Annotated in this window: 53 protein-coding genes (2 of these 53 only partly in view); 30 read left to right on the top strand and 23 right to left on the bottom strand. The window is 74.6% G+C overall.

Annotated features, from left to right (window positions below; genetic code table 11):
- The 5 genes from LG324_RS06965 to LG324_RS06985 form a co-directional block, all read left to right on the top strand.
- Positions 1-103, top strand: the end of a protein-coding gene (locus tag LG324_RS06965; protein ID WP_404352678.1) for a succinic semialdehyde dehydrogenase. Its footprint begins 1,478 nt before the window's first position; the window shows 103 of its 1,581 coding nt (coding positions 1,479-1,581); its start codon lies beyond the left edge, outside the window; its stop codon occupies positions 101-103.
- Positions 100-1,851, top strand: a complete 1,752-nt coding sequence (locus tag LG324_RS06970) for a GMC oxidoreductase (RefSeq protein ID WP_404352679.1) — start codon at positions 100-102, stop codon at positions 1,849-1,851. The genes LG324_RS06965 and LG324_RS06970 overlap by 4 nt, the downstream gene beginning before the upstream one ends.
- A gap of 112 nt (positions 1,852-1,963) precedes the next feature.
- Positions 1,964-2,161, top strand: coding sequence for a hypothetical protein (locus LG324_RS06975; RefSeq protein ID WP_404352680.1), 198 nt, complete (start codon positions 1,964-1,966; stop codon positions 2,159-2,161).
- A gap of 53 nt (positions 2,162-2,214) precedes the next feature.
- A complete protein-coding gene (locus tag LG324_RS06980; RefSeq protein WP_306790189.1) occupies positions 2,215-2,517 on the top strand; it encodes a DUF1905 domain-containing protein in 303 nt (100 codons plus the stop codon).
- 78 nt (positions 2,518-2,595) lie between these two features.
- The gene (locus LG324_RS06985; RefSeq protein WP_211251015.1) at positions 2,596-3,300 is read left to right on the top strand and encodes a DedA family protein; all 705 of its coding nucleotides are present in this window, start codon (positions 2,596-2,598) and stop codon (positions 3,298-3,300) included.
- A 10-nt stretch (positions 3,301-3,310) separates the two neighbouring features.
- Here LG324_RS06985 and LG324_RS06990 read toward each other — a convergent pair whose 3' ends face one another.
- The 3 genes from LG324_RS06990 to LG324_RS07000 are packed head-to-tail and all read right to left on the bottom strand — an operon-like array spanning position 3,311 to position 7,401.
- Entirely contained in the window at positions 3,311-5,086 is a 1,776-nt protein-coding gene (locus LG324_RS06990; RefSeq protein ID WP_207024677.1) for an ABC transporter ATP-binding protein, read from the bottom strand.
- The gene (locus tag LG324_RS06995; RefSeq protein WP_404352682.1) at positions 5,086-6,819 is read right to left on the bottom strand and encodes an ABC transporter transmembrane domain-containing protein; all 1,734 of its coding nucleotides are present in this window, start codon (positions 6,817-6,819) and stop codon (positions 5,086-5,088) included. The genes LG324_RS06990 and LG324_RS06995 overlap by 1 nt, the downstream gene beginning before the upstream one ends.
- A gap of 51 nt (positions 6,820-6,870) precedes the next feature.
- Positions 6,871-7,401 (bottom strand): MOSC domain-containing protein, encoded by a 531-nt coding sequence (locus LG324_RS07000; protein ID WP_404352683.1) that lies wholly within the window; start codon positions 7,399-7,401, stop codon positions 6,871-6,873.
- 226 nt (positions 7,402-7,627) lie between these two features.
- Here LG324_RS07000 and LG324_RS07005 point away from each other — a divergent pair, with 226 nt between their 5' ends.
- From LG324_RS07005 to LG324_RS07035, 7 genes are all read left to right on the top strand, one after another.
- Positions 7,628-8,389, top strand: a complete 762-nt coding sequence (locus LG324_RS07005; protein ID WP_404352684.1) for an SURF1 family protein — start codon at positions 7,628-7,630, stop codon at positions 8,387-8,389.
- A 76-nt stretch (positions 8,390-8,465) separates the two neighbouring features.
- The gene (locus tag LG324_RS07010; protein WP_226905171.1) at positions 8,466-8,756 is read left to right on the top strand and encodes a DUF3817 domain-containing protein; all 291 of its coding nucleotides are present in this window, start codon (positions 8,466-8,468) and stop codon (positions 8,754-8,756) included.
- Positions 8,757-8,823: 67 nt separating this feature from the next.
- Entirely contained in the window at positions 8,824-10,413 is a 1,590-nt protein-coding gene (guaA, locus tag LG324_RS07015) for a glutamine-hydrolyzing GMP synthase (protein WP_084696836.1), read from the top strand.
- 88 nt (positions 10,414-10,501) lie between these two features.
- The gene (locus LG324_RS07020; protein ID WP_404352686.1) at positions 10,502-11,428 is read left to right on the top strand and encodes a lysophospholipase; all 927 of its coding nucleotides are present in this window, start codon (positions 10,502-10,504) and stop codon (positions 11,426-11,428) included.
- A 171-nt stretch (positions 11,429-11,599) separates the two neighbouring features.
- Complete coding sequence (locus tag LG324_RS07025; protein ID WP_030528795.1) at positions 11,600-12,898, top strand: Mur ligase family protein; 1,299 nt, start codon at positions 11,600-11,602, stop codon at positions 12,896-12,898.
- Positions 12,895-13,659: a type 1 glutamine amidotransferase gene (locus tag LG324_RS07030; protein WP_404352687.1), complete on the top strand. Its 765-nt coding sequence runs from the start codon at positions 12,895-12,897 to the stop codon at positions 13,657-13,659. The genes LG324_RS07025 and LG324_RS07030 overlap by 4 nt, the downstream gene beginning before the upstream one ends.
- A 129-nt stretch (positions 13,660-13,788) precedes the next feature.
- Positions 13,789-15,054, top strand: coding sequence for a M18 family aminopeptidase (locus LG324_RS07035; RefSeq protein WP_404352689.1), 1,266 nt, complete (start codon positions 13,789-13,791; stop codon positions 15,052-15,054).
- 21 nt (positions 15,055-15,075) lie between these two features.
- Here the strand turns inward: LG324_RS07035 and LG324_RS07040 are convergent, their stop codons facing one another.
- Complete coding sequence (locus tag LG324_RS07040; protein ID WP_404352690.1) at positions 15,076-16,149, bottom strand: YbhN family protein; 1,074 nt, start codon at positions 16,147-16,149, stop codon at positions 15,076-15,078.
- Complete coding sequence (locus tag LG324_RS07045; RefSeq protein WP_404352691.1) at positions 16,146-17,003, bottom strand: PIG-L deacetylase family protein; 858 nt, start codon at positions 17,001-17,003, stop codon at positions 16,146-16,148. The genes LG324_RS07040 and LG324_RS07045 overlap by 4 nt, the downstream gene beginning before the upstream one ends.
- 8 nt (positions 17,004-17,011) lie before the next feature.
- On the opposite strand from LG324_RS07045, the gene LG324_RS07050 reads away from it, so the two are divergent.
- On the top strand, positions 17,012-18,157 hold the full coding sequence (locus LG324_RS07050; protein ID WP_404352692.1) for a glycosyltransferase family 4 protein: 1,146 nt from the start codon (positions 17,012-17,014) through the stop codon (positions 18,155-18,157).
- A gap of 14 nt (positions 18,158-18,171) precedes the next feature.
- Complete coding sequence (locus LG324_RS07055; protein ID WP_404352693.1) at positions 18,172-18,822, top strand: NUDIX hydrolase; 651 nt, start codon at positions 18,172-18,174, stop codon at positions 18,820-18,822.
- On the opposite strand, the gene LG324_RS07060 is transcribed toward LG324_RS07055, so the two are convergent.
- Both LG324_RS07060 and LG324_RS07065 read right to left on the bottom strand, forming a co-directional pair.
- A complete protein-coding gene (locus tag LG324_RS07060) occupies positions 18,819-19,196 on the bottom strand; it encodes a hypothetical protein (RefSeq protein ID WP_404352694.1) in 378 nt (125 codons plus the stop codon). The two genes, LG324_RS07055 and LG324_RS07060, sit on opposite strands and share 4 nt — an antisense overlap.
- A 2-nt stretch (positions 19,197-19,198) precedes the next feature.
- The gene (locus LG324_RS07065) at positions 19,199-20,557 is read right to left on the bottom strand and encodes a PspC domain-containing protein (RefSeq protein ID WP_404352695.1); all 1,359 of its coding nucleotides are present in this window, start codon (positions 20,555-20,557) and stop codon (positions 19,199-19,201) included.
- A 115-nt stretch (positions 20,558-20,672) separates the two neighbouring features.
- Here LG324_RS07065 and LG324_RS07070 point away from each other — a divergent pair, with 115 nt between their 5' ends.
- From LG324_RS07070 to LG324_RS07080, 3 genes are read left to right on the top strand one after another with little or no spacing between them, the layout of a single operon-like run.
- Positions 20,673-21,938, top strand: a complete 1,266-nt coding sequence (locus LG324_RS07070; RefSeq protein ID WP_404352697.1) for a PspC domain-containing protein — start codon at positions 20,673-20,675, stop codon at positions 21,936-21,938.
- Positions 21,935-22,648, top strand: a complete 714-nt coding sequence (locus tag LG324_RS07075; protein ID WP_404352698.1) for a LuxR C-terminal-related transcriptional regulator — start codon at positions 21,935-21,937, stop codon at positions 22,646-22,648. The genes LG324_RS07070 and LG324_RS07075 overlap by 4 nt, the downstream gene beginning before the upstream one ends.
- 51 nt (positions 22,649-22,699) lie before the next feature.
- Positions 22,700-23,056, top strand: coding sequence for a hypothetical protein (locus LG324_RS07080; protein WP_030528784.1), 357 nt, complete (start codon positions 22,700-22,702; stop codon positions 23,054-23,056).
- A gap of 121 nt (positions 23,057-23,177) precedes the next feature.
- Here the strand turns inward: LG324_RS07080 and LG324_RS07085 are convergent, their stop codons facing one another.
- From LG324_RS07085 to LG324_RS07095, 3 genes are all read right to left on the bottom strand, one after another.
- On the bottom strand, positions 23,178-24,161 hold the full coding sequence (locus tag LG324_RS07085) for a quinone oxidoreductase family protein (RefSeq protein ID WP_404352699.1): 984 nt from the start codon (positions 24,159-24,161) through the stop codon (positions 23,178-23,180).
- Positions 24,162-24,286: 125 nt separating this feature from the next.
- Positions 24,287-24,859, bottom strand: coding sequence for a GNAT family N-acetyltransferase (locus tag LG324_RS07090; protein WP_404352700.1), 573 nt, complete (start codon positions 24,857-24,859; stop codon positions 24,287-24,289).
- A gap of 40 nt (positions 24,860-24,899) precedes the next feature.
- The gene (locus LG324_RS07095) at positions 24,900-25,733 is read right to left on the bottom strand and encodes a uracil-DNA glycosylase (protein WP_404352701.1); all 834 of its coding nucleotides are present in this window, start codon (positions 25,731-25,733) and stop codon (positions 24,900-24,902) included.
- 76 nt (positions 25,734-25,809) lie between these two features.
- Between LG324_RS07095 and LG324_RS07100 the strand changes: the two genes are divergently transcribed.
- Positions 25,810-26,751, top strand: coding sequence for an NAD(P)/FAD-dependent oxidoreductase (locus tag LG324_RS07100; protein ID WP_404352702.1), 942 nt, complete (start codon positions 25,810-25,812; stop codon positions 26,749-26,751).
- 22 nt (positions 26,752-26,773) lie between these two features.
- On the opposite strand, the gene LG324_RS07105 is transcribed toward LG324_RS07100, so the two are convergent.
- From LG324_RS07105 to ligD, 3 genes are all read right to left on the bottom strand, one after another.
- Positions 26,774-28,267, bottom strand: coding sequence for a peptide MFS transporter (locus tag LG324_RS07105; protein ID WP_404352704.1), 1,494 nt, complete (start codon positions 28,265-28,267; stop codon positions 26,774-26,776).
- 68 nt (positions 28,268-28,335) lie between these two features.
- Complete coding sequence (arfB, locus tag LG324_RS07110) at positions 28,336-28,779, bottom strand: alternative ribosome rescue aminoacyl-tRNA hydrolase ArfB (RefSeq protein ID WP_372447510.1); 444 nt, start codon at positions 28,777-28,779, stop codon at positions 28,336-28,338.
- On the bottom strand, positions 28,779-29,768 hold the full coding sequence (gene ligD / locus LG324_RS07115; protein ID WP_404352706.1) for a non-homologous end-joining DNA ligase: 990 nt from the start codon (positions 29,766-29,768) through the stop codon (positions 28,779-28,781). Before ligD ends, arfB begins: the two co-directional genes overlap by 1 nt.
- A gap of 114 nt (positions 29,769-29,882) precedes the next feature.
- Here ligD and LG324_RS07120 point away from each other — a divergent pair, with 114 nt between their 5' ends.
- The 3 genes from LG324_RS07120 to pcrA all read left to right on the top strand — a co-directional run bounded on the left by LG324_RS07120 (position 29,883) and on the right by pcrA (position 33,566).
- Entirely contained in the window at positions 29,883-30,224 is a 342-nt protein-coding gene (locus LG324_RS07120; protein ID WP_030528776.1) for a PadR family transcriptional regulator, read from the top strand.
- 10 nt (positions 30,225-30,234) lie between these two features.
- On the top strand, positions 30,235-30,948 hold the full coding sequence (locus tag LG324_RS07125; protein ID WP_404352707.1) for a hypothetical protein: 714 nt from the start codon (positions 30,235-30,237) through the stop codon (positions 30,946-30,948).
- 185 nt (positions 30,949-31,133) lie between these two features.
- Positions 31,134-33,566 (top strand): DNA helicase PcrA, encoded by a 2,433-nt coding sequence (gene pcrA / locus LG324_RS07130; RefSeq protein WP_404352708.1) that lies wholly within the window; start codon positions 31,134-31,136, stop codon positions 33,564-33,566.
- A gap of 75 nt (positions 33,567-33,641) precedes the next feature.
- Here pcrA and LG324_RS07135 read toward each other — a convergent pair whose 3' ends face one another.
- Both LG324_RS07135 and LG324_RS07140 read right to left on the bottom strand, forming a co-directional pair.
- Positions 33,642-34,421, bottom strand: a complete 780-nt coding sequence (locus tag LG324_RS07135; protein WP_207024633.1) for a M23 family metallopeptidase — start codon at positions 34,419-34,421, stop codon at positions 33,642-33,644.
- Between the two features lie 563 nt (positions 34,422-34,984).
- A complete protein-coding gene (locus LG324_RS07140) occupies positions 34,985-35,914 on the bottom strand; it encodes an esterase/lipase family protein (protein ID WP_404352710.1) in 930 nt (309 codons plus the stop codon).
- A 237-nt stretch (positions 35,915-36,151) separates the two neighbouring features.
- On the opposite strand from LG324_RS07140, the gene LG324_RS07145 reads away from it, so the two are divergent.
- From LG324_RS07145 to purH, 7 genes are all read left to right on the top strand, one after another.
- Positions 36,152-38,206 carry a M4 family metallopeptidase gene (locus LG324_RS07145; RefSeq protein WP_404352712.1) on the top strand — a complete coding sequence of 685 codons (2,055 nt, stop codon included), beginning with the start codon at positions 36,152-36,154 and terminating at the stop codon, positions 38,204-38,206.
- 212 nt (positions 38,207-38,418) lie between these two features.
- Positions 38,419-39,597 (top strand): ADP-forming succinate--CoA ligase subunit beta, encoded by a 1,179-nt coding sequence (gene sucC, locus LG324_RS07150; protein WP_404352713.1) that lies wholly within the window; start codon positions 38,419-38,421, stop codon positions 39,595-39,597.
- 32 nt (positions 39,598-39,629) lie between these two features.
- Complete coding sequence (sucD, locus tag LG324_RS07155; RefSeq protein WP_404352714.1) at positions 39,630-40,523, top strand: succinate--CoA ligase subunit alpha; 894 nt, start codon at positions 39,630-39,632, stop codon at positions 40,521-40,523.
- 194 nt (positions 40,524-40,717) lie between these two features.
- Positions 40,718-41,959: a DUF6350 family protein gene (locus LG324_RS07160; RefSeq protein ID WP_404352715.1), complete on the top strand. Its 1,242-nt coding sequence runs from the start codon at positions 40,718-40,720 to the stop codon at positions 41,957-41,959.
- A gap of 20 nt (positions 41,960-41,979) precedes the next feature.
- On the top strand, positions 41,980-42,540 hold the full coding sequence (gene purN, locus LG324_RS07165) for a phosphoribosylglycinamide formyltransferase (RefSeq protein WP_404353130.1): 561 nt from the start codon (positions 41,980-41,982) through the stop codon (positions 42,538-42,540).
- Complete coding sequence (locus tag LG324_RS07170) at positions 42,531-42,956, top strand: TIGR03618 family F420-dependent PPOX class oxidoreductase (RefSeq protein ID WP_404352716.1); 426 nt, start codon at positions 42,531-42,533, stop codon at positions 42,954-42,956. Before purN ends, LG324_RS07170 begins: the two co-directional genes overlap by 10 nt.
- A 146-nt stretch (positions 42,957-43,102) precedes the next feature.
- Positions 43,103-44,728: a bifunctional phosphoribosylaminoimidazolecarboxamide formyltransferase/IMP cyclohydrolase gene (gene purH / locus LG324_RS07175; RefSeq protein WP_404352717.1), complete on the top strand. Its 1,626-nt coding sequence runs from the start codon at positions 43,103-43,105 to the stop codon at positions 44,726-44,728.
- 40 nt (positions 44,729-44,768) lie between these two features.
- Here purH and LG324_RS07180 read toward each other — a convergent pair whose 3' ends face one another.
- The 5 genes from LG324_RS07180 to LG324_RS07200 form a co-directional block, all read right to left on the bottom strand.
- Positions 44,769-45,560 (bottom strand): formate/nitrite transporter family protein, encoded by a 792-nt coding sequence (locus tag LG324_RS07180; RefSeq protein ID WP_404352718.1) that lies wholly within the window; start codon positions 45,558-45,560, stop codon positions 44,769-44,771.
- Between the two features lie 312 nt (positions 45,561-45,872).
- Positions 45,873-46,547 carry a DUF1989 domain-containing protein gene (locus LG324_RS07185; protein WP_404352719.1) on the bottom strand — a complete coding sequence of 225 codons (675 nt, stop codon included), beginning with the start codon at positions 46,545-46,547 and terminating at the stop codon, positions 45,873-45,875.
- Entirely contained in the window at positions 46,544-47,323 is a 780-nt protein-coding gene (gene gntA / locus LG324_RS07190) for a guanitoxin biosynthesis heme-dependent pre-guanitoxin N-hydroxylase GntA (RefSeq protein ID WP_404352720.1), read from the bottom strand. The genes LG324_RS07185 and gntA overlap by 4 nt, the downstream gene beginning before the upstream one ends.
- 106 nt (positions 47,324-47,429) lie before the next feature.
- A complete protein-coding gene (locus LG324_RS07195; RefSeq protein WP_404352721.1) occupies positions 47,430-48,557 on the bottom strand; it encodes a ring-opening amidohydrolase in 1,128 nt (375 codons plus the stop codon).
- Positions 48,558-48,569: 12 nt separating this feature from the next.
- Complete coding sequence (locus LG324_RS07200; RefSeq protein WP_404352722.1) at positions 48,570-49,505, bottom strand: carbamate kinase; 936 nt, start codon at positions 49,503-49,505, stop codon at positions 48,570-48,572.
- A gap of 201 nt (positions 49,506-49,706) precedes the next feature.
- Here LG324_RS07200 and LG324_RS07205 point away from each other — a divergent pair, with 201 nt between their 5' ends.
- Positions 49,707-50,642, top strand: a complete 936-nt coding sequence (locus LG324_RS07205; RefSeq protein ID WP_404352723.1) for a DMT family transporter — start codon at positions 49,707-49,709, stop codon at positions 50,640-50,642.
- A gap of 99 nt (positions 50,643-50,741) precedes the next feature.
- Here LG324_RS07205 and LG324_RS07210 read toward each other — a convergent pair whose 3' ends face one another.
- Complete coding sequence (locus tag LG324_RS07210) at positions 50,742-52,241, bottom strand: carboxyl transferase domain-containing protein (protein ID WP_404352724.1); 1,500 nt, start codon at positions 52,239-52,241, stop codon at positions 50,742-50,744.
- On the bottom strand, positions 52,238-53,434 hold the full coding sequence (locus tag LG324_RS07215) for a CaiB/BaiF CoA-transferase family protein (RefSeq protein WP_242525890.1): 1,197 nt from the start codon (positions 53,432-53,434) through the stop codon (positions 52,238-52,240). The genes LG324_RS07210 and LG324_RS07215 overlap by 4 nt, the downstream gene beginning before the upstream one ends.
- 334 nt (positions 53,435-53,768) lie before the next feature.
- On the opposite strand from LG324_RS07215, the gene LG324_RS07220 reads away from it, so the two are divergent.
- Entirely contained in the window at positions 53,769-56,681 is a 2,913-nt protein-coding gene (locus LG324_RS07220) for a M36 family metallopeptidase (RefSeq protein WP_404352725.1), read from the top strand.
- Positions 56,682-56,769: 88 nt separating this feature from the next.
- Here LG324_RS07220 and LG324_RS07225 read toward each other — a convergent pair whose 3' ends face one another.
- Positions 56,770-57,478, bottom strand: partial view of an NAD(P)H-binding protein gene (locus tag LG324_RS07225; RefSeq protein WP_404352726.1) — the 3' portion only. The gene runs 155 nt beyond the window's last position; only the last 709 of its 864 coding nucleotides appear in the window; the start codon falls outside the window, past its right edge — the gene reads right to left on this strand; its stop codon occupies positions 56,770-56,772.

Here is a 57,478-nt window from a genome sequence, read left to right on the forward strand (position 1 = left end):
GGGGCTCGTCAACGTCGCGGACCTCCCGGGGCTGCGCGGCGCCCGCTACGCCTCCGCCCTGACCGGGGCGCTCCGGGCGATGCGCGCGGCGAGGCTGCCGTGAGCACGTCCGAGGGTGCGGAGCCGGGCGCGGAGCCGGACGTCGACGTCGTCGTCATCGGGTCGGGGTTCGGCGGCTCGGTCGCCGCGCTGCGGGCCGCCGAAAAGGGGTACCGGGTGCTCGTGCTCGAGGCCGGCCGGCGCTTCGAGGACGAGGACTTCGCCCGCACCTCCTGGGACCTGCGCCGCTTCCTCTGGGCGCCGCGCCTGGGCTGCTACGGCGTCCAGCGCATCCACCGGCTGCCCGACGTCGTCGTCCTCGCCGGGGCCGGGGTCGGCGGCGGGTCGCTCAACTACGCGAACACCCTCTACCGCCCGCCGTCGGCGTTCTACCGCGACCCGCAGTGGCGCGACCTCGCCGACTGGGAGGCCGAGCTCGCGCCGCACTACGACACCGCGAGCCGGATGCTCGGCGTCGTCACCAACCGCTGCGACGGCCCGGTCGAGCGGGCGATGCGCGGCGCCGCCGAGGACCTGGGCGTCGCGGACACGTTCCGGCACACCCCGGTCGGCGTCTACTTCGGGCGACCGGGCGAGACGGTCGACGACCCCTTCTTCGACGGCGCGGGCCCGCGGCGCACCGGCTGCACCGAGTGCGGCAACTGCATGGTCGGCTGCCGGGTCGGCGCGAAGAACACGTTGGTGAAGAACTACCTCGCGCTCGCCGAGCGGCTCGGGGTCGAGATCCGGCCGATGCGCACCGTCACGCGCCTCGGGCCGGTGCCGGGCTCCGACACCGGCGACGGCGAGCCGCTCTACCGCGTCCTCCACGAGCGCACCGGCCCGCGGGGCGGCCGCGACCGGCAGGTCGTCACGGCCCGGCGCGTCGTCGTCGCCGCGGGGACGTGGGGCACGCAGACGCTGCTGCACGCCATGCGCGACGAGGGCGAGCTGCCCTCCCTCTCACCGCGACTCGGCCACCTGACGCGCACCAACTCCGAGGCGCTCGTCGGCGCGATGACGCAGCACGCGCCCCGCGACGTCGACCTGACCCGCGGCGTCGCCATCACGACGAGCTTCCACGTCGACGCCGACACGCACGTCGAGAACTGCCGCTACGGCGTCGGCTCCAACGCGATGGGCCTCCTCGCGACCCTCGCCGTCCCCGGCGGCACGGGCCGCCCGCGCTGGCGTGAGTTCGTGCGGATGGTCGCGCGCGACCCGCGCCCGCTCCTTCGGATGCAGCCGGCGGCGCGGCGGTGGAGCGAGCGGATGGTCGTCGGCCTCGTCATGCAGAGCCGCGACAACTCGATCCGTGTCTCGCTGCGCCGGCGGCTCGGGCGCCGGGTCCTCACCTCGCAGCAGGGGCACGGCGAGCCGAACCCCACCTACATCCCGCAGGGGCACCGGGCGATGGAGGCGCTGGCCGGCCGGATCGCCTCCGCGACAGGGGAGTACACGGTGGCCGGCGGCTCGTGGCCCGAGGTCCTCGACGTCCCGATGACCGCGCACTTCCTCGGCGGCGTCCCCATCGGCGCGTCGCCGGAGACCGGGGTCCTCGACCGGCACCAGCGCGTCTGGGGCCACCCCGGCGTCTCGGTGCTCGACGGCTCGGCGGTCTCGGCGAACCTCGGGGTCAACCCGTCCCTGACCATCACCGCGCAGGCCGAGCTCGCGATGTCCGCGTGGCCGGCGGCGGGGGAGCCGGACCGTCGTCCGAGCCAGGCCGAGCTGCTCGCCGACGCCGCCGTCAAGGCGCCGCGCCGCGGCCGTTCCGCCACCGTCGGGGCACCCGTTCGGGTGGCGGGCTGACCGAACGGCCGGTCGTCCCGGCTGGTCGTCCGTCCTGCGGGCGCACGGCGCGCGCCCGCCCGCTGCCCGGCCTACCGTGGCGGGACCCAGTCGTCCGTCCTCGGAGGTCGTCGTGTTCCAGCCCCCGCACCACCGGGCCACCCCCGGTGGGTACGGCGAGCGCCGTTGCCTCGGCCCGCTCGGAGCGCGCCTCGTCGCCGCCATCGCCGCGACGAGCGCCGTCTCGGTCCTGCTCCTCGCCACGCCCGCGGGTGCGGGGGACCTGCCGACCGCCGGCCCGTCGGTGGTCCACGAGGCACCCTCGCGCTGAGGCCGGGCTCCGGCCACGCCCCGTCGTCGGTGGGCCGCGCCATGATGGCCGTCGTGGTGGACGAGCGGACCTGGTCCTTCGAGGCGACGCTGTGGCGGTGGCGCGACGGCTCGTGGCACTTCGTCACGGTGCCGGCGCAGGTCAGCGACGAGGTCGACGAGGCGGTCGGCGACGCGACCGGCGGCTTCGGGTCGGTCCGGGTGCGCGTGCGGGTCGGTGGCACCACCTGGCTGACGAGCCTCTTCCCCTCGGCCGAGCAGGCCGCCTACGTCCTGCCCGTCAAGAAGGCCGTCCGGGCCGCTGAGGGGCTGGCCGAGGGCGGTGCCGTCCGGGTCGTGCTCACCCTCGCCGGCTGACGGCCGCCACCGTCCGCCACCGACCGGAGGGCGTCGCGGCGTCCGACGGGGCCGTCGACCTCCCGTAGCGTTGTCCCCGTGGAGAGCATCACCGGTCCGGTCGTCGACATCATCGGGTCCGTCGGCGAGGTCGGGGTCGGCGGGCTCATCGCCCTCGAGACGATCCTGCCGCCCATCCCGTCGGAGGTGATCCTGCCGTTCGCCGGGTTCGCCGCGGCCGACGGCCGGCTCAACGCGCCGCTGGCCTGGGTGTGCGCGACGATCGGCTCGCTCCTCGGCGCCGCGGTCCTCTACTGGGTCGGCTACGCCCTCAGCTACGAGCGGCTCTACCAGCTGGCCGGCAAGCGCTGGTTCCTCCTCTTCGGGCAGAAGGACCTCGACCGCGGCTTCCGGTTCTTCGACAAGCACGGCTCGGTCGTCGTCCTCGTCGGCCGGTTCATCCCGTTCATCCGGTCCGTCGTGTCGGTCCCCGCCGGGATGGACCAGATGCCCCTGCCGCGCTTCCTCGCCCTCACCGCGCTGGGCAGCGGCATCTGGAACGCCGCCTTCATCGCCCTCGGCTTCCGCCTCCAGGAGAACTACGACGTCGTCGAGCAGTACGTCTCGCCGGTGAGCCGCGGCGTCGTCGCCGTCCTCCTGCTCGTGCTCGTCTGGCTCGTCGTGCGCCGGGTGCGCCAGCGGCGGGCCGTCGAGGCGGGCGAGGAGCCCGCGCACTTCCACCCGCGCTACCAGCCGCGGACCGACGACGACGAGGCGCCGGAGCCCGCGTCCGCCCGCGACTGAGCAGCCGCGCTCAGCCCTCGTCGCGCCAGGAGCGCCACAGGGCCGCGTAGTCGCCGTCGGCCGCCACGAGCTCGTCGTGGGTGCCGAGCTCGCGGACCCGTCCGTCGTCGACGACCGCCACCCGGTCGGCGTCGTGCGCCGTGTGCAGCCGGTGGGCGATGGCGACGACGGTCCGGCCGGTGAGCACCGCGCCGAGCGAGCGCTCGAGGTGGCGCGCGGCGCGCGGGTCGAGCAGCGAGGTCGCCTCGTCGAGGACGAGCGTGTGCGGGTCGGCGAGGACCAGCCGGGCGAGGGCCACCTGCTGCGCCTGCGCCTCGGTCAGCGGGTGCCCGCCGGAGCCGACACGGGTCGCGAGCCCCTCGGGGAGGGCCTGCGCCCAGTCGAGGGCGTCGACGGCGGCGAGCGCGGCGCGCAGCTCGGCGTCGTCCGCCGCCGGCCGGGGCAGGCGCAGGTTCTCGGCCAGCGTCCCGACGAACACGTGGTGCTCCTGCGTGACGAGGGCGACCTCGCCGCGCAGGGCGTCGAGCTCGAGGTCGACGAGGGGCACGCCGCCGACCGTGATGCGCCCGGTGCGCGGGCCGTCGACGCCCGCGAGAAGCCGCCCGAGCGTCGACTTGCCGGCGCCGGACGGGCCGACGACGGCCAGCCGCTCCCCGGGGCGCAGGTCGAGCGAGACGCCGTGGAGGACGTCCTGCCCCTCGCGGTAGGCGTACCGGACGTGCTCGACCGACAGGTCCTCACCGTCCGGGGTCGCGCCGGTGGCGACCCGGTCGGCCGGGACCTCGCCGACGCCGAGGATGCGCGACATCGACGTCGCGGCGAACTGGATCTCGTCGAGCAGCTCGATGAGCTCGCCGAGCGGGTCGAGCAGCCGCTGGACGTAGAGGACGACCGCGGTCGCGGTGGCGACCGGGACGACGCCCTCCCACGCGAGCCAGCCACCCCAGAGCAGCGCGCCGGCGACGGGCGCGAAGAAGCCGACCTCGAGCCACGGGAACCAGCGCAGGCGCAGCCCGATCGTGTAGCGCTCGGCATCGTGCGCCTCGGCGAGCGCCTCGTCGAAGCGCGCTCCGCGCTCGGCCTGGAGCCCGAGGGCGTCGACCGTCGCGGCGCCCTCGACGGTCTCGGCCGCGACGCCGTTGAGGCGCGCGTACGAGGCGTGCTCCCAGAGGTAGCCGGGCCCCGCGAGGCGCAGGTAGCGGCGGGTCGGGAGGAACCACACCAGGGGCGTCAGCAGCAGCGGCAGGGCCGCCAGCGGTGACGCCACGACGGTCGCCACGCCGGTCACGAGCACCGTCGTCACCGACACGACCATCGTCGGCACGCCGAAGCGGATGACGTAGCTGATGGCGTCGACGTCGTTCGTCGTGCGGGCGAGCAGGTCGCCGGTGCCGGCCCGCTCGACGGTCGAGAGGGGCAGGCGCACGGCCGAGGCGACGAAGTCCTCGCGCAGCCGGGCGAAGACCTGCTCGGAGAGGACGAACGAGCTGCGCCGCGCCACCCACGTCGTCGCGGTCTGGGCGACCAGGGCGGCGGCGAGCAGGCCGACGAGCACGTCGATGCTGTCGATGCTCGCGCGACCGGTCGTCACGAGCCCGACGACCTGGCCGACCACCCAGGGCGCCGCGAGCCCGACGACCGCGGCCAGCAGGTGCCAGAGCAGCACGAGGCCGAGGGCCCCCCGGTGCTCGCGCAGGAGGACGCGCACGTGGGCGCGCACGACCGGCCCGGCCGCGATGGGCAGGGTCCGGCGCGCGTGGTCGGTGTTCCCGCGCAGGGGCGACATCAGTCCTCCTCGCCGCGGACGACGACCGACCGGTAGGCCGGGCACTCCCGCGAGAGCTGCCGGTGGGTGCCGGTCGCGACGACCTCGCCGTCCTCGACGAGGTGGACGACGTCGGCCCGGTCGAGCAGGAGCGGGCTGGCGGTGACGACGACGGTCGTGCGGCCGGCGCGGTGCGCCGCGAGCCGCTCGGCGATGCGGGCCTCGGTGTGCGCGTCGACCGCGCTCGTCGGCTCGACGAGGACGAGCACCTCCGGGTCGCGCAGGAGGGCGCGGGCCAGGGCCAGGCGCTGGCGCTGCCCGCCGGAGAGCGAGCGTCCCCGCTCCTCGAGCTCGCCGTCGAGGCCGCCCTCGACGGCCGCGAGGGCATCCGCCGCGTCGGCGACGTCGAGCGCCACCCGGCGGGCGTCGTCGTCCGGGCCGCCGAGGGCCTCGCGCAGCGGACCGCTGAAGAGGCGGGGGTCGGGCTGCGAGACGAGTACGAGCCGGCGCACGTCGGCCACGGCGAGGTCGTCCAGGGCCGTGGCCCCCCACGTGACGCCGTGCCGGCCCGCGACGGTCCGCCCGAGCCGGGCCGCGACGGCGGCGGTGTCCTCTGGACGGGCGGCGACGAGGGCCGTCAGGCGACCGGGCTCGACGACGACGCCCGAGGCGGGGTCGACGAGCGGGCCGGCCGGAACCGTTGCGCCGGAGGCCGGCCCGGCCGGCCCGGCCGGTCCGACCGGGTGGTCGGGCTCGACGGCGAGGATGCGCGAGATGCGTCGTGCGGCCACGCGCGTCGTGATGAGCTTGTCGGCCATCTCGACGGCGGTCTGCAGCGGGATGGTGAGGAAGGCGGTGTAGCCGTAGTAGGCGACGAGCTGCCCGGCGCTGATCCGGCCGTCGACGGCGAGGTGCGCGCCGACCCCGGTGACGACGAGGACGAAGATCCCGGGCAGCAGGACCTGGGCGGCGTCGAGGGTCGCCTGGGTGCCGGCGACCCGGACACCGGCCCGGCGCACGGTCTGCGACTGGCTCCGGTAGCGCTCGAGGAAGGTGTCCTCGCCGCCGATGCCGCGCAGCACCCGCAGCCCGGAGACGGTGTCGGCGCCGAGCGCGGTGAGCCGGCCGGCCTCCTCGCGCTGGGCGGTCTGGCGGCGCTGGAGCGGCTTCATGACGAACGCGAGCGACGCGACGAGCAGCGGACCGCCGACGAGCATGATCAGCCCGAGCAGGACGGAGCCGCGCAGGAGGATGACCGCGACGACGACGAACGACACGACGGCCCCCATGAAGCGGGCGAAGACGTCGAAGCTGTGGCCCATCCGGCCGAAGTCGCTCGTGAAGCTGGCCAGCACCTCGCCGGCGGGCATCCGGCGGGTCAGCGCCGGCCCGGCGCGGCGGACGGCGAGGTCGGCGACGGTGCCCGCGCGGAACGCCGCGGTCAGCCAGTTGCGGACGGCGAAGAGGTGGCGTCCGTTGCCCGCGGCGGCGGAGACGAGGCCGAGGCCGACGACCGCGAGCGACCAGAGCACGAGGACGCGGCCGTCGCGCGCGACGATGCCGTCGTCGACGGCGCGGCCGACGGCGGCCGGCACGAGCGCGACGGAGAGCATCCACGGGATGCCGAAGCATGCGCCCGCGACGAGGGTGCGCCACTGGCGGCGTGCGAGCCAGACGAGGAGGCGGTCGGCGCCGGTGGGCGGCAGGTCGTCGGGTCGCACGCCATACGACCAGGGGGAGGGGTGCGTCGGCATGGTGCTCTCCACGCTAGAGGCGGGGTCGGCGCTCGGGCCAACGGTTTTCGGTCAGGGCAGGCGGTGTGCGCGCGGGGGAGCCGCGGCGGCGCGCGAGCGGGCGGCGCGCTCGGCCGCCTCGGCGGGGTCGAAGGGCAGCTCCTCGTAGGTGTCGCCGACGGTGATGCGCCCGCCCTCGACCACCCGGAAGACCGTGCCGGCGCGGTCGTGCAGGGCGGCCGCGGCACCGGGGGCCACCTCGTCGTCGAGGATGCGGCAGGGCGCCGCCACGCGGACGACCTCGAGCAGCGTCCCGCCGAGGCGGGCGCGGGCGCCCGGGACGGAGACGACGCGGCCGCCCGAGACGGTGACGTTGCGGCGCGTGCCCGCGGGCGGGACCGGCGAGCCGAGGCGTGCGGCCGCCTCGGCGAGCTGGTCGGCGGACTGCACGGTCACGTGGCGGTGGCGGGAGCCGTGGTAGCGGTCGCCGACGAGGCCGGCGCCCGCCTCGGCGTCCACGGCGTCGAGGGCGCGCATCGGCAGCCGGCGCCCCGGGGCGACGTGCAGGGCGGTGACGACGCGGGCGTCCGGGCTGCTGCTCACACGTGCCCCAACACCCCCTCGCGCCTCGACATTTCGGGGTCACCCCGAAATGTCCACGAGACCCCGGCTCGGTTCCGGGGTCTCGCGGACGAACCGGGGTCCCGGGCCGCCGGCGCACCACCATCTTCCGTCGCCCACCGGCGCACCACCATCGGCCGTCGGCCGGCCGCCGATGCACCGTCCCCGGCCGGCCGGGCGTCCAGCCGGCTCACGTACCCTCGGGAGCGTGCTGCGGACGGCCCTGACCCCGAGGTTCCTCGGGCTGCTCGGGCTCGTCCTCGTCGTGGGCGTCGTCTTCGTCCAGCTCGGCCGCTGGCAGCTCGGGGTGGCCGAGGGCAACGCCCAGCGCGAGGCCGTCGAGGAGGCCCGCGCCGCGAAGCCGGTCGCCCTCACCGAGGTGCTGGGCCCGCACGAGCCCTTCCCCGGCGAGCTGTCGTCGCGGCCGGTCACGGTCAGCGGCCGCTACGTCGACGGGCAGGTCCTCGTCCCCGACCGCCGGCTCGACGGCCGCGCCGGGTCCTGGGTCGTCACCCCGTTCCTCGTCGATGCGACCGGCGGCACCCTGCCGGTGCTCCGCGGCTTCGTCACCGACCCCGCGCAGGCCGGCGCCCCGCCCACCGGGACCCTCACCCTCGAGGGCGGCCTCGCCCCCTCCGAGTCCCCGACGGACGCCGTGACCCCCGGCCCCGGCGAGATCGCCTCGGTCGACACCTCGGTGCTCGTCAACACCTGGCCGGGCGACCTCTACAACGCCTTCGTCTTCCTCTCCGCCGAGCGCCCGGCCACCGGCCCGCAGCTGACCAAGGTCCCGACCCCGCTCGCGCCGACGGGCGTCACCTGGCGCAACGCCGCCTACGCCGTCCAGTGGTGGGTCTTCGCCGCGTTCGCGCTCTGGCTGTGGTGGCGGATGGTGCGCGAGGCGCACGAGCGGACCGCTGCACCCGCCATCGCGACGACGGGTGACAATGGAGCCCGTGAGCACTCCTGAGGCCGGCCGCGCCGGCACCGCGATCGCCCCCGAGGACGTCGACGCCGTCCGCCCCCGCCTCACCTTCTTCAAGGTGATGGCCTTCATCGTCGGCATCGGGCTGCTCGTGCTCGTCGTCGAGATGGTCCTGTCCTACGGCTTCCAGATGAAGGGCCAGGACAACCCGCTGTACTGGTGGCCGCAGCCGCACGGCTTCATCTACATGGTCTACCTCGTCGCGACCGCGCTGCTCGGCTTCAAGGTCGGGTGGCCGCTCGGGAAGATGGTCCTCGTCATGCTCGCCGGCTGCGTGCCGTTCCTCTCCTTCTGGGTGGAGCGCAGGGTCGCCGGCGAGGTCGAGGCGAGCCTCGCCGCCGCGCGCCGATAGCCTTGACGCCGTGAGCGACGCCCCGGAGCTGCCCGCCGACCCCTCGCCCGTCGACCCCTCCCACGCCGTGGTCGAGGGGGGGGAGCCCATCCACCTCGCCGACCGGCCCGTCCTCGTCGTCGACTTCGGCGCGCAGTACGCGCAGCTGATCGCCCGGCGCGTGCGCGAGGCCAGCTGCTTCAGCGAGGTCGTGCCCAGCTCGATGCCGGCCGACGAGATGCTCGCCAAGCAGCCCTCGGCGATCATCCTCTCCGGCGGCCCGTCGTCGGTGTACGAGGAGGGCGCCCCCCGCCTCGACCCGGCCGTGCTCGAGGCCGGTGTCCCCGTCTTCGGGATGTGCTACGGCTTCCAGGCGATGGCCCTCGCCCTTGGCGGCAGCGTCGCCCGCACGGGCCTGTCGGAGTTCGGCGCCACGCCCGCGACCATCACCGACACGAGCTCGACGCTCTTCAACGGCCAGCCGTCCGACCAGTCGGTGTGGATGAGCCACGGCGACTCCGTCGAGGAGCCCCCGGCCGGGATGCGCGTCACGGCCACGACCGCCGGCGCGCCCGTCGCCGGCTTCGAGGACGACGAGCGCCGGCTCTACGGCGTCCAGTGGCACCCCGAGGTCATGCACTCGACCTTCGGGCAGCGCGTGCTCGAGAACTTCCTCAGCAAGGGCGCCGGACTCTCGGGCTCGTGGACGGCGGCCAACGTCGTCGAGGAGCTCGTCGGCGCCGTGCGCGAGCAGATCGGCGACAAGCGGGCCATCTGCGGCCTCTCCGGCGGGGTCGACTCGTCGGTGGCCGCGGCGCTCGTCCAGCGCGCCGTCGGCGACCAGCTGACCTGCGTCTTCGTCGACCACGGCCTGCTGCGCGCCGGCGAGGCCGAGCAGGTCCAGCAGGACTTCGTCGCCGCGACCGGGGTCGACCTCGTCACCGTCGACGCCTCCGAGCAGTTCCTCTCCGCGCTCGCCGGCGTCAGCGACCCCGAGGAGAAGCGCAAGATCATCGGGCGCGAGTTCATCCGCGTCTTCGAGCAGGCCGCGCGCGACATCGTCGGCTCGCACGAGGGCGAGCACCCGGTCGAGTTCCTCGTCCAGGGCACGCTCTACCCGGACGTCGTCGAGTCCGGCGGCGGCACCGGCACGGCGAACATCAAGAGCCACCACAACGTCGGCGGCCTGCCGGACGACCTCCAGTTCAGCCTCGTCGAGCCGCTGCGGCTGCTCTTCAAGGACGAGGTGCGCCAGGTCGGACTCGAGCTCGGCGTGCCCGAGGGCATCGTCTGGCGCCAGCCGTTCCCGGGCCCCGGCCTCGGCATCCGCATCGTCGGCGAGGTGACGCGCGAGCGCCTGGACATCCTGCGCGCCGCCGACCAGGTCGCCCGTGAGGAGCTCTCGGCCGCCGGCCTCGACCGCGAGATCTGGCAGTGCCCGGTCGTGCTGCTCGCCGACGTCCGCTCGGTCGGCGTCCAGGGCGACGGCCGCACCTACGGGCACCCGGTCGTCCTGCGGCCGGTGTCGTCCGAGGACGCGATGACCGCCGACTGGACCCGCATCCCCTACGACGTGCTCGCGAAGATCTCGACGCGCATCACCAACGAGGTCCGCGAGGTCAACCGGGTCGTCCTCGACGTCACGAGCAAGCCGCCGGGCACCATCGAGTGGGAGTGACCCGCGGGACGCGCTCCCCGAGCGGGGCGCGGCGTGGCAGGCTGGGCGGCAGTACCCGCCGGTAACCCACCCCCGAGGACGGTCATCCATGGAGAGCTCGACGACGAGCGTCACCGCCACCGACGGCACGGCCGTCTTCGTCCACCGCTGGCTGCCGGACGGTGACGCGCGCGGCGTCGTCGTCGTCGCGCACGGGATGGCCGAGCACTCCGCCCGGTACGCCCGCCTGGCCGAGGCGCTGACCGCCGCGGGCTACGCCGTCCACGCCCCCGACCACCGCGGGCACGGGCGCACCGCGTCGGCCGCCGACCACGGTTACTTCGCCGACCGTGAGGGATGGGGGGCCGTCGTCGCGGACCTGCGCGCGGTCATCGCCGATGCCCGCGCCGAGCACGCCGGCCTGCCGGTCTTCCTCCTCGGGCACTCGATGGGCTCCTTCCTCAGCCGCTCGCTCGTCGTCGAGGACTCCCGCGGGCTCGCGGGGCTCGTCCTGTCCGGGACCGCCGGCGACCCCGGCCTGCTCGGGAAGGTGGGGGCGGCCGTGGCCGCCGGCGAGGCCCGCCTGCGCGGGCGCCGGCACCAGAGCGCGTTGATGGACAAGCTGACCTTCGGCCAGTACAACGCCGCCTTCAAGCCCACCCGGACCGACTTCGACTGGCTCTCGCGCGACCCCGACGAGGTCGACGCCTACGTCGCGGACCCGCTGTGCGGCAACACCTTCACCTCCGGGTTCTTCGTCGACCTGCTCGGTGGGCTGGCCGGCATCAACGACCCGAAGAAGGTCGCGCGGGTGCGCCGCGACCTGCCGGTGCTCCTGGTCAGCGGCGACGCCGACCCGGTCGGCGACGGCGGCAAGGGCCCGCGGGCCGTCGCGCAGCAGTACCGCGAGGCCGGGCTGACCGACGTCACCTGCACGCTGTACCCCGGCGCCCGGCACGAGCTGTTCAACGAGACCAACCGCGACGAGGTCACCGAGGACGTCGTCCGCTGGCTCGACGCGCACCTGCCCGGCTGACCGGCCGGCGCCATCCGGGCGGGGCGTCGGCCCGAGACCCCGGTTCGTCCACGAGACCCCGGTTCCGAACCGGGGTCTCGTGGACATTTCGGGGTGACCCCGAAATGTCGATGCGCCGGGGGGCGGGGTCGGATGCGAGCCGGGGCGGCGTCTCTGGCTAGGGTTGGCCGCGTGTTGAGAACGGCCGCCGCCGTCGTCGCGGGCAAGACCGCACGAGCCATCGCCCGACGCCGGGGCGGGGGGTCGGCCTTCCCCGGCCTCGTCGCCGAGCGGATCGACCCGGGCATCCTGCGGCACGCGCTCGCCGACGTCCGCGGCGGCATCGTCGTCGTCAGCGGCACCAACGGCAAGACGACGACGACGAAGATGCTCGTCGCGCTCCTGCGGGCCCACGGCCGCAGCGTCTTCACGAACCCGACGGGCTCGAACTTCACCCGCGGCGTGCTGTCCGAGATGCTGCCGCAGCTGCCGGTCAGCGGTCGCCTGCGCAGCGACCTCGCCGTCGTCGAGCTCGACGAGGCGCACGCGATGCGCTTCATCGCCGAGGTCCCGCCGACCCACTCGCTCCTGCTCAACGTCGCGCGCGACCAGCTCGACCGGTTCGCCGAGATCGACCACACCGCCGACCTCCTCGCGCGGCTCGGCGCCGCGAGCACCGAGGGCGTCGTCGCCAACGCCGACGACCCGTTCATCTCCCGCGCGGCCGGCGCCGTCGACGTGCCCGTGCGCTGGTTCGGGCTCGACGCGTCCATCGCCGACCGGCTGCCGGAGCTGACCGAGCACGACGCCCGCTTCGACGACGAGCCGACGACGTACGAGCCCGGCCCCGGCGACGCCCGCCTGCGCCCCCGCGACGAGCGCGCCTTCGACGTCGTGTTCGACGACGTCGTCGTCGGCCCGGTCACCCTCCAGCAGCGCGGCCTGGCGGCGATGATCAACGCCACCGCGGCCACGACGACCGCTCGCCTGCTGCTCGGCGACGCCTTCGACGCCGCCACCGCCGCCGAGGCGCTCGCGGCCGTGCGCCCGCCGTTCGGGCGCGGCGAGGTCGTCATGGTCGACGGCCAGCCGCTCGAGCTCGTCCTCGTCAAGAACCCGGCCGGCTTCGGCGTCGCCCTCAGCACGTACGGCACGACGCCGGTCGCGACGATGGTCGCCATCAACGACAACGACGCCGACGGCCGCGACGTCTCGTGGCTCTACGACGTCAGCTTCGCGAGCCTGCGCGAGCGCGGCGTCGCGCTGACGAGCGGGGTGCGCGCCTACGACATGGCGCTGCGCCTGCACTACGACGACGTCCACACCGACCGGGTCGTCCCCGACCTCGACGAGGCCCTCGACGCCCTGCTCGCGGCCCACCCGGACGAGCCCAAGCGCATCTTCTGCACCTACACGGCGATGATGGCGCTGCGGCGCACCCTCGCCGCCCGCCACGGCCTCGACCGCTTCGGGGAGGAGACGCCCGCATGAGCACGACCGAGCGCTACGAGCCGGCCGGGACGAGCAAGGGGACGATCACCCTCGTCCACCTCTACCCGCGCGAGATGAGCATCTACGGCGACCGCGGCAACACGCACGCGCTCGCCGGGCGGATCCGCCGGCACGGGTACACCGCCGAGGTCGTCCTTCACGACCCGGGCAGCGACTTCCGGCGCGACGCGCACCTGTTCACCGGCGGCGGCGGCCAGGACTCCGGCCAGGCCCGCGTCGAGGCCGACCTCGCGGCGATCGGCCCGACCCTGAAGTCGCTGGCCGCCGACGGCGTCCCGATGCTCATGATCTGCGGGATGTACCAGCTCTTCGGCAACAGCTTCCACACCGTCGGCGGCCAGGTCCTGCCCGGGCTCGGCATCCTCGACGTGACGACCCGCGGCAACGACAAGCGGATGATCGGGCCGGTCTGCCTCGAGACCGAGCTCGGCCGGGTCGTCGGCTACGAGAACCACTCCGGCTCGACCGTGCTCGGCAGCGGGCAGGAGCCGTTCGGGCGGGTGCTCGCCGGCCACGGCAACAACGGCGAGGACGGCACCGAGGGCGCGCGCCGGCTCAACGTCATCGGCAGCTACCTGCACGGCCCGCTGCTGCCCGCGAACCCGATGGTCTCCGACGCGCTCATCGCCGTCGCCGCCGAGCGCGCGACCGGGCGCCCCTTCGAGCCGGCCGAGCTCGACGACCCCCTCGCCACGCAGGCCCGCGAGCGTCAGGTGCGCCGCCTCGTCGGCACCCGCTGACTCCTCCGGCGCATCCCATCGCGCGCTACACCGCAGTAACTGCTGCGCCGGCGACACGTACTGCGGTGTAGCCGGCGCCGGGACGGGGTGGGGAGGGTGCGTGACGGGCGCGGCTGACAGGATGGGCGGGTGAGTCAGAGCACCCCGGACGCCGTCGCCGCCGCCTTCGCCGAGTACGTCATCGCCTCGCCGACGGCCTTCCACGCCGCCGCCGTCGCCCGCGACCACCTCGTCGCCGGCGGGTTCACCGAGCTCGACGAGAGGCAGGCCTGGCCGAGCGCGCCCGGTGCGTACGTCGTCGTCCGGGACGGCGCGGTCATCGCCTGGTGCGTCCCCGAGGGCGCCGGCGCGACGACGCCCTTCCGCATCCTCGGCGCGCACACCGACAGCCCGACCTTCCGCCTCAAGCCCAACCCGGTCGTGCGCGAGCACGGCTGGGAGCGGCTCAACGTCGAGGTCTACGGCGGGCCGACCTTCCCGTCCTGGTTCGACCGCGACCTCGCCGTCGCCGGCCGCGTCGTCGACGCCGACGGCAGCACGCGCCTGGTCCGCTCCGGCCCGGTCGCGCGCATCCCGCACCTCGCGATCCACCTCGACCGGGCGGTCAACGACGGGTTCGCCCCCGACGTGCAGCGCCAGCTCCTGCCGGTCGTCGGGACGGCCGACGGCCCCGCCCCGGACGACCGCGCCCACTGGCTGCGCGAGCTCGTCGGCGACGCCGTCGCCTGGGACCTCTTCCTCGCCGACACCCAGGAGCCGGCCCGCATCGGCGCCCGCGGCGACCTGCTGGCGTCCTGGCGGATGGACAACCTCACGAGCGTCCACGCCGGCCTGCGCGCCCTCCTCGACGCGCCGGCCGACACCGACCACATCCCCGTGCTCGCCGCGTTCGACCACGAAGAGGTCGGCTCGGACTCCGTGACCGGCGCCGGCGGACCGTTCCTCGAGGACGTGCTCGGCCGGGTTCTCGAGGGGCTCGGCGCCGGGCGCTCCGACGTCGCGCGGGCCTTCCGTTCCTCGTGGCTGCTCTCGAGCGACGCCGGCCACCTCGTGCACCCGGGCCACCCCGAGAAGCACGACCCCACGAACCGGCCGCGCCCCGGCGGCGGCCCGCTGCTCAAGGTCAACGCCCGCCAGCGCTACACGACCGAGGCCCGGGGGGAGGCGCTCTTCGCCGCCGCCTGCGAGCGCGCCGGCGTGCCGTTCCAGCACTACGTCAACCCGAACACGATCCCCGGCGGCTCGACGATCGGCCCGATCGCGGCGACCCGGCTCGGCATCCCCACGGTGGACATCGGCGTCGGCCTGCTCTCGATGCACTCGACCCGCGAGCTCGTCCACGTCGTCGACCTCGCGGCGCTGCACCGCGCGGTCGCGGCGTTCCTCGCCGGCTGACGGAACGAGCCCGAGAACCCCTCAGGCGGGCCGGGCGAAGACCGGCTCCTCGCCCTCGGCGGGGGGCTCGGACTTGGCGCTGAGCGACCACAGCAGCCACCCGAGCCCGCCGAGGGGCACCTCCATGAGGTGGGTGATGATCGAGAAGAGCACGACGCCGGCCGTGGCCTCGGCGTTGCCGGCGCCCCACCCGACGAGGACGATCGTCGTCGCGGCCTCGGTGACGCCCACCCCGCCCGGCGTGATGCCGACGGCCGTGAGCAGCCGGCCGATGGCGTACGCCGCGAAGAGCAGGTTGAGCGGGAGCATGACCCCCGTCTCGCGCATCACGAGGACGAACAGCACGTAGTACGCGCCGAAGAAGCCGACCATCCCGAGGGTCATCGACCACCAGCGCCAGCGGACGACGTCGATGATCCGGCCGCGCAGGTCGCTCACGAGGTCCGCGACGCTCATCGTCGAGTGCGGGCGGCGCCGGCGCACGAGCGGGCGCAGCGCGCGGTCGATGAGCGCCCCCGCCCGCTGGGCCACCCGCTCGCTCGCGAGCATCCCGGCGACGGCGCCGATGACGGCGAGCCCGGTCAGCGAGCCGGCGACGGCGAGGTCGGAGAGCGCCTGGGGGAGCGTGACGCCCCCGACGACGAGGACGAGGATCGCGACGACCGGCAGCGCGATCCGGGCGAGGACGTTCCAGACGCCCGTGACGATCGCCGAGGTCGACGTCGCGCGCCGCGAGAAGCCCCACGAGCGGCACATCGCGTACGTGGCGGCCAGCCCGACTGCGCCACCGCCGGGCAGCAGGTTCGAGACCGACGACCCGCAGAGGTTGATGATGAGCGCCTTGCCGTGCGTCAGCCCGCGCAGCGACCCGGTGAAGGTGAAGGTGTAGCAGTACAGGCCGAGCAGCATGAGCAGCTGGAAGCCGATGACGTGCAGCGGCGGCACGGTGCTGATGACGCCCCAGATGTCGCCCCACGAGGTCTTCGCGAAGAACGGCAGGCCCCAGACGAGGAGGACGACGGCGAGCGCGAGCCCGAGGCCGAACTGGAGCAGCTGCCGGCCGTGCCGCGGCGTCGCGACGGAGGGCGCGCTCACGGCAGCCCCTCGAAGACGTCGGTGGCCACGGGTCCCCCTGCCGGTCGTGACGGGTCGCGGAACCACTCGCGCCCGAAGACCAGATCGTAGAGGGGACGCGGGATGCGCAGGAACGCCGCGAGGGTGCGGTCGCCGGTCTGGCCGCCCGCGCCGACCTCGGCCGCGCCCCCGCCGGTGGCCTGCGACGCGTGCGCGCGCATCGAGGCCCGCTTGGCCGCGACGTACCGGCGGACGTCGACGCGGTGGGTGATGTCGCGCCGCGCCGAGAACGCGCGCTCGAAGCTCGTCGGGTCGAACTCGGCGGGGAAGGGGTAGACGCGGGTGAGCATCCGGATCGCGCGGACGATCGTGTCGCGCGGGACCGTGGCCTCGAGGACCCGCGGGGTGCCGGCGACGACCGCGGCGCGGGCGGCGACCTCGTGGACGCGCCGGTGGTCGCGGTGCCCGTAGCCGCCGTTGACGTCGTAGGAGAGCAGGACGTCGGCGCGCTCCGTGCGCAGCACGGCGGCCAGGCGCTCCGCGGCCTCCTCGAGCGGCGCCCGGCAGAACCGGGTGAGGCCGGGGGCGTCCGGCTCGGGCTCCGGGCCGGAGCCGCTGTCGGCGTAGCCGAGCCACTCGACCCGGGCCACGCCGAGCGCCGCGGCCGAGAGCTCCGCCTCGTGCAGGCGTCGGGTGCCGAGCCCGCCGTCGCGGCGCAGGTCGTCGGCGGCCAGGCCGGCGCCGCCGTCGGTGGCGAGCACGAGCACGACCCGGTGGCCCTCCGCGGCGGCCTTCGCCATCGTGCCGGCCGTCAGGAGAGCCTCGTCGTCGGGATGGGCGTGGAACGCCACGAGCGTGCGGGACATCGGGCCCATCCTCGCGCATGGCAGGGTGGACCCTCGTGAAGGTCGCCCTCCTGTCGGACTGCTACCCGCCGCGGCTCGGTGGCATCGAGCGGCAGGTGCACGACCTCGCGCACGCGCTGACCGCAGCCGGTCACGAGGTCGAGGTCTTCACGGCGACGACCGGCCAGGACGGCGAGCGCGGTGGCGTCATCACGGTCGAGGACGGCGTGGCGGTGCACCGGCTGGCCATCCCGCTGCCGAACGGCGTGCCCGTCAACCCTTTCGCGCCACCCGAGCTGCGCCGGCGCCTCCTCGCGGGTCGCTTCGACGTCGCGCACGCGCACCTCGGCGTGGTCAGCCCGTTCGCCACCGACGCGGTGCGGGTGGCGCTGGGAATCGGGATGCCGGTCGCCGCGACGGTGCACTGCGTCCTCGGCCGGTGGGTGCCGCTCTTCCGCGCCGCCGGCCACCTGCGCCGGTGGGCCGGGCGCGGCGTGGCGTTGACCGCGGTCTCGCGGATGGCCGCGGCGCAGGTGCGCGAGGCGGCCGGCGGCGCCCCGGTCGGGGTGCTCAACAACGGGATCGACGCCGCGTGGTGGGCCGCCCCGGCCGACACGAGCGAGGTCGCGAACCACACCGACGGCGTCCACGTCGTCACCGCGATGCGCCTCGTCAGCCGCAAGCGGCCCCTCGCCCTCCTCGGCGCCCTCCGCGAGGCCCGCCGGCGCCTCGACCCCGCGGTGCCGCTGCGCGCCACCGTCGCCGGCGAGGGACCGCAGCGCCGCGCGATGGAGGCCTACCTGCGCGCCCGCGACCTCGACTGGGTGTCGATGCCCGGACGCCTCGACCGCGAGGGGCTGCGGCGGCTGCACCACTCGGGCGACCTGTACGTGACGACGGCGCGGCTCGAGGCGTTCGGCATCGCCGCCCTCGAGGCGCGGGCCGCCGGCCTGCCCGTCGTCGCGCCGACCGGCACCGGGGTCGACGACGTCGTCGAGGACGGGGTCGACGGCCTCCTCGCGAGCACCGACACCGGCGTGGCAGAGGCCGTCGCACGCCTGGCCGGCGACGACGCTCTCCGGGGCCGGATGCGCGCGCACCTGCGGCAGCAGCCGCCCCGCCAGGACTGGCCCTCGACCGTCGCCGCGACGCTCGACGAGTACCGGCGGGCCGGCGCGTCGTGATCACCGTCCGGGGGGTGCGCGGAGGGCGCGAGGTCGTGTCGTTCGTGCTCGGGCACGGCGAGGACCCGGCGGCGGGCCTCGCGGCGCGCGGCTGGGAGCCGCTGGGGTCGTCCGTGGAGGGCGTCCTGCCGTCGATCGTCCTCACCTTCCGCGTCGAGGCCGTCACCTCGAGGGTGCCGGCGCCGCCCGGCGGTCCCGGTCTCTCCGAGGCGGACCGGGCGCGCGTGGAGCCGCGGCAACGGGTCGCGGCCTACGCGGTCGTGGTCGACGACGACCGGCTCCTGCTCACGCGGCTCGCGCCGCTCACCGGGGCGCAGGGCCGCTGGACCCTGCCGGGCGGTGGCCTCGACGATGGGGAGAGCCCGCGCGAGGCCGTCGTCCGCGAGGTGCACGAGGAGACCGGCCAGGACGTCGACGACGTGCGCTTCGTCGACGTCATGACCCAGCACTGGGTCGGGCGCTCCGAGCGCGGCGCCGAGGACTACCACGCGGTCCGGCTGCTGCACACCGCCCGCTGCACGCGGCCGACCCGCCCCGTCGTGCACGACGTGGGCGGGTCGACGTCTGAGGCGGCGTGGGTCCCGCTCGGGAGGCTCAGCGGCTACGACCTCGTGCCGACCGTCTCGTACGCGCTGCGGGCGACCGGGGTCGTGCCGCGGCGCTAGGCGCGGGGCTCGCGCTCGCGGCTCCCGCGCAGTCCGAGGAGGCCGACGAGGACGACGAGGATGCCGCCGGCGACCACGGTCCACGGCCCGAGGTCGGACCACGGGATGCTCACGTCGGCGACCTCGGACACGACCAGCGCGCCGGCGGTCACGAGCCCGAGGATGCCGAGCAGCAGGGCGAAGGGGGCCGGCCCACGACGCCAGCGGGGCTCGACCGGCCCGGGCACGGTCTCGAGGTGGGTGCGTCCCTCGTCCGCCCCGAGGGCGGGACCCTGCGTGGTCGTCGCGGTGGGCTCCTGCCCGGGGGTGGCGGTGGACCGGTCGTCGTCGAGCCCGAGCTCGGTGCGCAGGGGGCGGGTGGTGTCGTCGGTCATGGTCAGCTCTCCTCGATGATGGTCACGTCGCCGATGCCGACGTCGGTCGTCACGACGAGGTCGGGGCGGTCGGCGTCGCCGACCGAGACGGTGCGCGAGACGTCGGTGCCCGAGCGGGTCTCGAGCGTCTCCAGCCCGCCGTCGGTGCTCTCGCGGTCGTGGCGCAGCTCGCCGACGCCGACGCGGTTCTCGACCCGGACGTCCAGGCCGTCGGGCACGCGGACGGTCAGCTCGCCGACGCCCATCGACACCGAGACGGTCGCGGGGTCGGAGGTGGCGGGCAGCGCCGCGAGGCCGCCGAGGTCGAGCGTCGCGTCGCCGGCGCCGAGCGAGTAGGTCGCCGGGAGGGCGGTCGCCGTGGGGGTCCAGACGCGGTCGCCGACCCCGCCGCGGGCGGTGGAGTGCGTTGCGCCGAACGCGGCGACCGTCACGAGCCCGAGGACGATCACGAGGAACCCGCTGAAGCCGGATGCCCGGCCCGTGGCCCCGAGCCCGAGGACGACGGCGGAGACCGCGGCGAGGGCGAGGGCGAGGCCGAGGACGACCGGCTCGCCGGTGAAGCCGAGGGGCTCGGCGACGGCGGCGACGAGGCCGACGACCGCGATGACGAGGCCGAGCGAGACGAGGCCGACGAAGCCGCTGGGACGGCGCCGGCGGGGCGCCGGGGGAGGCGGCGGGCCGAGGGGCTGCGGCGGGGCCGGCGGCACCGGCATCCCACCGGAGGGGCCCTGGGGGCGGGGCGCCCAGCCCCCGCCGGGAGGCGGCGGCGGTGTGCCCCAGGCCGGCTGCTGCGTGGGCGGGTAGCGGTAGGCGGTGGCCGGGTCGCCGGTGGGCGGCGCCGGGGGCGGTGCGGACATCGTCGCTCCTGCGGGGGGAGGGGGCGGGGCCTGGCCGGCCCACGGGGTCGGGGTGGTGCGGCTGCGCGTCGCGACGAACCACACGACGAGGCCGACGGGGACGAGCAGCCAGAGCGAGCCGCCCCACGCGTTGCCGTCGCCGAGCACCGAGACGGCGCCGACGAGCAGGACGATCCCGGTGAGGACGAGCAGGACGATGGCCCACGCGTCGCTGCCGCGGATCGCGCGCTCGGCGAGGACCTCGCCCCGGGCGTCCGGCAGGAGGAGCCACAGCACGAGGTAGAGCGGGATCCCGATGCCGCCGGCGATGGTCAGCGCGATCGCCGCGGCCCGGATGAGGAGGGGGTCGACGTCGAAGCGCGCGGCGACGCCGGCGCACACGCCGCCGAACCAGCGGCGCTCGGTGTCGCGGCGGACGCTCGAGCGGCGCAGTCGGGCGAGCCCGTCGTCGATCGCGGACGGCGCGCCGGTCGGCGGCATCTGGGAGGTGGAGCTCTCGGTCATGGCACCACTGTGTCCGCGCGGGGCGGGGGGCGGCCATGAGGGTCGACCCTGAGCACCCCCTGACCGGACCCCGGCGGGCGGGTCGCAGGCGCCGGTCGTGCGTCAGGATGGAGTCGTGCCCACGCCCTACGAGCCCGCCGCGACCCGCGTGCGGACCCATGCCGGCCCCCTCCCGGGGGCGTCGCCGTCGCGCCCGCCGCTCGTCCGCGACCGCTCGGCGGGCTGGACGCCGGGCGTGTGCGACGCGGTTGCCCGCCACCTCGGCGTCTCGCGCCGGCTCGTGCGCGTCGCCGCGGTCGTCCTCGCCTTCTCCGGCGGGGCCGGCGTCGCGGCCTACCTCTTCCTCTGGGCCCTGACCCCCGAGGCCGACGGCCCGGCGGGCGCGGGTGGTGCAGTGCAGGCACGGGCCTGGTCCGAGCGCCGCCGCTGGGCCGTCCTCCTCGTCGCGGGCGTCGTCCTCGTCGTCGCCGGTGGCGCCCTGCTCGTGCCCGGGGTCGGGATGACCGCGCGCGGGTCGGTCCTGCTGCCGCTGTTCGTCATCGGCGTCGGGGCGGTCGTGGCGTGGTCGAACCTCGATGCCGCGCAGCGCTCGCGGTGGCTGACCGGCGGCCCCGACGGGATGGGCTGGGTCCGGGTGCTCCTGGGCTCGGGGCTCGCCCTCGTCGGTGTCCTCGTCCTCGTGACGCGCGGCAGCTCGGTCAGCGTCCTCTGGGACGCCGTGCTCGCGGCGCTCGCCGTCCTCGTCGGTGCGCTCATCCTCGCCGCGCCGTGGGCGCTGCGGCTGTGGGCGGACTTCCGCCGTGAGCAGGACGCCGCCGTCCGCGCGACCGAGCGGGCCGACATCGCGGCGCACCTGCACGACTCGGTGCTCCAGACCCTCGCGCTCATCCAGCGCCAGTCCGCCGACCCCGCCGCCGTCACCCGGCTCGCCCGCGCCCAGGAGCGCGAGCTGCGCAGCTGGCTCTACGACGGGCCGCAGGGGTCGCAGGCCTCGCTGGCCGCGCTCGTCACGGAGGTCGCGCACGAGGTCGAGGACCTGCACGGCGTCCCGGTCGACCTCGTCGTCACCGGGGACCGGCCGTTCGAGCAGCACGGGGTGGCGCTCTCGCGGGCGATGCGCGAGGCGCTGCTCAACGCCGTCCGGCACGGCGCGCCGCCGGTCACGGCCTACGTCGAGATCGGGCCGGCCGGGGTCGAGGCGTTCGTCCGCGACCGCGGTGCCGGCTTCGACCTCGACGCGGTGCCCGAGGACCGGCTCGGTGTGCGCCGCTCGGTCCTCGAGCGGATGGAACGGCACGGCGGGAGCGCGCGGGTGCGCCGGCGCGACGACGGGACCGAGGTGGAGCTTCGGCTGCCACCGATCGAAGGAGACGACACATGAGCAGCACCCAGACCCCTGCCCCGACGGCCCCCGTGCGCGTGGTGCTCGTCGACGACCACCGGATGTTCCGCACGGGCGTGCGCGCCGAGCTGACCGAGGCGATGGCGGGCGCGACCCCGGTGTGCGAGTTCGTCGGCGAGGCACCGGACGTCGACACCGCCATCGCCGTCATCCGGGCCGAGACGCCCGACGTCGTGCTGCTCGACGTGCACCTGCCCGGCGGGTCCGGCAACGGGGGCGGCGACGTCATCCGCGGGTGCGCCGGGGTCGAGACGGCCTCCGGGGCGCCGGTGCGCTTCCTCGCGCTGTCGGTGTCCGACGCGGCCGAGGACGTCATCGCGGTCATCCGCGCCGGCGCCCGCGGGTACGTGACGAAGACGATCGGGGCGCGCGACCTGCTCACCGCGGTCCGGCGGGTGGCCGACGGCGACGCGGTGTTCTCGCCGCGGCTCGCCGGGTTCGTCCTCGACGCGTTCGGGGCGGCGGCCGGCGAGATCGCCGAGGTCGACGAGGAGCTCGACCGGCTCTCGGCGCGCGAGCGCGAGGTGATGCGCCTCATCGCGCGCGGCTACCAGTACAAGGAGGTGGCCAAGGAGCTGTTCATCTCCGTCAAGACCGTCGAGACGCACGTGTCGTCGGTGCTGCGCAAGCTCCAGCTGTCCTCGCGCCACGAGCTGACCGCGTGGGCGATGGGGCGGCGCCTCGTCTGAGGCCCCCGGGCGTCGCCGGGTGGCGCGGGCGCAGGCCCTACGCTGGCGCCCATGGAGTTCGTCGAGCACGTCCTCGTCCTGCTGCACCTCCTCGGCATGGCCGCGATCATCGGCAGCGCCGTGTTCGTCGCCCGGGGGAAGGTCACGCCCGCGCTCGTCTGGGGTGCGCGCGCCCAGCTCGTGACCGGGCTGCTGCTCGTCGGGGTCGTCGAGGCCGGTGACGAGCCGGTCAACCACGCGAAGATCGGCGTCAAGCTGCTCGTCGCGGTCGCCGTCGCCGCGTGCGCCGAGATCGCCGCGGCCAAGGAGCGCAAGGGCCAGGGCTCGCGCCCGCAGCTGGTCCAGGTCGCCGGCTGGCTGGCCGTCCTCAACGCCGCCGTCGCGGTCCTCTGGACCAGCGCCTCCTGACCCCAGCCCGAGTCACACGCGTATCGGGTCATCCGATACCGGTGCGCTTCACCCCGGAACGGTTCTCGGGTGAGGCGCGGTCGTATCGGGTCACCCGATACGCGAGTGGTCTGGAGCGGGGTCAGAGGGTGAGGAGCAGCTTGCCCTGGGTGCGCCGGCCCTCGAGGTCGTCGTACGCCCGCGCCGCGTCGGCCAGCGCGTAGCGGCCGCCGACCGCCACCTCGAGCGAGCCGTCCGCGACGGCCGCGAGCACCTCGCCGGCCCGCCACTCGAGCTCGTCGCGGCTCGCGAGGTAGTGCCCGAGGCTGGGCCGCGTGACGAACACCGATCCGGCGCGGTTGAGCCGCTGCAGGTCGAAGGGCGGCACCTGCCCGCTCGCCGCGCCGAAGAGGGCGAGCATCCCGCGGGGGCGCAGCGAGGCGAGCGAGGCGTCGAAGGTGTCGCGCCCGACACCGTCGTAGGCGACGTCGACGCCCTGCGGCGCGACCTCGCGCACGGCGGCGGCGAGGTCCTCGACGGCGCGGTAGTCGATGACGTGCTGCGCCCCGAGCCGCTCGGCGGTCGCGCACTTCTCCGGCCCTCCGGCCGTCGCGACGACGACCCCGCCGCGGGCACGGACCATCTGCACGAGCAGCTGGCCGACGCCGCCGGCCGCTGCGTGGACGAGGGCCGTCGTGCCGTGGCCGACGGGGAACGTGCTCGTCGTCAGGTAGTGGGCGGTCATCCCCTGGAGCATGACCGCGGCGGCCGTCTCGAGGTCGACGCCATCGGGCACGGGGACGAGCGTCGAGGCGTCGCGCACCGCGTACCGGGCGGCGCTGCCGACCGACATCGCCCAGGCGACGCGGTCGCCCTCGACGAGGTCCTCGACCCCGTCGCCGACCGCGGCGACGGTGCCGGCGCCCTCGTTGCCGAGCACGTACGGCGTCTCCATCGGGTAGACGCCTTCGCGCTGGTAGACGTCGATGAAGTTGACGCCGACCGCCGCGACCTCGACGACGACCTCGCCCGGCCCGGGAGCAGGTGCGGTGCGGTCCTCGACGGCGAGGACGTCGGAGCCCCCGGCGCGCGTGACGACGAGGGCAGGTCCGTGGAGCTCGCTCATGCCGCCACCCTAGGACGGCCCGACCCTCCGGCAGCCCCTCCAGCGCGCGCCGCATCGCGCGCTACACCGCAGTACGTGTCATCACAGCAGCAGTTACTGCGGTGTAGCCCGCGGCGGCGGCGGGGTCAGGAGCCCAGGTCGATCCAGTAGCGGCGCATCAGGTGGCGGACGTCCTCGAGGACACCGCCGTTGGCCTCGATGACGCTCGCCGACGCGAGGTTGTCCTCGGAACAGGTGACAAGCACCTCGTCCATGCCGAGCTCACGACACAGCGGCAGCGACAGTCGCAGCGCCTCCGTGGCGATGCCCCGCCCGCGGGCCGACGGCCGGACGGAGTAGCCGATGTGCCCCCCGATCTCGATGAGGAACGGCGTGAGCCGGTGCCGGATCGCGAGCGACCCGAGGTGCTCGTCCGGCTGCTCGTCGTCCACGACCCAGAGGAACGTGCAGGGCACGTGCCCGGGCGTCCGCGGCGCGTCCTCGTCGACCTGGCCGCGCCGGTGCGCGACGAACCGCTCGAACCCGGCGGGCGTCTCGAGCTCGGCGCGCGTGAACTCCACCCCCGCGAAATCGCCATCCGGGGCCTCGACCCAGACCCCGTCGCCGTCGCGGGTGCCCTCGCCGGCCGCGTCGAACTCGTCCTGCGCGGCGAGGTAGGACCGGTGGAAGCGGACGTCCGGGGCGACGAGGGAGATCATCCCGGAACGCTAGCCACCGACGCCGAACGGCGCCAACGGGTTACGCGCGCAAGCCGGTCAGGACCTCGTCGAGCATGGCGGGGGTCAGCCGCTTCGTGAAGGTGTTGTGCGGGCTCACGTGGTAGCTTCCGACCAGGCGGATGCTCCGGCCGTCCGGGAGCCCGAGCGTCGCCTCGGCTGCGTGGCCGAACCTCGGCTTCGGCGCGGGCACTTCCCAGCCCACCGCGCGCGCACCGGCCAGCGCGGCGTCCCAGCCGATCGACCCGAGGCAGAGGATCGCCCGCAGGTGGGGCTCCGCGAGCCGCAGGTCGCGCTCCAGCCACGGCGAGCAGGTGGCGCGCTCGGCCCGGGTCGGCTTGTTGGCCGGGGGCGCGCACCGCACCGCGGCGACGATGCGCAGGTCGGTCAACGCCTGCCCGTCACCGGCGGCGACTGAGGTCGGCTTGGCGGCGAAACGGGTGCGGTGCAGGGCGGCCCACAGGAAGTCGCCGGAGGAGTCGCCGGTGAACATCCGGCCGGTGCGGTTGGTGCCGTTGGCCGCCGGGGCGAGGCCCACGAGGAGCACGCCGGCCCGCGGGTCGCCGAACGAGGGGCCTGGCCGGCCCCAGTAGGGCTGATCGGCGAAGGACGCGCGCCGCCCGGTGGTCGCCACGTCCTCGCGCCACCTCACGAGGCGGGGACAGGCCCGGCACACCGAGACCCGCGCCTGGAGCTCCGGCACGTCCGGCGCCGACGCCGCGAGCCGGCGCACGGCGGCTGCGGTCCGCGCCACGGGGGTGTCGCCGTCGGCCGGGTCACCGGGCCAGCCGGCACCGGGCGGCACGGGCGAGGGGAGGAGCGCGCCCGTCACCGGGTGCGGGTCGAGCGGCTCCATCCCGCGACTCTACGGCGGCCGCCCGGATCGTGGCGTCCTGCCGGCGAACGGCCGCGGGACGGGGGACGATGGGTGCGTGGCAGCCGTGACCGTGGTCGGTGGTGGCGTCGTGGGCCTGACGTCCTCCCTGCTGCTGGCGCGCGCCGGGCACGAGGTGCGGTGCGTGCGGGACGTCCCGTCGCCCGGCACCGTCTCGGCGGTCGCCGGCGGCCTGTGGTTCCCGTACCACGTCGAGCCGCGCGACCGGGTCGTCGGCTGGGGGCTGACGTCGCTGCGGCACTTCACGTCGCTCGCGGCGGACCCCGGCACCGGGGTGGCCCTGCGCGAGGGCCTGCTCGTCGAGCGTGGTGGCCCCGACCGGTGGTGGACCGAGGGGCTCACCGGATGGCGCGACGCGACGCCCGACGAGCTGCCCGAGGGCGCGCCCTCCGGCGTCGTCGCCCGGGTCCCGCTCGTCGCGATGGTCGTGTACCTCGACTGGCTCGAGCGCGCCTGCGTCGCCGCGGGGGTCGAGCTCGTCGACGGCCGCGTCGAGGACCTCGACGACCAACCGGGCGACGTCGTCGTCCTCGCGGCCGGTCTGCGTGCACCCGCCCTGCTCCCGGGCCTCGAGGTCTCGCCGTCGCGGGGCCAGGTGGCGCTGCTCGCCAACCCCGGGTTCGACCGCTGGCTCGTCGACGACGGCGCACCCGGCGGGATGACCTACGTGCTGCCGCACCGCGGCTGGGTGGTCTGCGGCGGGTCGGACGCCGCCGGCGACCGCGACGAGCCCGACCCGCAGGAGCACGAGCAGATCGTCGAGCGGTGCCGTCGCGCGGTCCCCGCGCTGCGCGACGCCGAGGTGCTCGGCGCGCGCGTGGGGCTGCGGCCGGTGGCGCCTGCCGTCGACCTGCGCGTCCACGACGTCGGCGGCCGTCCGGTCGTGACGAACGTCGGGCACGGCGGCGCCGGCGTCACCCTGTCGTGGGGCTGCGCCGAGGAGGTCACCGGCCTCGTGGGCGACCTCGTCCGGGGCTGACGCCGCACCGGGCAGGTGCGCCTCAGACGGTCGTGACCTCGGCGCTCGCCATCCGGGAGCGGACCCACGGCACGAGCGCGAGCATCGCGGCCGCGACGACGAGGGTGATCGCGGCGTTGACGAGGTAGTACGTCGAGTCGCCCAGCCCGCTCATCGCGGTGATGAGCTGCGCGGCCACGGCCTGGCCGGCGGCAGTGGCGAGGAACCACAGGGCCATCGCCTGCGAGGCGAAGGCGGTTGGCGCGAGGCGCGTCGTGGCGGACAGCCCGACGGGGGAGAGGAACAGCTCGGCCACGGTCTGGAGGACGAAGACGCCGCCGAGGACCCACACCGGCGAGGTGTTGCCCTGGTAGCTCGCGAAGGCCCACGCCATCGCGAGCGCCGAGACGCCGATGAGCGTGACGCCGATGGTGAACTTCATCGGGGTCGAGGGGAAGCGGCCGGCGCGCCGGACCCACAGGAGGCCGAAGAGCGGCGCCAGGGCGATGATCGCGAGCGGGTTGACGGACTGGAACCATTCCGGGTTGACCTGCACGCCACCGACGGAGGTGACGGTGCGCTCCTGCGCGAAGAGGGCCATCTTGCCCGCGGCCTGCTCGAAGATCATCCAGAAGACGACCGCGCCGACCCACAGCGGGATGTACGCCGCGAGGTGCGTGCGCTCCTGGTCGTCGACCTTGCGGCTGCGGAACATCACGACGAAGTAGGCCACCGGCGTCGCGATGGCGAGGACCGAGATGGCGTCGATGACGGCGAGGAGCACGCTGTCGCGCCACGTCGAGGCGAGGGCGACGAGCAGGGCGACGGCGACCACCGCGCCGAGCACGAGCAGCGGCAGCCGGCGGCGTTCGGTGGCGCCGAGCGGGTTGGGGACGTCGTCGCCCGCGCCGCGCAGGGTGCGCCGGCCGAGGACGAACCAGACGAGCGCGACACCCATCCCGACGGCCGCGGCCGAGAAGCCGGCGTGGTAGCCGAAGCGGTCGCGCAGGAAGGCGACGACGAGCGGCGAGAACAGCGCGCCGAGGTTGATCGACATGTAGAAGATCGAGAAGCCGGCGTCGCGGCGGGGGTCGTCGTCGGCGTAGAGGCGCCCGACGATCGCCGAGATGTTCGGCTTGAGCAGGCCCGTGCCGAGCGCGACGAGCACGATGCCCAGCCACGCGGTCGGGGTCGCGGGCACGGCGAGGCTCAGGTGGCCGGCCATGATGACGACGCCGCCGTAGAGCGTCGAGCGCCGGGCGCCGACGAGCCGGTCGGCCGCGTAGCCGCCGAGGACCGAGAGCAGGTAGACGGCCGAGCCGTAGATCGCGACGACCGAGGTGCCGGTCGCCTCGTCGATGCCGAGCCCGCCGTTGGCGGCGGTGTCGACGAGGAAGTACAGGAGGATCGCCCGCATGCCGTAGTAGCTGAAGCGCTCCCACAGCTCGACGAAGAACAGCGTCGAGAGGCCCGTCGGGTGCCCCAGGAAGCCGCGGTCGCTGCGGCTGCTCTCGGCGGATCGGGTGGTCACGGACATCGGGTGCCTTCCTCTGGACAAACCCGTCGACCGTAACCCGTGGCCGCCGGAGGACCGAATCGCGCAGGTCAGCCGTCGGGACGCAGCCGGCCGCGCGCGGACTTGGTGAGCGCCCGTCGGCGCTTGGCGTCGAGCCGCCGCTCGACGGACCCGCGGGTCGGTCGGGTCGCCCGGCGGGCCGGTGGTGGTGGGGCCAGCGCCTCGCGCAGCAGCTCGGCCATCCGCTCGCGGGCGGCCGCTCGGTTGCGCCGCTGCTGCCGGTGCTCGGAGGCCGTGACGACGAGCCGCCCGTCGACGAGGCGAGCCCCCAGGCCGCGCTCGAGCCGGCGGCGCTGGGCGTCGGTCAGACCGGTGACGACCGCGAGGTCGAGCTCGAGCTCGACGCGGCTGTCGGTGGTGTTGACGCCCTGTCCGCCGGGGCCGGACGCGCGGGAGAAGCGCTCGACGAGGTCGGCGCCCGGGACGGTGAGGCCCTGCGGCACACCGGGTCCCGGCGCGACGACGAGGTCCATCAGGGCTTCCCGGTGTCGTCCTCGGGCTCGGGCGGCGGCTCGGCCCCGGCGGCCTCGTCGCGCTCGGCCCACTCGAGGAGCGGCGAGATGTCGAAGGCGGCGTCGTCGATGCCGGCGTGGAGGTCGCCCAGCTCGGCGAAGCGGGCCGGCATCGTCGCGATGGTGAAGTCGTCGGGCTCGGCGTCGTCGACCTCGCTCCAGCGCAGCGGAGCCGACACCGTACCGATCTCGTTGCCGCGCACCGAGTACGCCGCGGCGATGGTGTGGTCGCGGGCGTTCTGGTTGTAGTCGACGAACACGGCGGCGGGGTCGCGGTCCTTGCGCCACCACGTCGTCGTCACCTCGTCGGGCAGGCGCCGCTCGACCTCGCGGGCGAAGGCGAGCGCGGCCCGGCGCACGTCGGTGAAGCCGTGATCCGGCGCGATGCGGACGTAGACGTGCAGACCGTGGCCGCCGCTGGTCTTCGGCCACCCGACGGCGCCGAGCTCGTCGAGGACCTCGTGGGCGACGTGGGCGGCCCGCCGGACCTTCGAGAACGGCGCGTCCGGCATCGGGTCGAGGTCGATGCGCCACTCGTCGGGCTGCTCCGTGTCGGCGCGGCGGCTGTTCCAGGGGTGGAACTCGACGGTGCTCATCTGGCACGCCCAGGCGACGTCGGCGAGCCGCGTGACGCACAGCTCGTCGGCGTGGAGGCCGTAGCGCGGGAAGTGCAGGCGCACGGTCTCGACCCATGGCGGGGCGCCGCGCGGCAGCCGCTTCTGGTGCACCTTGGCGCCCGCCACGCCGTCGGGGAAGCGGTGGAGCATGCACGGCCGCTCGCGCAGCGCCCGGACGATGCCGTCGCCGACCGACAGGTAGTACTGCACGAGGTCCAGCTTGGTCTCGCCGCGCGCCGGGAAGTAGACCCGCTCGGGGCTGGAGACGCGCACGTCGAAGCCGTCGACGTCGAGGACGACGGGCTCCCCGAACTCACCCTTGCGCGAGGCCATGGGCCCACGCTAGGGCCTGGCACCGACGGGTGGTCCGGAGCGCGCGACCGCGCGTCGGGCAGTCGCATCACCGACTAGTTGACACCGCTACCTAGGGCCCCGATGCTGGGCGGTATGGGGGAGGTGGTGCGGCCGGACCGCGAGAGCCAGTGGCTCAAGGGGGTCCTCGACCTCGCGGTGCTCGCCGTGCTCGCCCGTGAGGGGTCGGCGTACGGGTACTCGCTGCTGCGTTCGCTCGCCGACGCCGGGCTGCCCGGCCTGCGCGGCGGCACGGTGTACCCGCTGCTCGGCCGGCTCGAGGACGACGGCCTCGTGCAGAGCGAGTGGACGGTGGCAGACGGGGCCCCGGCGCGCCGCTACTTCGCGCTGACCCCGGCGGGACGACAGGTCCTCGCCGAGGGCCGTGACGGGTGGTCGTCCTTCGCCGACCGGATGACGAGAGCGCTCGAGGTCTGACGTGGAGGGGATGCGACCGGTCGACGGGATGCGTGTCGACGTGCTCGAGTACTGCCGGGTGCTCGCGAGCCAGCTGCGGCTGGCCGGCCTGCCGGAGTCGAGGGTGCGCGTCGTCGTCCAGGACGTGCTGGCCCACGTCGAGGCCACCGGGGAGGACCCGGTCGAGGCGTTCGGCCAGCCCACCGACTACGCCGCGCAGTGGGCCCGCCCGCCCGGGGTCCTCCGGGTGCTCGGGCTGATGGTCGCCACCGCGGTGGCCTTCCCCGGGTTCTGGCTGGTCCTCACGGCGTTCACCTCGCCCGTCCCGTGGGGCGGCGCGGTCCGGGTCACCCCGTTCCTCGTGTCGGCGGTGGCCGGCGCGGCGGTCGTGGGCGGGGTCTACCCGTGGACGGTCGGGTTGTGGCTCGAGCGGCGGGCGGGCCGCCGGGTGGGGAGGGGCCGGTCCCCGCTCGACGCCGTGGTCGCCGTGCTCACCTGGGCCGTGCTGATCGTGCTCACGCTCGTCGTCGTGCAGCGGGTCCTGGGACCCGACGGCGACGGCCGGACCCTCTTCTCGGTCCCGCGCCGGGTGCTGCTCGCGGTGGGTCACGGCGGGATGGCGCTCTCGTTCGTGCTGCCATCGCCGGGGGTTCAGACGATGCCGCGCTCGCCGGCCGACCACCGGTCGTGGTGGGCCCGCGTGCGCTCCCTCCTCGCGGGAACGGGCAACCGCCGGCGGTTCTGACCGGACCGGGCTGTTCCACCCTGGGGAAATTTGCTTGGACAAACCCTAGACGGCGTGCTCGCGTCGGCTCTACCGTTGGGTCAAGACCCCCGGGTCGCCCCGATCGGAACCCCTGCACCGGTCGAGCGCTCCGGGGGTCCGCCATGTCCGGGCCGTCGGCGCCGCGACGTAGGGTGGACCCCGAGATGAGCACCCTCTTCGACGGCCTCGACTTCGGCCAGACTCACCCTGCCGACCCCGCGACCCACGCGAGCGCCCAGGCGGCTCTCGTCAACGCCGCCGGGGTGCCGACGTGGGCCGAGGCGGCCGCCGAGGGCCGGGGTCCCGACGGCGGTCCGGGCCGCCGCCTCGACGCCGCGGCCCTGCTCGAGGGGCTCAACCCGCAGCAGCGCGAGGCCGTGCTCCACGAGGGTCCGCCGCTGCTCATCGTCGCCGGCGCGGGTTCGGGCAAGACCCGGGTGCTGACCCACCGCATCGCGCACCTGCTCGCCGACCGCGGCGTGCAGCCGGGCCAGGTCCTCGCCATCACCTTCACGAACAAGGCTGCCGCCGAGATGCGCGAGCGGGTCGCCGACCTCGTCGGCCCGCGCGCCAAGGCGATGTGGGTCATGACCTTCCACAGCGCGTGCGTCCGCATCCTGCGCCGTGAGGCCGACAAGGTCGGGATGCGCTCGCAGTTCTCCATCTACGACGCCGCCGACAGTCAGCGGCTCATGGCGATGGTCCTGCGCGACATGGACCTCGACCCCAAGCGCTACAACCCGCGGGCCTTCGGGCACCAGGTGTCCAACCTCAAGAACGAGCTCGTCGACGAGGAGACCTTCGCGAGCCGGGTCGCGCAGGAGGGCACGCACCAGGAGCAGGTCCTCGCCGAGGCCTACACCGAGTACCAGCGGCGGCTGCGGCAGGCCAACGCGATGGACTTCGACGACCTCATCATGACGACGGTCCACATGTTCCAGGCCTTCCCCGACGTCGCCGAGCACTACCGGCGCCGCTTCCGGCACGTCATGGTCGACGAGTACCAGGACACCAACCACGCGCAGTACCAGCTAGTCAAGGAGCTCGTCGGCTCCGAGGCGACGCGCACCGAGCACGGCGTCGAGCCGAGCGAGCTCGTCGTCGTCGGAGACGCCGACCAGTCGATCTACGCCTTCCGCGGCGCGACGATCCGCAACATCGAGGAGTTCGAGGAGGACTACCCGCAGGCGCGGACCATCCTCCTCCAGCAGAACTACCGCTCGACCCAGACCATCCTGCGGGCGGCCAACGCCGTCATCGCGCGCAACGAGGGCCGGCGGCCGAAGAACCTCTGGACCGACAGCGGCGACGGCGCCCGGATCATCGGGTACGTCGCCGACAACGAGCACGACGAGGCCTCGTTCGTCGCGCGCACCATCGACCGGCTGACCGACGCGCACGAGGCCCGCCCCGGCGACGTCGCCGTCTTCTACCGCACCAACGCGCAGAGCCGTGCGCTCGAGGAGGTGTTCGTGCGGGTCGGGCTGCCCTACAAGGTGGTCGGCGGCACCCGGTTCTACGAGCGCCGCGAGGTCAAGGACGCGCTGGCCTACCTGCGGGTGCTGTCCAACCCCACCGACACCGTCAACCTCCGGCGGGTCATCAACGTCCCCAAGCGCGGCATCGGCGACCGCGCCGAGGCCTGCGTCGCCGCGCTCGCCGAGCGCGAGCGCATCCCGTTCGTCGCGGCCCTCGGGCGGCCCGAGGACGCGCCGGGCATCGCGACGCGGTCGGTCGCCGCCATCCGCGGCTTCACCCAGATCCTCGAGGACCTCGGGCGCGTGCGCGACGACGAGGAGACCGGGGTCGCCGACCTGCTCGAGGCGATCCTCGACCGCACGGGGTACCTCACCGAGCTGCGCGACAGTCGCGACCCGCAGGACGAGACGCGCGTCGAGAACCTCGCCGAGCTCGTCGCCGTCGCCCGCGAGTTCGACGACGCGCGCCGCGAGACCGGCGAGGTCATCAGCCTCGAGGACTTCCTCGAGCGGGTCTCGCTCGTCGCTGACGCCGACGAGATCCCCGACAGCGCCGAGGCCGAGGAGCAGGGCGTCGTCACCCTCATGACGCTGCACACGGCCAAGGGGCTCGAGTTCCCCGTCGTGTTCCTCACCGGCATGGAGGACGGCACCTTCCCGCACCTGCGCAGCCTCGGCGACGCCAAGGAGCTCGAGGAGGAGCGCCGCCTCGCGTACGTCGGCATCACCCGTGCCCGCGAGCGGCTGCACCTCTCGCGCGCCGCGGTCCGATCCGCGTGGGGCTCACCGCAGTACAACCCGCCTTCGCGCTTCCTCGACGAGATCCCGGCCGAGCTGCTCGAGTGGGAGCGCGAGCTCTCCGGGGCGGCGGCGGTCGGTCGTCGCGACCAGCGGCCGGCCGTCGCGACCCTCGCGGCCCGGCCCGGGGTGCGCTCGCCCGGCAACCGGCCGGTCATCCAGCTCGCGCCCGGCGACAAGGTCACCCACGACACCTACGGGCTCGGCTCGGTCGTGCGCACGCTCGGCGAGGGCGACAAGACGCAGGCCGAGGTCGACTTCGGCGGCGAGCTCGGCGTCAAGCGGTTCGTCCTGCGCTTCGCCCCGCTCGAGAAGCTCTAGCCGGGGACGCCGCGACCCCGGCGGGATGCGCCGGGGTCGTCGATCGTCGAGGGTGCCGCCGTGGCGGCACCGAGGTCACCAGAGGCCGTGGTCCTTGAGCCAGGGCACCGGGTCGAGCGGGGTGTCGCTCGCGGTCGTCCGCTGGAACTCGAGGTGCAGGTGCGAGCCGAAGGAGTGGCCGGTGTTGCCGACGAGGCCCACGCGGTCACCGGGCATGACCTCCTGGCCCTCGGTGACGTCGATGCGGCTCATGTGGCCGTACCAGGAGATGCTGCCGTCCCAGTACTTGATCTCGACCTTGTAGCCGAAGCTGTCGTGCCAGCCGGCGCCGATGACCGTGCCCTTGGACATCGCCGAGAGGGGGGTGCCGGTCGGCGCGCCGAGGTCGATGCCGTCGTGGTTCTTGCCCCAGCGCCAGCCGTAGCCGGAGGTGATGTTCCAGACGCCGATCGGGCGGACCCACTTCTTGGCCTGCTTCTCGGCCTCGGCCTTGGCCTTGGCGACCTGCGCGGCGCGGCGCTCGGCGGCGCGGGCGGCCCGCACCTTGGCCTCCGTCCGGCCCTGGAGGGCTGCGGACTGGATGCTCGCGTCCTGGCGGCGGTTGGCCAGCTCGGCGCCCGTCTCGACGTCGGCGGCCTGCTGGGTGCGGACCATCGCGCTCTGCGAGCTGGTCAGCTCGAACGGCTGGGCGGTGGCCGACTCGGCCATGCTCGCGCCGGTCGCGGTGACGACGAGGCCGGCCGCGGCGACGGTCGGGAGGACGAACCCCGGGCTGAGGGCGCGGGGGGTGCGGGCGCGGCGCTGGACGCGGTGGCGTCCGGCGTAGTGGCGCCCGGTGTACGACCGGGAACTCACGACGGGGGGGGACCTCGGGGGTGTCGACGGCAGGGGCCTGGCGGGGCCGGTACACCGTACCGTGACCATTCCGTGACACAAAGGCGGGGGTGTGGACGACCGCTCCGGCCGGCTGACATCGATGTCGGTGCCCAGCCCGCTGACCTGCGAAAACGGTGCCGCGCGTGACGCCGGGCACGCCTGTGAGCCGTCTCAGGAGCCGGGCATCACGTGCTGCGGGCCCGGTTCGGACAGCGACAACCCCGCACGTGCGGGCTTTCCGCGCTCCGAGGGCGGTCCGGACAGCGATGACCCCGCACGTGCGGGCTTTTCGTGCCCCGAGGGCGGTCCGGACAGCAACAACCGCGCACGTGCGGGCTTGTCGTGCCCGCGGCCCGGTTCGGACCGCGACAACCCCGCACGTGCGGGCTTTCCGCGCTCTGGTCCCGGTGCGGACAGCGACAACCCCGCACGTGCGGGCTTTCCGCGCTCTGGTCCCGGTGCGGACAGCGACAACCCCGCACGTGCGGGCTTTCCGCGCTCCGCGGCCCGGTTCGGACCGCGACAACCCCGCACGTGCGGGGTCAGCCGCGGCGGGAGAGGGGGACGACGCCGCGGCGCACCGTGCTGCCGTCGGCGTCGAGCTGGGTCAGCGCGGTCGAGATGCCGTGGACGACCTCGCCGAGCATCGGCAGGGTGAGGTGCCCGGCGCCGTGCAGCCGGACCGACCGGGTCGCGAGGTCGGGATGCCGAAGCGCCGCCGAGCGCTGCGGCACGATGACGGCGTCGGTGTCGGACCAGTACACGAGGAAGCGGGTGCGGCAGCCGCGCACGGGCCGCGCGAGCTCGCGCATCAGCCCGCTGCCGGGACGCATCTGGCGCAGCAGCCGGGTCGGCAGGGCGTAGGCGGCCCACGTCCCCTCGTGCGGGGTCCCGAGGGTGACGAGCGTGTGCACCCGCGCGTCGCCCCCGAGCCGCGTCACGTAGTAGCGGGCGATGAGCCCGCCGAGGCTGTGCCCGATGACGTGGATGCGCTCGAACCCCGTCTGCTCGCAGACCGACTCCACCTCGTCGGCCAGGCGCAGGGCCGCGGTGCGGACGTCCGTCGCGACCGTCGAGTAGTTCATCGCGAAGACGTTCGAGAAGCCCCGGCGGGTCAGGCCGCGGCGCAGCACCGTGAAGACCGAGCGGTTGCTGACGATGCCGTGCACGAGCAGGATCGGGGTCCCCGCGGCCTCGACGTCGGCCACGAGCATCCCGCGCTGCACCGGGGGGAGGTGCTCGACGCGGTAGGCGGGACCGGCACCGGAGCGGCCGGAGCCCACCAGCCCGAGCGGCCAGGTCGTCAGGTGCGCCCCGAGCCAGACCGCCTCCACCGCGGCGCCGGCCAGCACGGCCGGGTCACCGAGGGCCCGCACCCCGCCGGCGAGCGCACGGCACGGCGAGTCGCCCCTCGGGGCGGAGGGCGCGGCGTCCGGGGTGGGGGCGCCGCGCAGCCGCTGGAGGCTCGTCATCGCGGCCTCACTGTAGGCGCGGCACTAGCACGGGGGAAACCGGCCGTCGACCGGTGGGCGAGCGGGACTCACAGGCGGCCCACGGGATAGGTCAAGGTCCCCCCGCAGACCGGTAAAGAGTTCCGGCGGGACGGTCAATCTTTCGCAAGATGCCTTGTCCTGCACGGCATCCGAGTTGGATGTTTCCACCCGTGCCCGAACACGGGTGCACCCCCCTCCCCAAGGAGATCTCCGACCGTGAGACGACTCACCACCGGCCTGGCCCTCGGCGCCGCCCTCGCGACGATCGTCGCCGGCACCACCTCCGCCAGCGCCGTCGGCGCCCCCTCCGCCGGCACCCCGGCCTCCTCCCCCTCCGCGGTCGCCGCGGGCTCCGACCACGCCGCCCTCGGGCTGGCCGCGGCCGAGAAGCTCGTCCCCCGGTCCGTCATCACCGACAAGGACGGGACGACGCACACCCGCTACGACCGCACCTGGAACGGCCTGCGCGTCGTCGGCGGCGACCTCGTCGTCGAGAAGAGCGCCAAGGGCGCCCTCGAGGAGGTCCGCTACAACGCCGGCCGCAAGTCCGTCGCCGCCCCCTCGACGACCCCGAAGCTCGCCAAGACCGCCGCGGTCGCGACGGGCGCCGAGCGCTCGAAGGCCTCCGGCGAGAAGAGCCAGGGCGAGCTCGTGGTCTGGGCGGGCTCGGGCAGCCCCCGCCTGGCGTACGACGTCGTCACCACGGGGGTCAAGGCCGACCAGACCCCGAGCCGCCTGCACACGATCGTCGACGCGAGCACCGGCGCGGTCGTCTCGAGCTGGGACGAGATCGTCAACGGCACCGGCAACTCGATGTACTCGGGCACGGTGACGCTCAACACGACGCAGAGCGGCTCCGCGTGGCTGCTCAAGGACAGCCACGGCAACTACACGACCGACCTCAACGGCTCGACGAGCTCGACCGCGGCCGGCACTCAGTTCACCGACGCCGACAACGTCTGGGGCGACGGCACGGCCTCCAACCGCCAGACCGCGGCCGTCGACGCCGAGTACGGCGCCGAGAAGACCTACGACTACTACACCAACGTCCTCGGCCGGGCCGGCATCTGGAACGACGGCCGGGGCGCCCGCAGCCGCGTCCACTACGGCAACGCCTACGTCAACGCGTTCTGGGACGGCACCCAGATGACCTACGGCGACGGGAAGAGCAACACCCACCCGCTGACGAGCATCGACGTCGCCGCGCACGAGATGAGCCACGGTGTCACCGAGAACACCGCGGGCCTGGCCTACACGGGCGACGCGGGCGGCCTCAACGAGGCGACCTCGGACATCTTCGGCACCGCCGTCGAGTTCTACGCGAACTCCTCGGCCGACCCGGGCGACTACCTCATCGGCGAGAAGATCAACATCAACGGCAACGGCACCCCGCTGCGCTACATGGACAAGCCGAGCAAGGACGGTGCCAGCCAGGACTGCTGGACCACCGGCACGAAGAACCTCGACCCGCACTACTCCTCGGGCCCGCTCAACCACTGGTTCTTCCTCGCCTCCGAGGGCAGCGGCGCGAAGACGGTCAACGGCGTCTCGTACAACAGCCCGACCTGCAACGGCTCGACCGTCACCGGCGCGGGCCGCTCGAACATCGAGAAGGTCTGGTACCGCACCCTCGCGACCAAGCTGACCTCGACGAGCAACTACGCCGCGGCCCGCGAGGGCGCCATCGCCTCCGCCAAGGAGCTCTTCCCGAGCAACGCCGCGGTCTGCACCGCGGTCGAGAGCGCCTTCTCGGCCATCTCGGTCCCGGCCGGCGCGCAGAGCTGCGGTGGCACGACCACCCCGCCGCCCACCAGCGGCAACCTGCTCCAGAACGCGGGCTTCGAGTCCGGCGCCACGGTGTGGACCGGCACGGCCGGCCCGATCACGAACAACACCGGCCGCCCGGCGCGCACCGGCAGCTGGAAGCTGTGGCTCGGCGGCAACGGCACCACCGGCACCGAGACCGAGCAGCAGACGGTGACCATCCCCTCGACCGCGACGGCTGCGACCCTCTCGTTCTGGGTCCGCATCGACACGGCCGAGACCACGTCGACCGCCTACGACACGATGAAGGCCCAGGTCGTGGTCGGCGGCACGACGACGACGCTCGCGACGTACTCCAACGCGAACAAGAACAGCTCGTACGTGCAGAAGTCCTTCAACCTGCTGCCCTACAAGGGCAAGGCCGTGACGGTGAAGTTCACCGCCACCGAGGACTCCTCGCTGCAGACCTCGTTCGTCGTCGACGACACCGCGGTGTCCGTGGGCTGACGCCCTCGACGCCCTCCCAGGGGCGGTCCGGCCACCGGCCGGGCCGCCCCTGCGGCGTCCTCCGGCCCGCCGGGACGGGCGCCGGTCGCCGCGTCGACGGCCCGGTCGGCGTGAGATTCCCCCCATCGGACGCCTCGGGTTCGGCCCTGCGACGTGGCGCGGATACGCTGCCCTGCGGACCACTTTCGCCGACAGTGAGGACGGATCGCCTCGTGGACCTCTTCGAGTACCAGGCCCGTGACATGTTCGAGAAGCACGGTGTCCCCGTGCTCGCCGGGGCCGTCGCCACCACGCCCGAGGAGGCGAGGGAGGCGGCCGAGCGCATCGGCACCGCGAGCGGCGGCGTCACCGTCGTCAAGGCCCAGGTGAAGACCGGCGGGCGCGGCAAGGCCGGCGGCGTCAAGGTCGCCAAGAGCGCCGACGAGGCGCAGGAGCACGCGAGCGCCATCCTCGGGATGGACATCAAGGGCCACACCGTGCACCGCGTGATGATCGCGCAGGGCGCCCGGATCGCCGAGGAGTACTACTTCTCCATCCTGCTCGACCGCGCGAACCGCACCTACCTCGCGATGTGCAGCAAGGAGGGCGGGATGGAGATCGAGCAGCTCGCCGTCGAGCGCCCCGAGGCCCTCGCGCGGATCGCCGTCGACCCCAACACCGGCATCGACGACGCCAAGGCCCGCGAGATCGTCGAGGCCGCGGGCTTCGAGGGCGAGGTCGCCGCGAAGATCGAGCCGGTCCTCAAGACCCTCTGGACGGTCTACCGCGAGGAGGACGCCACCCTCGTCGAGGTCAACCCGCTCGTGAGGACCGAGGACGGCGACATCGTCGCCCTCGACGGCAAGGTCTCGCTCGACGCCAACGCCGACTTCCGCCACCCCGACCACGAGGCCCTCGAGGACTCCGCCGCCGCCGACCCGCTCGAGGCCGCGGCCAAGGAGAAGGGCCTCAACTACGTCAAGCTCGACGGCTCGGTCGGCATCATCGGCAACGGCGCCGGGCTCGTCATGAGCACCCTCGACGTCGTCGCCTACGCCGGCGAGGAGTTCGGCGGCCAGAAGCCGGCCAACTTCCTCGACATCGGCGGCGGCGCCTCGGCCGAGGTGATGGCCAACGGGCTGCACATCATCCTCGGCGACGAGCAGGTGAAGTCGGTGTTCGTCAACGTCTTCGGCGGCATCACCTCGTGCGACGCGGTCGCCAACGGCATCGTCGGGGCGCTCGACGCCCTCGGTGACGAGGCCACCAAGCCGCTCGTCGTCCGGCTCGACGGCAACAACGTCGAGGAGGGCCGCCGCATCCTCGCCGAGCGCAACCACCCGCTCGTCCTCATCGAGGAGACGATGGACGGCGCCGCGCGCAAGGCCGCCGAGCTGGCCTCCCAGAACTGACCCGAGCGAGCGAGAAGAGAGAACAGACACCCATGGCCATCTTCCTCACCGCGGACTCCAAGGTCATCGTCCAGGGCATGACCGGCTCCGAGGGCATGAAGCACACGCAGCGGATGCTGCGCTCCGGCACCGCCATCGTCGGCGGCGTCAACCCCCGCAAGGCGGGCACCGACGTCGAGTTCGAGGACGGCGTCTCCGTCCCCGTGTTCGGCACCGTCGCCGAGGCGATGGAGAAGACGGGCGCCGACGTCAGCGTCGCGTTCGTCCCCGCCGCCTTCACCAAGGCCGCCGCCGTCGAGGCGATCGACGCGGGCATCCCGCTGCTCGTCGTCATCACCGAGGGCGTCGCCGTCAAGGACACCGCGGAGTTCTACAACTACGCCGCGCAGAAGGGCGGCACCCGGATCATCGGCCCGAACTGCCCGGGCCTGATCAGCCCCGGCGCCTCCAACGCCGGCATCATCCCGGCCGACATCTCGGGCGGCGGCCGCATCGGCCTGGTCTCGAAGTCGGGCACGCTGACCTACCAGATGATGTACGAGCTGCGGGACTTCGGCTTCTCGTCCGCGGTCGGCATCGGCGGTGACCCGGTCATCGGGACGACGCACATCGACTGCCTCGAGGCGTTCGAGAACGACCCCGAGACCGACGCGATCGTCATGATCGGCGAGATCGGCGGTGACGCCGAGGAGCGCGCGGCGGCGTACATCAAGGACCACGTGACCAAGCCGGTCGTCGGCTACGTCGCGGGCTTCACCGCCCCCGAGGGCAAGACGATGGGCCACGCCGGCGCCATCGTGTCCGGCTCGTCCGGCACGGCGCAGGCGAAGAAGGAGGCCCTCGAGGCCGCCGGTGTCAAGGTCGGCAAGACGCCGTCCGAGACCGCCCAGCTGATGCGCGGCATCATGGAGTCGCTCGCCGGCTGACGCCACCGCGACCGACCGCCCGCTCGGGGTGCCCCCACCCCGTCGAGCGAACAGGACACGCCGCCCGCGCCCGTGCGCCGGCGGCGTGTCCTGTTCTCTCGACCGGTGGGCCCGACCCTGCTCCGTCGCCGACCCCGCCGCCGCACGGCGCGGCACCACGGCTCGCGGCTGACCGTGCCGCAGACTGGTCCGCGATGACCGTCACGGACCGCACCACGTCCTCACCGGCCGGCACCGAGCCCGCCGGTGGCCACGTCCACCCGCTGGCGCCCGGCTGGCGGCGCTCCGGGCTCATCGGCGTCGCGACCGGGCTCGTGTCCGCGGTGCTCGTCGTCGGGCCGGTCCTCGCGGCGTGGGCGGCCGACCCGCTCTCGAGCTCGGACGGGTCGTCGGCGACGGCGGTCGGCGCCTCGGCCTGGCTGCTCGCCGGCGGCGCCCACCTCGGGGTCGGGACCGCCACCATCGCCCTGACGCCCCTGTTGCTCCTCGGTGTCCTCGTGCTCGTCGCCCGCCTGGGCGCGCGCGAGGCGATGGTCCGGGTCAGCTCCGAGGGGGAGTGGTGGGCCGGCCTGCTGCCGCGCCCGCTGGCCGCCGCGGTCGGGGCCTGGTGGGCCGGCTACGCGGCCGTCGTCGGCATCGGCTGGGTGCTCGCCGCGAACGGCCCGCTGCCGCCCCGGCCCTGGACGCTGCTCCTGCCGGCGGTCCTCGTGCCCCTCGTGGGGCTCGGATACGCGCTGCGCGCCGTCGGCCGCGACGACCCCGACGTCCTCGGGCCGCGCCTGCTCCTCCCGCTGCCCGACAGCATCCGTCGCTCGGTCGGCCCGGGGCTCGCGGGCGCCGGCCTCCTGATCATGGTCGGGATGGTCGCCGTCCTCCTCGCGGTGCTCCTCGCGTGGCCGCGGGTCGTGTCGATCCAGTCCGACCTCGCCCCCTCCGGTGTCGGCGTCGCGGTGCTCCTCGCGGGGCAGCTGGCCGGCCTGGCCAACCTCGGCCTGTGGGTCGTCTCGTTCGTCGCCGGCCCGGGCTTCTCGGTCGTCGAGGGCGCTTCCGTCACGTGGGACGGCTCGGAGACGGGGTTGCTGCCGATGGTCCCCGCGCTCGGTGCGCTGCCCCAGCCGGGGCGCTTCCCGGGGCTCGTCGGCGTCGTCTGCGTGCTGCTCCTCGTCGGCGCCGGGATGTGGGTCGGGCGTCGCGCCGTCGCGACCGTGGCCCGGCTCGCCCGGCTGCGCACCAAGCTCGTCGTCGCCGTGTCCTCGTGCGTCGTCACGGCGCTCGCCATCGGGCTGCTCGACGCCGTCGGCGGCGGGTCGCTCGGGGCCTACCGGCTGTCGTCGGTCGGGGCCCCGGCCCTCGAGATGGCGCTCTCGGCGCTCGCGTGGCTCGTCGTCGGCGCCGTCCTCTTCGTCCTGCGTGACGCGTGGCGGCTGCGCCGGTGAGCGCGGGGTCAGGTGGCCCGCTGCGGCTGGCCGTGCTCGTCTCCGGCTCCGGGACCAACCTCCAGGCGGTCCTCGACGCCGGCGACGCGCCCCTCGAGGTCGTCGTCGTCGGAGCCGACCGCGACGGCACGCGCGGGGTCGAGCGGGCGCAGGAGCGCGGCATCCCGACGTTCGTCTGCCGGGTGCCCGACCACGACACCCGCGCCGACTGGGACGCCGCCCTCGCGCGCCTCGTCGCCGCCCACGACCCCGACCTCGTCGTGTCCGCGGGCTTCATGAAGGTGCTGGGGCCGGCCTTCCTCGAGGCGTTCCGGGTGGTCAACACCCACCCCGCTCTGCTGCCGAGCTTCCCGGGCGCGCACGGCGTGCGCGACGCGCTCGCCCACGGGGTCAAGGTCACCGGCTGCACCTGCCACTGGGTCGACGCGGGGGTCGACACCGGGCCGATCATCGACCAGCGCGCCGTGCGCGTCGAGGACGGCGACGACGCCGCCTCGCTGCACGAGCGCATCAAGGAGCAGGAGCGCGGGATGCTCGTCGACGTGCTGACCCGGCTCGCGCAGGACCGCTCGTGGCGCTGACCCCCGACGCGCTCGCGCCGAACGTCCTCGCCTTCCTCCGCGAACGCCACCTCGCGACCCTGACGACGCTGCGCCGCGACGGCAGCCCGCACAGCGTGCCGGTCGGCTTCACCTGGGACGAGGAGCTGCTCGTCGCCCGGGTCATCGCCGGGCGCTCGAGTGCGAAGGTCGTCCAGGCGCGGGCCGGACGTCGCGCGTCGCTCACCCAGCACGAGGGGCGGCGGTGGGTCACGTTCGAGGGGACGACCCGGGTGCTCGAGGACGCCGACGCCGTCCGCGACGCCGAGCAGCGCTACGCCGTCCGGTACCGACCGCCCCGGCCGAACCCCGAGCGGGTCGTCGTCGTCCTCGACGTCGACAGGGTGCTCGGCGGCTCCTGGCCCGACCCGCTGCCCCCGTCGCCCTACGCCCGCTGACCGGGAGCGTTTGGGCGGCGTCGCAGCACCTCGCTAGAGTGAAGACGACGACTGGCGCGGGTGGGTCACCACCGGGAAGTCTGCAGTCGGGGCATCGCCCGCCTGGGTGCTCCGGGACCGACCCCGTCGACCCCGAGGAGCCCTCCATGGCATCCGTCTCCGCCCCCGGCCCGACCCAGGACGTCCGCCTTGTGCGTCGCGCCCTCGTCTCCGTCTACGACAAGACCGGCCTGCCCGAGCTCGTGCAGGGCCTGCACGACGCCGGCGTCACGCTCGTCTCGACCGGCGGCAGCGCCGCGCTCATCGAGTCGCTCGGCCTGCCCGTCACGCGCGTCGAGGAGCTGACCGGCTTCCCCGAGTGCCTCGAGGGCCGCGTCAAGACCCTCCACCCGCACGTCCACGCCGGCCTGCTCGCCGACACGCGCAAGCCCGACCACCTCACGCAGCTCGAGGACCTCGGCGTCGAGGCGTTCGAGCTCGTCGTCGTCAACCTCTACCCCTTCCGCGAGACCGTGGCCTCCGGCGCGACGCCCGACGAGTGCGTCGAGCAGATCGACATCGGCGGCCCCTCGATGGTCCGCGCGGCCGCGAAGAACCACCCGAGCGTCGCGGTCGTCACCGACCCCGCGGCCTACGGTGTCGCCCTCGAGGCGGTGCGCTCCGGCGGCTTCACCCTCGAGCAGCGCAAGCGCCTCGCGGCCGAGGCGTTCGCGCACACCGCGAGCTACGACGTCGCCGTCGCCTCCTGGATGGGCAACGCCTACGCGGACACCTCGGACGGCACCGGCTTCCCGGCGTGGACCGGCGCGACCTGGGAGAAGTCCGCGGTCCTGCGCTACGGCGAGAACCCGCACCAGCGCGCCGCGCTCTACACGCACTGGCGGCCCGGCCTGGCGCAGTCCGAGCAGCTGGCCGGCAAGGAGATGTCGTACAACAACTACGTCGACGCCGACGCCGCGCTGCGCGCCGCGTACGACCACGGCGACCAGCCGACGGTCGCGATCATCAAGCACGCCAACCCGTGCGGCATCGCGGTCGGCGAGACGGTCGCCGAGGCGTACACCGCCGCGCACGACTGCGACCCGGTGTCGGCCTTCGGCGGCATCATCGCGACCAACCGCCCGGTGACCCGCGAGATGGCGCTGGCGACGAACGACGTCTTCAGCGAGGTGATCGTCGCGCCGGCGTTCGACGACGACGCCCTCGAGATCCTCCGCGAGAAGAAGAACCGCCGGCTGCTGCGCCTGCCCGAGGGCGTCGAGCGCTTCAGCGACCCGGTCGAGTTCCGCGCCGTCTCCGGCGGTGTGCTCCTGCAGGTCCGCGACGCGGTCGACGCCGTGGTCCGCGACGACCAGGGCGCCACGACCGGCGGCGACGACGCCGCGCACTGGCGCCTGGTGTCCGGCGACGCCGCCGACGAGCGCACGCTGACCGACCTCCAGTTCGCGTGGCGGGCGGTGCGCGCGGTCAAGTCCAACGCCATCCTCCTCGCCAAGGACGGCGCGTCCGTCGGCATCGGCATGGGCCAGGTCAACCGGGTCGACTCCTGCCACCTCGCGGTGACCCGCGCGGGGGCGCAGCGGGCGCGCGGCTCGGTCGCGGCGTCGGACGCGTTCTTCCCGTTCGCCGACGGCCTCCAGGTGCTGCTCGACGCCGGCGTCCGCGCGGTCGTGGCGCCCGGCGGCTCGATGCGCGACCCCGAGGTCGTCGCCGCCGCGCAGGCCGCCGGCGTGACGATGTACTTCACCGGCACCCGCCACTTCGCGCACTGACGGGTCGCGCCCCCGGCCGCGGGTCGGGGGCGGGCGCGGGTCAGGCCGTCGCCGACCGCTCGCGCTCGTCCTCGACCCGCGGCGCGGAGCGCACGAGCCGCAGGAACGTCACGAAGCCGACGCCCCCGACGACGTTGCCGAGGCTCGCCCACACGAGCGCGGTGAGGAACTGCCCGATCGTGATGTCGGAGCCCGCGATCGCCGCACCGATGATGAGGATCTGGTCGAGCACGGCGTGGAAGAGCTCGGCGCCGACGAGCACCGCGCTGAAGAGGATCGCGGGGACGATCTTGACGCCCATGCTGTCGGTGCTGTTCTGCATCCGGGTCATCAGGGTGATGACGAGGCCGCCGAGCACGGCGAGCATGAAGCTCTTGGCGCTGATGCCCAGCTCGGCGTAGTGCTCGCCCGTCTCGCGGGTCACCTCGGCGAGGTCGGGCCGGGCGACGAGGATGACCCAGATGATGACCGCGCCGCCGGCGACGTTCGTCAGGAGCGTGACGACCCACAGGCGCAGCAGCCGGCCCCAGTTGCCCTTCTCGGCGACTGCCGTGGTCACGGGCACGAGGAAGTTCTCGGTGAACAGCTCGCTGCGCGCGAGGAGCAGCGCCACGAACCCGACCGAGAACGCGAGCGCGGCGAGCAGCTGGCTGCCCGTCTCGTGCTTGACGACGAGGTAGGCGAGGATGCCGACGCCGACGTCGATGCCGCCGAGCAGGCCGGTCGGCAGCAACGTCCAGATCGGTCGCTCCAGCCGGTCGCGCCCCTCCTCGAGCAGTCGCTCGAAGGCCTCGTCGATCTCCTCGTCGGGCTGCTCCTCGGCGGTGTCCACGACCGGAACCTACCGCCCCCGGCCCCCTGCCGACCCCACGCGTTCGCGGGAGGGGCGTGGGCGTCGGAGGGGTGGGGGACTCAGAGGGGGAGGAGACCGTCCGTCCGTGCGCCGAGGAGCCCGCTCCACTGGCACCCGGTCCAGAGCTCCAGCCGGGCGGGGGCGCCGCAGCCGCTCCGGCTCCGACCGTCCGTTTCGACCGACCCCGAGCCCCGCTCCTCTCCGCGAACGCGTGTGAAACCGCCGGGCTTCCCCGGCGGTTCCACACGCGTTCGCGAAAGGGGGGCGGGAGAGAGAGGGGGGAGTCGCGGGTCAGCGGGGGGCGGCGTCGACGCGGTAGTCGATGGGGGTGCAGCGGCCGTTGTTCGACTTCTCCGCCGAGCAGGCGGTGACGGCGGCGACGAGCGGCTCGCGCGCCTCGATGGTGAAGCGGTCGCCCGGACGGGTCGGCGGCGGGTCGATGTGCAGCTCACCGCGCTCGTCGGTCCAGACGTCCATGAACACGTTGAGCGTCACCCCGACCCGGTCCGCGTCGACGCCGTACGGCTCGAGGGCGCCGACGATGTTCGCGAAGCAGCTGGGGTGCGGGGCGCCGTCGAACTCGGGGTAGAGGACGTCGAAGGTCGCCTGGCTGCACGGGGTGAGGGTGAGGTCGTGGACCCCGACCGTGTCGTCGACGACCTCGGCGAGGATGCCCGAGCGGTTGCTCCAGAGCATCGAGCCGGTCGAGACGTAGATGCTGTTGCCGAAGTCCGTCGTCCGGCCGGACGAGAACTGCTCCGCGACGTCGTCGGACCGCACGAGGTAGAGGTCGCTCACCTGCTCGCCGCACGGGTCGAGGAGGGTCAGCCGGTCACCGGGGGCGAGCTCGACGGCCACGCCGGTCTGCGGGCCGATGCGGTGCCACCCGTCCGCGGGGCCGTCGACCCCGCCGGCGTACGGCGGCGGCGCGGAGGCACGGGGGAAGCGGGTGCGGGCGGGGTTCATGCGGGCTCCTCGACGGGGGCGGGCTGCGGGGTGGAGTGCGGGGCGAAGGGCGGGGTCCAGTCGGCGGGCACGGCGCGGCCGGAGTACTGGCGGGCCTCGGACGCCGTGCCGTGGTCGGCGACCATCGGGTTGACGCCACCCTGGAGGTGGGTGTCCCGACGACGGATGGTGTCACGCATCCGCTGGTAGCGGCCGTCGGCCCGCAGGCGCTCGAACTGGTCGTGCAGGTTGAAGACGAGGGTCGGCACGGGCGCGCGGCGCGCGATGCGGGAGGCGCCGGGGTGCAGGCCGACGACGAAGAACGGGGTGCCGCCGTGGCTGAAGGCGAAGTGCGGGTCGCCGGGGTCGGCCGCGACGTGGCCGGGCCAGGGCCGGTCGTCCTGGGCGTGCAGGTGGCGCAGCGCCGCCCACAGCTGCTCCTCGAAGCCGCGCTCGTCGGCCCGCGGCCCCCGGAAGCAGACGACGAACGAGACGAGGTCCCCGTCGGGGTCGGCGGCGGCCGCGAACGACCGCAGCCGCCGGCCCAGCTCGTCGAGCGACCCGCCGGGCCGGTCGTCGATCAGGTCGTCGAGGACGTGCGGAGTGACGGCATCCCGACGGAACACCGACCGGGCTCCCAGACAGGGGTACTCGGGGTGGGCGACCATCTCGGCGAGGGCGTCGATGACGGCGGTGTCCGGGGCGGTGGCGAGCTCGTCGGCGCGCGAGGGGTCGAGCAGCCCGGGCGGGGGCGCCGGCGGAGGGGTGGGGGACGGCGAGGATGCGGTGTGGCTCACCCGCGGCCGGTACCCCATCCGTCCCCGGTCATGCGTCAGCGCCCCAGACGTGCAGGAGCCGGCCCTGCCGCAGGGGGTGCAGGGCCGGCTCCGGTTCGGGGGTGCGTCAGGCGCGGTAGCCGGTGGGCTCGTCGCCGAGGTCGATGATCGCCGCGACCGGGCCGCCGCCCTCGGGGCCCTGGTGGGCGGCCGAGACGGAGACGAACACGGCCGGGTCGCCGGTGACCGACGCGGTGACGCCGCCGACGCAGGACTTGATCTGGCGGTGCCAGTGCACGTCCGAGTCGTCGAGCATCGCGTTGCGGCGGCCCCGGACGGTGCCGTCCTGGCTCGCCTCGCACTTGAGGAAGACGTTGACGAGGCGGCCGCCGAGGTCGCTGCGGTGCGGGCGCTCGGGCAGGTCGAGCCCGGCGTCCTTGATCGCGGCCCAGATGCCGTCCTGGTCGAGCGCGTCGTTCATCACCGAGTGGCCGATGCGGTAGCGACCGCCGACCCCGCGGGCGTTGCCGACGACGACGACCTGCGCCTGGTCGAGCTCGACGCCCGAGGAGCACGAGGCGACCGAGGAGTACAGGTCGCGGTTGTGCATGACGTCGGCGTCGGTCGGCATCTCGATCTCGCCGAGGGCGACGGCGATGCCGAGCGCGGTGCAGCCGTTGGAGAGGTCCATCGACTCGTGCGTGTGCTCGGTCCAGACCTTCTGGCCGCGGGACTTCGCGTCGCGGATCGTGTGGATGGTGAGCAGCGGCGTCTTCGTCTGGACGTAGTGGACGTCGGCCGGGTCGGTGATGCCGGCCCGCTCCATCGCGACCTTGACCGCGGCGGCGACCTTCTCGACCATCGGCAGGTAGCCGATCTCCTCGGGGGCCAGCTGCTCGCTCATCGCGAAGCCGACGGTGAGGCGCGGCTCGTCGGTCTGCGGCGCCTGCTCGGCGGGGACGGTCGCGAAGACGGTGGCGTGGGGGCTGATGACGCCGTCGGTGCCGCCCGACCAGACGATCGGGATCTCCTTGACCTTGGCCGGGTCGGCGCCCTTCTCGACGAGGATCTCGCGGAAGGCGCGGTCGGCGATGATGCGCGTGTAGTCGTTGACCCCGCCGTTGCCCTCGGTCTTCCCGATGACGGCGATGACGCGGTCGGCCTCCATGACGCCGGCGTCGATGAGCTTGCCGAGCTCGGAGGCGTCGGAGACGGTGTGCAGCGGGACCTTGCGGACCTCGATGGCGTCGGGCACGGGATGTTCCTCTCAGTCGGGTTCGACGACGGTGCCGAAGCCGCCGTCGACGGCGTCGGTGATGTGGGTGAGCGAGGTGATGACGCCGCGCGGTCCCCCGGCGGCGACGAAGCGCGAGACGGCCTCGACCTTGGGGCCCATCGAGCCGGACGCGAACTCGCCGGTGGCGGCGAGGTCGTGCAGCTCGGAGAGGGTGACCCGGCCGAGGTCGCGCTGCTGCGGGGTGCCGAAGCCGACCGCGGCGTGGTCGACGTCGGTGGCGATGACGAGGACGTCGGCGCCGAGCGAGCGGGCGAGCAGCGCGGCGGTGAGGTCCTTGTCGATGACGGCCTCGACGCCGCGCAGGGTGCCGTCGGCGTCGCGGACGACGGGGATGCCGCCGCCGCCGGCCGTGACGACGACGTAGCCGGCGTCGAGGAGCGTGCGGGCGGCCGGGACGTCGAGGACCTCGAGCGGCTCGGGGCTGGCGACGACCCGCCGCCAGCCGCGCTCGCCGCGGTCCTGCCAGACCTGGCCGTGCTCGACCATGCGCCGGGCCGCGTCGGCGTCGACGTAGCGGCCGACCGGCTTCGTGGGGTGCGTGAAGCCGGGGTCCTCGCGGTCGACGAGCGTGCGGGTGACGAGGGCCGCGACGGGCCGCGGGGTGCCCGCGGCGGCGAGGGCGGCGTCGAGCGCGTCGAGAATCGTGAAGCCGAGGGTCCCCTGCGTCTGGGCGCCGCACCAGTCCAGCGGCACCGGCGGGACGACGTGCGCGGCGAGCTCGTTCTTGACGAGCAGGTTGCCGACCTGCGGGCCGTTGCCGTGCGTGACGACGACCTCGTGGCCGGCCGCGACGAGGCGGGCGGCGGCGCCCATCGCCTCGGTCACCGCGGCGATCTGCGCGGCGGGGGTCGCGCTGCCGTCGGGGCCGGTCATCGCGTTGCCGCCGAGGGCCAGGAGGACCCGCATCCGTCACCTCGCTCCCTGATCCGCCGGACGGGGTGCCCGGGAGACCGACCCTAGGGAGCCGGGACGCGGCCCCGCGTTGGCAGGTTCTGCCCAAGGGCGGGCCGGGCGTTGGCAGTCCGACGTCGACCGCCGGTGTCTCGTCCCTCGACATCTCGCGGGGCCGGTGGTGGCCGCGGAGCGCGCGTGGTCCACGCTGTGTCCATGACCGACCGGACGTCCGACCGCACCTGGCTCGTCGCCCTCGCCGCCTCGCTCTGGGGCCTGTCCTCGCTGTGGCGTGGACCGCTCGCCGCGGAGTACCCCGCCCTCGCCGTCGTCCTGTGGGAGCACCTCGTCCTCGTCGTGCTCACCCTGCCGTGGCTCGTGCCCGCGCTGCGGCGGCTGCGGACGACGTCCCTGCGCACGAAGGTGAGCGTCGTCGTCATCGGCGCCGGGTCGTCGGCGCTCGCGACGACCCTGTTCACGGCGGCCTTCCGCACCGGCGACCCGATCACGCCGCAGGTGCTCCAGAAGCTCCAGCCGCTCATCGCCATCGCGCTCGCGGCGCTGCTGCTCGGCGAGCGGCTGCGCCCGGTCTACGCGGTGTTCGCCGTGCCGGCGCTCGTCGGGGCGTGGCTGCTGGCCTTCCCCGACCCGCTGGCCGTCAGCGTCTCGAGCGCCACGGCAGCGCTGCTGGCCGTCGGCGCCGCGGCGCTGTGGGCGGCGGGGACGGTGCTCGGGCGCGCGGCGTCCGCCGAGCTGCGCTTCTCGGACCTCACGGCGCTGCGCTTCGCCTTCGGCCTCTTGACGCTCGCGGTGACGGCCGGGCTGACCGGCACGCCGGTGCTGCTCGGCTCGGACGCGGTCGTCAACATCCTCCTGCTGGCCCTCGTGCCGGGGCTGCTCGCGCTCGTCCTGTACTACCGCGCGCTCGGGCGGACGCCGGCGTCGCGGGCGACCCTCGCCGAGCTGGCCTTCCCGCTGTCGGCGGCGCTCGTCGGCGTCGTGTGGCTCGGGGCGAGCCCCAGCGCGACGCAGTGGCTCGGCTTCGCGGTCGTGCTGGTGTCCGTCGTCGGGCTGGCGCTCAACGAGCAGCGTGCGCGGCGGCCCTCCGTCGTCGCTCCGGCGCGCGCGCAGGACGCCCTCCCGGTCGCCTGACCTCCCCGGGGGGTTTCCGACTTCTTGCGAGTTCCGCCGCCGACACGCCGCTGACGCGGCGCGTCGGCGGCGGAACTCGCAATCAGTGGGGGACGGGGGTCAGAGGGCGCGCCAGCGGTCGTGGCGGGCGGTGAGCCGGGCCGCGTCGTCGAGCGCCGCGAGCTCGGCCAGCTCGTGCCGGACGGCCTGCGCGAGCCGGCGGCAGAACGCCTCGGGCTCGTCGGCGGCGTCGGGGTGCTCGGCCACGACGCGGTCGACGATGCCCGCGCGCAGCAGGTCGAGCGAGCGCACGCGCTGCTGGTCGGCGAGCTCCGGAGCGCGCTCGGTCGTGCGGTGGAGGATGGCCGAGGCACCCTCCGGCGGCAGCGGCGAGAGCCAGGAGTGCTGCGCCGCGAGCACGCGGTCGGCGGGCATCAGCGCGAGCGCCCCGCCCCCGGTGCCCTGGCCGAGCAGGACGCAGACCGTCGGGACGGGCAGCGTGACGAGCTCGGCGATGCACCGCGCGATCTCGCCGGCCAGGCCACCCTCCTCGGCGGCCTTCGACAGGGCGGCGCCGGCGGTGTCGATGAGGCTGACCAGCGGCAGCCCGAGCTCGGTCGCGAGCTTCATCCCGCGCCGGGCCACCCGCAGCCCGGACGGCCCGAGCGGCGCCTCGAGCGCCTCGGCCCGGCGGTCCTGGCCGAGGACGACGCACGTCGCGCCGTCGAAGCGGGCGAGCGCGAGGAAGAGACTGCGGTCCCACTCGCCGGCGCCGGTGCCGAACAGCGGCAGCACGTCGGACGCGCCGAGCCGCAGCAGGGCGCGGATGCCCGGCCGCTCCGGGCGGCGGGAGCGCGTGACGGAGTCCCAGGCCGGGACGTCCGCGAGCGGTTCCTTCGGCACGTCGGGCACCGGGGTCAGCTCGCGCGGCGCCGCGAGGATGTCGAGGAAGCGGCCGGCGATCTCGGTCAGCGCCTCGACGGGCAGCACGGCGTCCAGCAGGCCGTGGGCGTAGAGGTTCTCGGCGACCTGCACGTCCTGGGGGAAGGGCTCGTCGTACAGCGCCTCGTAGACGCGCGCGCCGAGGAAGCCGATGGTCGCCCCCGGCTCGGCGACGGTCACGTGGCCGAGCGACCCCCACGACGCGAGGACGCCACCGGTCGTCGGGTGCCGCAGGTAGGTGATGTACGGCAGCCGGGCGGCCTTGAACGCGGCGACGGCGCCGCTGATCTTCACCATCGTCACGAAGGCCGGCGTGCCCTCCTGCATCCGCGTGCCGCCGGAGGAGGGGGCGGCGAACAGGGGCAGCCGCTCGGCGGTGGCGCGCTCGAAGGCGGCGGTTACACGCTCGGCGGCGGCCCGGCCGATCGAGCCGGCGAGGAAGCGGAACTCGCCGACGACGACCGCGACCCGGTGACCGCCGATGCACCCCTCGCCGGTGACGATGGACTCGTCGGTGCCGGCGCGCTCGGCCGCGGCGGCCAGGTCGGCGGCGTACTCGCTACCGGGCTCCGCGACCCTCAGGGGCGCCTCGTCCCACGAGGTGAAGCTGCCCGCGTCGAGCACGGCGTCGAGCAGCTCGTGGGCGCCGGGCCGGCGCGCCCGCGCCTCGGCGGTCACGGGCGGCCCCCTTCGGCCGCGTCGGCCGCGTCCGCCTCGTCGAGCCAGGCACGGACCGTGGCGTCGTGCTCGCCGAGACCGGGGGGCGGCTGGTGGGTGTCACGACCGCCGCCGAAGGCGTTGTCGTCGAACCGGATCGGCGGACCGGGCAGCTCGATGCGCCCGAGCACTGGGTGCTCGACGTCGATGACGAGTCCCTGCGAGCGGGTCTGCTCCCAGTCGTAGACCTCGTCGATGGAGCGCACCTTGCCCGACGGGATGCCGAGCTCGGCGAGCCGGGACAGCAGCTCCTCGGCGCGCCACGACGCGAAGGCGGCGTCGATGACCTCGACGAGGTGAGCGCGGTTGCCGACACGGGCGGAGTTGGTGGCGAGCAGGGGGTCGGCGGGGTCGATGTCGAACGCCTCCGCGAAGCGCACCCAGAGGCCCTGCGAGCCGACGGCCACCTGCACCGGGCCGTCGCTCGCGTGGAAGAGACCGTACGGCGCGAGCGACGGGTGGTGGTTGCCCTGCGCCCGACCGACCTGTCCCGCAACGGTGTACGCGGTGCCCTGGAAGGCGTGCACTCCGACGACCGAGGCGAGCAGCGAGGTGCGCACGACGCGCCCGCGGCCGGTCAGCTCACGCTCGCGCAGGGCGGTGGCCACGCCGAACGCGCCGTGCAGCCCGGCCAGCAGGTCGCCGATCGGCACGCCGACGCGCTGCGGCTCGTCGGGCCCGGTGCCGGTCACCGACATCAGGCCGGCCTCGCCCTGGGCGATCTGGTCGTAGCCGGGGCGGCCGCCCTCGGGTCCGTCGTGGCCGAACCCGCTGATGGCGAGGACGACGAGCCCGGGGTTGAGCTCGTGGAGGCGCTCGACGTCGAACCCGAGCCGGTCGAGGACACCCGGGCGGAAGTTCTCGATGAGCACGTCGGCGTGACGCACGAGGCGGGTCAGCGTCTCGCGGCCGTCGTCGGACTTGAGGTCGAGGACGATCGACTCCTTGTTGCGGTTGCACGAGAGGAAGTACGTCGACACCGGGTCGTCCTCGGGACCGACGAAGGGCGGTCCCCATCCGCGGGTGTCGTCACCGGTCGGGGACTCGACCTTGACGACGCGGGCGCCCATGTCGCCGAGGAGCATCGCAGCGTGGGGGCCGGCGAGGGCGCGCGAGAGGTCGACGACGGTGATGCCGTCCAGCGGTCCGGTCACGGGTGGGGCTCCTCGGTGCTCGGGGCGGTGCGCCGACGGGGTGGGGCGTCGGCGTCTCGTCAACCTAGCCGCCGGGAGGAGGGCGCCCATCGTCGTCCCGAGCCCGTGAACCGGCCGATCCGCTGGCACCTTCTGCCAGTCCGGCGGCCGGCGAACCCGCGGCCTGACGAAGACTTGACCAAGACTTGGTCTCTCACAGGTTCTTCTCAGGAGCTCCAGCGGGTTGTGTGGACGGCACGCGACGGGGCCGGGGCAGGGGCCGTCGTCCGCCGGGACCCGGTGGACCACGGAGCCCGGTGCTTCCCGTGGCGACCCCCCACCGAGGAGCATCCGGATGAGACGCAGGAACCCAGCGACCCGCGCGGTCGCGACCGGCCTGACCGCCGCCGTCGCGCTGAGCCTGGCGGTGACCGCCCAGCAGGCGGCCGCCGCGGAGGAGGGGCCGGCCGACATCGTGTCGACCCCGCCCGGCGAGAGCGACCACGACCACGGCCTGCCCGACCTCGACACGCGGACCGGCTCGGCCGCGCCGTCGTCGGCGCAGCGCTCGTCGGCGCAGCGCTCGACCGACACCGGGCGCGCATCGGGTGCGAAGTCGGTGACCTGGAACCGGTTCGGTGCGCCGGCCAGCTACGTGCTCGACGGCACCTCACCGGTCGCGCGCGGACTCGCGAAGGACCCCGAGACCGCGGCCCGCGACTTCCTCGCCGGCGAGCGGGCGGCCTTCGGGCTGACGAGCGACCAGCTGGACGACGTCGAGCTCGTCGGCACCAACCGCATCGGCGACGCCACCGTCGTCCTGCTGCGGCAGACCTTCGGCGGTGTCTCCGCGGGCCTCGACGGCATGGTCGCCGTGGCGGTCCAGAACGGGTCGGTCCGCTACGTCAGCTCGACCTTCACCCCCGACGCCGCGGCCCCGGCCGCCGCGAAGGTCTCGGAGAAGGCGGCCGTCGCCGCGGCGGCCCGCAGCGTCGGCGCCGACGCCGGGTCGCTCGTCTCGGAGCGCACCGAGGAGGTCGCGGTCCCGGTGCCCGGCAAGGACCCCCGGCGTGCATTCCGCGTCGAGATGGTCGTCGACGCGGAGACCGCGTACAGCATCCACGTCGACGCCGTGACCGGGAAGGTCATCGCCCGCGAGAACCTCGTCGACGCCGACAGCGACAACCCGCGCTGGAAGGTCTTCACCGGCACGCCGCTGACCGACCGCTCCTCCACCGACACCCGCAGCACCTTCTGCTGGGTCGCCGCCGAGGGGTGCGACGAGGTCGTCGCGAGCCCGGCCTCCCCGAAGGCGTGGGACGTCGACCCCTCGACGAACATCAGCACGTTCACGACGAACGGCAACAACGCGCTGACCTACGAGCAGTGGCGTACGACGCCCGGCCTCACGGCGACCCCGAAGGCCGACCGCAACTACGTCTACGACTGGACCAACGTCTGGCAGACGAGCAAGTGCGACCCCGCCGCGTACTCCAGCCCGACCCGCAACGACATCGACGCGGCGACGGCCAACCTCTTCGCGATGCACAACCGGATGCACGACTGGTCCTACCGGCTGGGCTTCACCGAGTCGGCGTGGAACCTCCAGCGCGACAACTACGGCAAGGGCGGCACGGGCGGTGACCCGGAGGTCGGGCGCGCCCAGTCCGGGGCCCAGGTCGGCCTGCGCAACAACGCGAACCAGCTGACCCTCGGCGACGGCGGCACCGTGTACTCGAACATGTACATGTGGCAGCCGGTCGCGGGCTCGTTCTACGCCCCGTGCGTCGACGGCTCGTTCGACATGTCGGTCATCGGCCACGAGTACGGCCACGCCATCAGCAACCGGATGGCGGGCGGCCCGGTCCAAGGCCTGTCCGGTCTTCAGGCCGGCGGCATGGGCGAGAGCTGGTCGGACCTCATGGCGATGGAGTACCTGCAGGAGAACGGCTACGCGCCGCTCGGCGGCGAGGCGACCCCGATGGGCGCCTACGTCACCGGCAACCCGCAGCAGGGCATCCGCAACTACAACATGGGGCAGAGCCCGCTCAACTACTCGAACGTCGGCTACGACCTCACCGGTCCGCAGGTGCACGCGGACGGCGAGATCTGGTCCGCGACGAACAACGACATCCGGGCGGCGTTCCTCGACCGCTACGGGCTCGGGGACGCCGCGACCCAGAAGGCCTGCGCCGACGGCGAGCGTGCCGCCGCGCAGTGCCCGGGCAACCGGCGCTGGATCCAGCTCGTCTTCGACTCGTGGCTGCTCATGCCGAGCGGCGCCGTCTCGATGGTCGACGCCCGCGACCGGATGCTCGCCGCCGACCTCCTGCGCTTCGGCGGGGCCAACCAGGACCTGCTGTGGAACGCGTTCGCCGCCCGCGGCCTCGGACAGGGCGCGACCTCGGCGGGTTCCGGTGACACGCAGCCTGTCCCGAGCTTCGCCTCGGCGTACGCGAAGGACGCGACGCTGCGGTTCAGCCCGACCGACGAGGAGGGGCGCCCGGTTGTCGGCGCCAAGCTCTACGTCGGCGAGTACACGGCCCGCTCGCGCCCGGTGGCCGACACCGACCCCGCGACCGCGCTCGGTGACACGTTCTCGATCGCCCCGGGCGAGCGGACGTACACCGCGTGGGCGCAGGGCCACGGGCAGGTCCGGGTCACGCTGACGGCCAAGCCGAACCAGACCCGCAACCTCCCGGTCAAACTGCGCGACAACCTCGCCAGCGCGATCCGCGGGGCCACCGTGACCGGCGAGGGCGTCAACCTCGGCAAGCTCGTCGACGACGACGAGGGCACGACGGCGACGACGGTCGACCGCCCGACGGCGGCGCAGAAGGCGTTCACCGTCGACCTCGCGGGTGGCCGCCAGGTCGTCCGCCGGGTCCAGGTCAGCTCCCTGCCGGAGCCCGGGGTCGTGGGCCGCTTCCAGGCGCTGCGCCAGTTCCAGGTGCTCGCCTGCGACGCCCGCGGCCGGGTCGACTGCTCGCGCGACGCCGACTACCGCCCGGTGTGGACCTCGCCGGCCGACGCGTTCCCCGCCGGGGTCCCGCGGCCGACGGCGCCGGCGCTCAAGATGCGCTCGTTCGACATCCCGCAGACCGCGGCCACCCACCTGCGGTTCGTGGCCGTCGCCAACCAGTGTCAGGGCGGACCGGCGTACGCCGGTGAGCAGGACAACGACCCGGCCAACGCGACCGACTGCGCCACGAACTACAGCGGCGCCGAGAAGGTCGGCATCTCGGAGGTGCAGGTCTTCCGCCGCTGAGGCACCTGCCATCGTCGGAGTCGAGTGCGGAAGTGGTTGCCTTGGGCGCCACTTCCGCACTCGACCGTGTGGGGTCAGGGGGCCGGGGTCAGGATGGGGGGAGCGCGGATGCCGTCCCTGCTGCTGCGAGCGTCTCGGCCCAGGACGTGGGGCGGCGCCCGAGCAGGGCGGTGAGCGCTGCGGGGTCGCCGACCAGACCGTCCTCGTCGTAGGCCGCGAACATCGCCGCCAGCGCCTCCCTGGCCGACGCCGGCAGGTCGGCGCCGGGCCCGGCCGCCCACGCCCCCGGGGTCCCGACGGTGAGCCGTACCGGCCGGCCGAGCACCTGCTCGGCGCGGGCCACCATCTCGCGGGTGGTCAACGCCTCCAGTCCGACGAGGTCCTGCACCTCGCCGTCCCGCGCGGGGTCGAGCAGCGCGGTGGCAGCCACCTCGGCGACGTCGGCGAGCGCGACGGTCGTGAACGGGGTGTCGGCGGAGTAGGGCAGCGCGACGGCGCCGTCGAGCACCTGCGGCAGCAGGTTCTCGTGGTAGGCGGACGGTCGAAGCACGACGAGGGAGCCCGAGACGCGCTGCCGCAGCGCGCGTTCGGCGACTCCCTTGCGCAGGTGGTGCGGCATCCGGACGTCGTCGGGGTGGAGCACCGAGTGGAAGACGAGGTGCCGCAGTCCCGTGCGCCGCGCCGCGTCGCCGACGCGCTCGGCGATGCCGACCTCGTCCGGGTGGACGTTGGGCGCCAGGTGGTACGTGGCTGCGCACCCCGCGAGCGCGGCGTCGAGGCCGCGACCGTCCGTCAGG

Source organism: Phycicoccus jejuensis (assembly GCF_044797865.1).
GTDB classification, from domain to species: domain Bacteria; phylum Actinomycetota; class Actinomycetes; order Actinomycetales; family Dermatophilaceae; genus Phycicoccus; species Phycicoccus jejuensis.

Coding starts and splice junctions, on each gene's coding strand:
- LG324_RS06990 (WP_207024677.1), bottom strand. CDS start 5,086: ATGTCGCCCCTGCGCGGGAACACCGACCACGCGCGCCGGACCCTGCCC.
- LG324_RS06995 (WP_404352682.1), bottom strand. CDS start 6,819: ATGCCGACGCACCCCTCCCCCTGGTCGTATGGCGTGCGACCCGACGAC.
- LG324_RS07010 (WP_226905171.1), top strand. CDS start 8,466: ATGGCCTTCATCGTCGGCATCGGGCTGCTCGTGCTCGTCGTCGAGATG.
- LG324_RS07020 (WP_404352686.1), top strand. CDS start 10,502: ATGGAGAGCTCGACGACGAGCGTCACCGCCACCGACGGCACGGCCGTC.
- LG324_RS07030 (WP_404352687.1), top strand. CDS start 12,895: ATGAGCACGACCGAGCGCTACGAGCCGGCCGGGACGAGCAAGGGGACG.
- LG324_RS07045 (WP_404352691.1), bottom strand. CDS start 17,003: ATGGGCCCGATGTCCCGCACGCTCGTGGCGTTCCACGCCCATCCCGAC.
- LG324_RS07050 (WP_404352692.1), top strand. CDS start 17,012: ATGGCAGGGTGGACCCTCGTGAAGGTCGCCCTCCTGTCGGACTGCTAC.
- LG324_RS07060 (WP_404352694.1), bottom strand. CDS start 19,196: ATGACCGACGACACCACCCGCCCCCTGCGCACCGAGCTCGGGCTCGAC.
- LG324_RS07065 (WP_404352695.1), bottom strand. CDS start 20,557: ATGACCGAGAGCTCCACCTCCCAGATGCCGCCGACCGGCGCGCCGTCC.
- LG324_RS07075 (WP_404352698.1), top strand. CDS start 21,935: ATGAGCAGCACCCAGACCCCTGCCCCGACGGCCCCCGTGCGCGTGGTG.
- LG324_RS07080 (WP_030528784.1), top strand. CDS start 22,700: ATGGAGTTCGTCGAGCACGTCCTCGTCCTGCTGCACCTCCTCGGCATG.
- LG324_RS07085 (WP_404352699.1), bottom strand. CDS start 24,161: ATGAGCGAGCTCCACGGACCTGCCCTCGTCGTCACGCGCGCCGGGGGC.
- LG324_RS07090 (WP_404352700.1), bottom strand. CDS start 24,859: ATGATCTCCCTCGTCGCCCCGGACGTCCGCTTCCACCGGTCCTACCTC.
- LG324_RS07095 (WP_404352701.1), bottom strand. CDS start 25,733: ATGGAGCCGCTCGACCCGCACCCGGTGACGGGCGCGCTCCTCCCCTCG.
- LG324_RS07105 (WP_404352704.1), bottom strand. CDS start 28,267: ATGTCCGTGACCACCCGATCCGCCGAGAGCAGCCGCAGCGACCGCGGC.
- arfB (WP_372447510.1), bottom strand. CDS start 28,779: ATGGACCTCGTCGTCGCGCCGGGACCCGGTGTGCCGCAGGGCCTCACC.
- ligD (WP_404352706.1), bottom strand. CDS start 29,768: ATGGCCTCGCGCAAGGGTGAGTTCGGGGAGCCCGTCGTCCTCGACGTC.
- LG324_RS07120 (WP_030528776.1), top strand. CDS start 29,883: ATGGGGGAGGTGGTGCGGCCGGACCGCGAGAGCCAGTGGCTCAAGGGG.
- LG324_RS07125 (WP_404352707.1), top strand. CDS start 30,235: ATGCGACCGGTCGACGGGATGCGTGTCGACGTGCTCGAGTACTGCCGG.
- pcrA (WP_404352708.1), top strand. CDS start 31,134: ATGAGCACCCTCTTCGACGGCCTCGACTTCGGCCAGACTCACCCTGCC.
- LG324_RS07140 (WP_404352710.1), bottom strand. CDS start 35,914: ATGACGAGCCTCCAGCGGCTGCGCGGCGCCCCCACCCCGGACGCCGCG.
- sucD (WP_404352714.1), top strand. CDS start 39,630: ATGGCCATCTTCCTCACCGCGGACTCCAAGGTCATCGTCCAGGGCATG.
- LG324_RS07160 (WP_404352715.1), top strand. CDS start 40,718: ATGACCGTCACGGACCGCACCACGTCCTCACCGGCCGGCACCGAGCCC.
- purH (WP_404352717.1), top strand. CDS start 43,103: ATGGCATCCGTCTCCGCCCCCGGCCCGACCCAGGACGTCCGCCTTGTG.
- LG324_RS07185 (WP_404352719.1), bottom strand. CDS start 46,547: ATGAACCCCGCCCGCACCCGCTTCCCCCGTGCCTCCGCGCCGCCGCCG.
- LG324_RS07200 (WP_404352722.1), bottom strand. CDS start 49,505: ATGCGGGTCCTCCTGGCCCTCGGCGGCAACGCGATGACCGGCCCCGAC.
- LG324_RS07205 (WP_404352723.1), top strand. CDS start 49,707: ATGACCGACCGGACGTCCGACCGCACCTGGCTCGTCGCCCTCGCCGCC.
- LG324_RS07220 (WP_404352725.1), top strand. CDS start 53,769: ATGAGACGCAGGAACCCAGCGACCCGCGCGGTCGCGACCGGCCTGACC.